Annotated in this window: 50 protein-coding genes, 3 tRNA genes and 1 pseudogene (1 of these 54 running past the window's edge); 21 read left to right on the top strand and 33 right to left on the bottom strand. The window is 71.7% G+C overall.

Features of this window, described 5'->3' with window-relative positions:
* Positions 1-237, top strand: the 3' portion of a protein-coding gene (locus tag ACOJVX_RS00270; RefSeq protein WP_422647149.1) for a VOC family protein. It extends 534 nt beyond the left edge of the window; only the last 237 of its 771 coding nucleotides appear in the window; its start codon lies beyond the left edge, outside the window; the stop codon is at positions 235-237.
* A gap of 56 nt (positions 238-293) precedes the next feature.
* Here ACOJVX_RS00270 and ACOJVX_RS00265 read toward each other — a convergent pair whose 3' ends face one another.
* Entirely contained in the window at positions 294-1,931 is a 1,638-nt protein-coding gene (locus ACOJVX_RS00265; protein WP_026417815.1) for a TM0106 family RecB-like putative nuclease, read from the bottom strand.
* Positions 1,932-2,243: 312 nt separating this feature from the next.
* On the opposite strand from ACOJVX_RS00265, the gene ACOJVX_RS00260 reads away from it, so the two are divergent.
* A complete protein-coding gene (locus tag ACOJVX_RS00260; protein ID WP_026417816.1) occupies positions 2,244-2,696 on the top strand; it encodes a DUF6474 family protein in 453 nt (150 codons plus the stop codon).
* Positions 2,697-2,748: 52 nt separating this feature from the next.
* On the opposite strand, the gene ACOJVX_RS00255 is transcribed toward ACOJVX_RS00260, so the two are convergent.
* From ACOJVX_RS00255 to ACOJVX_RS00240, 4 genes are read right to left on the bottom strand one after another with little or no spacing between them, the layout of a single operon-like run.
* Entirely contained in the window at positions 2,749-3,729 is a 981-nt protein-coding gene (locus ACOJVX_RS00255) for a glycine betaine ABC transporter substrate-binding protein (protein ID WP_051313537.1), read from the bottom strand.
* The gene (locus ACOJVX_RS00250; protein WP_026417818.1) at positions 3,726-4,511 is read right to left on the bottom strand and encodes an ABC transporter permease; all 786 of its coding nucleotides are present in this window, start codon (positions 4,509-4,511) and stop codon (positions 3,726-3,728) included. The genes ACOJVX_RS00255 and ACOJVX_RS00250 overlap by 4 nt, the downstream gene beginning before the upstream one ends.
* Complete coding sequence (locus tag ACOJVX_RS00245) at positions 4,504-5,760, bottom strand: ABC transporter ATP-binding protein (protein WP_026417819.1); 1,257 nt, start codon at positions 5,758-5,760, stop codon at positions 4,504-4,506. The genes ACOJVX_RS00250 and ACOJVX_RS00245 overlap by 8 nt, the downstream gene beginning before the upstream one ends.
* Positions 5,753-6,412, bottom strand: a complete 660-nt coding sequence (locus tag ACOJVX_RS00240; RefSeq protein ID WP_026417820.1) for an ABC transporter permease — start codon at positions 6,410-6,412, stop codon at positions 5,753-5,755. The genes ACOJVX_RS00245 and ACOJVX_RS00240 overlap by 8 nt, the downstream gene beginning before the upstream one ends.
* Before the next feature lie 742 nt (positions 6,413-7,154).
* Here ACOJVX_RS00240 and ACOJVX_RS00235 point away from each other — a divergent pair.
* The 3 genes and pseudogenes from ACOJVX_RS00235 (at position 7,155) to ACOJVX_RS00225 (ending at position 8,510) form a co-directional block, all read left to right on the top strand.
* Positions 7,155-7,391 (top strand): hypothetical protein, encoded by a 237-nt coding sequence (locus ACOJVX_RS00235; RefSeq protein WP_422647148.1) that lies wholly within the window; start codon positions 7,155-7,157, stop codon positions 7,389-7,391.
* Positions 7,352-7,875, top strand: a pseudogene (locus tag ACOJVX_RS00230) (DUF1775 domain-containing protein). Before ACOJVX_RS00235 ends, ACOJVX_RS00230 begins: the two are co-directional and overlap by 40 nt.
* Positions 7,875-8,510 carry a copper resistance CopC family protein gene (locus ACOJVX_RS00225; RefSeq protein ID WP_051313543.1) on the top strand — a complete coding sequence of 212 codons (636 nt, stop codon included), beginning with the start codon at positions 7,875-7,877 and terminating at the stop codon, positions 8,508-8,510. Before ACOJVX_RS00230 ends, ACOJVX_RS00225 begins: the two are co-directional and overlap by 1 nt.
* A 115-nt stretch (positions 8,511-8,625) precedes the next feature.
* On the opposite strand, the gene ACOJVX_RS00220 is transcribed toward ACOJVX_RS00225, so the two are convergent.
* The 3 genes from ACOJVX_RS00220 to ACOJVX_RS00210 all read right to left on the bottom strand — a co-directional run bounded on the left by ACOJVX_RS00220 (position 8,626) and on the right by ACOJVX_RS00210 (position 11,438).
* Positions 8,626-8,976 carry a hypothetical protein gene (locus tag ACOJVX_RS00220; protein WP_248783792.1) on the bottom strand — a complete coding sequence of 117 codons (351 nt, stop codon included), beginning with the start codon at positions 8,974-8,976 and terminating at the stop codon, positions 8,626-8,628.
* A 177-nt stretch (positions 8,977-9,153) separates the two neighbouring features.
* A complete protein-coding gene (locus ACOJVX_RS00215) occupies positions 9,154-10,068 on the bottom strand; it encodes an aminoglycoside phosphotransferase family protein (RefSeq protein WP_026417822.1) in 915 nt (304 codons plus the stop codon).
* Positions 10,065-11,438, bottom strand: a complete 1,374-nt coding sequence (locus ACOJVX_RS00210; protein WP_103055872.1) for a helix-turn-helix domain-containing protein — start codon at positions 11,436-11,438, stop codon at positions 10,065-10,067. Before ACOJVX_RS00210 ends, ACOJVX_RS00215 begins: the two co-directional genes overlap by 4 nt.
* A 227-nt stretch (positions 11,439-11,665) precedes the next feature.
* On the opposite strand from ACOJVX_RS00210, the gene ACOJVX_RS00205 reads away from it, so the two are divergent.
* Both ACOJVX_RS00205 and ACOJVX_RS00200 read left to right on the top strand, forming a co-directional pair.
* Complete coding sequence (locus ACOJVX_RS00205; RefSeq protein WP_245588705.1) at positions 11,666-11,962, top strand: hypothetical protein; 297 nt, start codon at positions 11,666-11,668, stop codon at positions 11,960-11,962.
* A gap of 7 nt (positions 11,963-11,969) precedes the next feature.
* Positions 11,970-12,353, top strand: a complete 384-nt coding sequence (locus tag ACOJVX_RS00200; protein ID WP_030226021.1) for a hypothetical protein — start codon at positions 11,970-11,972, stop codon at positions 12,351-12,353.
* Positions 12,354-12,787: 434 nt separating this feature from the next.
* Here ACOJVX_RS00200 and ACOJVX_RS00195 read toward each other — a convergent pair whose 3' ends face one another.
* Positions 12,788-13,834: a class I SAM-dependent methyltransferase gene (locus ACOJVX_RS00195; protein ID WP_026417825.1), complete on the bottom strand. Its 1,047-nt coding sequence runs from the start codon at positions 13,832-13,834 to the stop codon at positions 12,788-12,790.
* Positions 13,835-14,176: 342 nt separating this feature from the next.
* On the opposite strand from ACOJVX_RS00195, the gene ACOJVX_RS00190 reads away from it, so the two are divergent.
* Both ACOJVX_RS00190 and ACOJVX_RS00185 read left to right on the top strand, forming a co-directional pair.
* On the top strand, positions 14,177-14,734 hold the full coding sequence (locus tag ACOJVX_RS00190; RefSeq protein WP_051313631.1) for a TetR/AcrR family transcriptional regulator: 558 nt from the start codon (positions 14,177-14,179) through the stop codon (positions 14,732-14,734).
* A gap of 84 nt (positions 14,735-14,818) precedes the next feature.
* Positions 14,819-15,610, top strand: coding sequence for a VOC family protein (locus ACOJVX_RS00185; protein WP_418155114.1), 792 nt, complete (start codon positions 14,819-14,821; stop codon positions 15,608-15,610).
* A gap of 35 nt (positions 15,611-15,645) precedes the next feature.
* Here the strand turns inward: ACOJVX_RS00185 and ACOJVX_RS00180 are convergent, their stop codons facing one another.
* From ACOJVX_RS00180 to ACOJVX_RS00165, 4 genes are all read right to left on the bottom strand, one after another.
* Positions 15,646-18,483, bottom strand: a complete 2,838-nt coding sequence (locus ACOJVX_RS00180) for an L-tyrosine/L-tryptophan isonitrile synthase family protein (protein ID WP_422647147.1) — start codon at positions 18,481-18,483, stop codon at positions 15,646-15,648.
* A gap of 429 nt (positions 18,484-18,912) precedes the next feature.
* The gene (locus ACOJVX_RS00175; RefSeq protein ID WP_026417829.1) at positions 18,913-19,563 is read right to left on the bottom strand and encodes an NAD(P)H-binding protein; all 651 of its coding nucleotides are present in this window, start codon (positions 19,561-19,563) and stop codon (positions 18,913-18,915) included.
* A 59-nt stretch (positions 19,564-19,622) separates the two neighbouring features.
* Positions 19,623-20,276 carry a hypothetical protein gene (locus ACOJVX_RS00170; RefSeq protein ID WP_026417830.1) on the bottom strand — a complete coding sequence of 218 codons (654 nt, stop codon included), beginning with the start codon at positions 20,274-20,276 and terminating at the stop codon, positions 19,623-19,625.
* Between the two features lie 879 nt (positions 20,277-21,155).
* Positions 21,156-21,241 (bottom strand) — tRNA-Leu (locus ACOJVX_RS00165).
* A gap of 131 nt (positions 21,242-21,372) precedes the next feature.
* On the opposite strand from ACOJVX_RS00165, the gene ACOJVX_RS00160 reads away from it, so the two are divergent.
* The 9 genes from ACOJVX_RS00160 to ACOJVX_RS00120 all read left to right on the top strand — a co-directional run bounded on the left by ACOJVX_RS00160 (position 21,373) and on the right by ACOJVX_RS00120 (position 32,236).
* Positions 21,373-22,587, top strand: coding sequence for a DUF3662 and FHA domain-containing protein (locus tag ACOJVX_RS00160; protein WP_422647146.1), 1,215 nt, complete (start codon positions 21,373-21,375; stop codon positions 22,585-22,587).
* 86 nt (positions 22,588-22,673) lie between these two features.
* The gene (locus ACOJVX_RS00155) at positions 22,674-23,135 is read left to right on the top strand and encodes an FHA domain-containing protein FhaB/FipA (protein WP_016700086.1); all 462 of its coding nucleotides are present in this window, start codon (positions 22,674-22,676) and stop codon (positions 23,133-23,135) included.
* Positions 23,132-24,598, top strand: coding sequence for a PP2C family protein-serine/threonine phosphatase (locus tag ACOJVX_RS00150; RefSeq protein WP_026417832.1), 1,467 nt, complete (start codon positions 23,132-23,134; stop codon positions 24,596-24,598). The genes ACOJVX_RS00155 and ACOJVX_RS00150 overlap by 4 nt, the downstream gene beginning before the upstream one ends.
* The gene (locus ACOJVX_RS00145; protein WP_026417833.1) at positions 24,598-26,100 is read left to right on the top strand and encodes an FtsW/RodA/SpoVE family cell cycle protein; all 1,503 of its coding nucleotides are present in this window, start codon (positions 24,598-24,600) and stop codon (positions 26,098-26,100) included. Before ACOJVX_RS00150 ends, ACOJVX_RS00145 begins: the two co-directional genes overlap by 1 nt.
* Positions 26,097-27,566: a peptidoglycan D,D-transpeptidase FtsI family protein gene (locus tag ACOJVX_RS00140; RefSeq protein WP_026417834.1), complete on the top strand. Its 1,470-nt coding sequence runs from the start codon at positions 26,097-26,099 to the stop codon at positions 27,564-27,566. Before ACOJVX_RS00145 ends, ACOJVX_RS00140 begins: the two co-directional genes overlap by 4 nt.
* Before the next feature lie 3 nt (positions 27,567-27,569).
* Positions 27,570-29,054, top strand: a complete 1,485-nt coding sequence (locus ACOJVX_RS00135) for a serine/threonine-protein kinase (protein ID WP_026417835.1) — start codon at positions 27,570-27,572, stop codon at positions 29,052-29,054.
* A gap of 133 nt (positions 29,055-29,187) precedes the next feature.
* The gene (gene pknB, locus ACOJVX_RS00130; protein ID WP_422647145.1) at positions 29,188-31,140 is read left to right on the top strand and encodes a Stk1 family PASTA domain-containing Ser/Thr kinase; all 1,953 of its coding nucleotides are present in this window, start codon (positions 29,188-29,190) and stop codon (positions 31,138-31,140) included.
* Positions 31,141-31,200: 60 nt separating this feature from the next.
* On the top strand, positions 31,201-31,608 hold the full coding sequence (locus tag ACOJVX_RS00125; protein WP_051313633.1) for a nuclear transport factor 2 family protein: 408 nt from the start codon (positions 31,201-31,203) through the stop codon (positions 31,606-31,608).
* Between the two features lie 349 nt (positions 31,609-31,957).
* Complete coding sequence (locus ACOJVX_RS00120; RefSeq protein WP_155886047.1) at positions 31,958-32,236, top strand: hypothetical protein; 279 nt, start codon at positions 31,958-31,960, stop codon at positions 32,234-32,236.
* Positions 32,237-32,387: 151 nt separating this feature from the next.
* On the opposite strand, the gene ACOJVX_RS00115 is transcribed toward ACOJVX_RS00120, so the two are convergent.
* The 3 genes from ACOJVX_RS00115 to ACOJVX_RS00105 are packed head-to-tail and all read right to left on the bottom strand — an operon-like array spanning position 32,388 to position 34,507.
* Complete coding sequence (locus tag ACOJVX_RS00115) at positions 32,388-33,029, bottom strand: aminodeoxychorismate/anthranilate synthase component II (protein WP_026417839.1); 642 nt, start codon at positions 33,027-33,029, stop codon at positions 32,388-32,390.
* A gap of 35 nt (positions 33,030-33,064) precedes the next feature.
* Complete coding sequence (locus ACOJVX_RS00110) at positions 33,065-33,241, bottom strand: hypothetical protein (RefSeq protein WP_169731678.1); 177 nt, start codon at positions 33,239-33,241, stop codon at positions 33,065-33,067.
* Between the two features lie 9 nt (positions 33,242-33,250).
* Entirely contained in the window at positions 33,251-34,507 is a 1,257-nt protein-coding gene (locus ACOJVX_RS00105) for a class E sortase (protein WP_422647144.1), read from the bottom strand.
* A 1,183-nt stretch (positions 34,508-35,690) separates the two neighbouring features.
* Between ACOJVX_RS00105 and crgA the strand changes: the two genes are divergently transcribed.
* A complete protein-coding gene (gene crgA, locus ACOJVX_RS00100; protein WP_026417841.1) occupies positions 35,691-35,957 on the top strand; it encodes a cell division protein CrgA in 267 nt (88 codons plus the stop codon).
* A 293-nt stretch (positions 35,958-36,250) separates the two neighbouring features.
* On the opposite strand, the gene ACOJVX_RS00095 is transcribed toward crgA, so the two are convergent.
* Complete coding sequence (locus ACOJVX_RS00095) at positions 36,251-37,174, bottom strand: rhomboid family intramembrane serine protease (RefSeq protein ID WP_418154881.1); 924 nt, start codon at positions 37,172-37,174, stop codon at positions 36,251-36,253.
* A gap of 75 nt (positions 37,175-37,249) precedes the next feature.
* The gene (locus ACOJVX_RS00090; RefSeq protein WP_026417843.1) at positions 37,250-37,807 is read right to left on the bottom strand and encodes a peptidylprolyl isomerase; all 558 of its coding nucleotides are present in this window, start codon (positions 37,805-37,807) and stop codon (positions 37,250-37,252) included.
* A 151-nt stretch (positions 37,808-37,958) separates the two neighbouring features.
* On the opposite strand from ACOJVX_RS00090, the gene ACOJVX_RS00085 reads away from it, so the two are divergent.
* Positions 37,959-38,540, top strand: coding sequence for a hypothetical protein (locus ACOJVX_RS00085; protein WP_418154880.1), 582 nt, complete (start codon positions 37,959-37,961; stop codon positions 38,538-38,540).
* A gap of 48 nt (positions 38,541-38,588) precedes the next feature.
* Here the strand turns inward: ACOJVX_RS00085 and ACOJVX_RS00080 are convergent, their stop codons facing one another.
* From ACOJVX_RS00080 to ACOJVX_RS00065, 4 genes are all read right to left on the bottom strand, one after another.
* Complete coding sequence (locus ACOJVX_RS00080; RefSeq protein ID WP_026417844.1) at positions 38,589-39,131, bottom strand: DUF2020 domain-containing protein; 543 nt, start codon at positions 39,129-39,131, stop codon at positions 38,589-38,591.
* Between the two features lie 50 nt (positions 39,132-39,181).
* Positions 39,182-40,225, bottom strand: a complete 1,044-nt coding sequence (locus ACOJVX_RS00075) for a methyltransferase (RefSeq protein ID WP_422647143.1) — start codon at positions 40,223-40,225, stop codon at positions 39,182-39,184.
* A 68-nt stretch (positions 40,226-40,293) separates the two neighbouring features.
* A complete protein-coding gene (locus tag ACOJVX_RS00070) occupies positions 40,294-40,797 on the bottom strand; it encodes a hypothetical protein (RefSeq protein WP_418154878.1) in 504 nt (167 codons plus the stop codon).
* Positions 40,798-41,124: 327 nt separating this feature from the next.
* Entirely contained in the window at positions 41,125-41,979 is an 855-nt protein-coding gene (locus ACOJVX_RS00065; RefSeq protein ID WP_026417846.1) for an NAD(P)H-binding protein, read from the bottom strand.
* Between the two features lie 103 nt (positions 41,980-42,082).
* Between ACOJVX_RS00065 and ACOJVX_RS00060 the strand changes: the two genes are divergently transcribed.
* Positions 42,083-42,895, top strand: a complete 813-nt coding sequence (locus tag ACOJVX_RS00060) for a helix-turn-helix transcriptional regulator (protein ID WP_155886048.1) — start codon at positions 42,083-42,085, stop codon at positions 42,893-42,895.
* A gap of 113 nt (positions 42,896-43,008) precedes the next feature.
* Here ACOJVX_RS00060 and ACOJVX_RS00055 read toward each other — a convergent pair.
* From ACOJVX_RS00055 to dnaA, 11 genes are all read right to left on the bottom strand, one after another.
* Positions 43,009-43,081, bottom strand: a tRNA-Ala gene (locus tag ACOJVX_RS00055).
* A gap of 130 nt (positions 43,082-43,211) precedes the next feature.
* Entirely contained in the window at positions 43,212-43,334 is a 123-nt protein-coding gene (locus ACOJVX_RS00050) for a DLW-39 family protein (protein ID WP_211215418.1), read from the bottom strand.
* A gap of 86 nt (positions 43,335-43,420) precedes the next feature.
* Positions 43,421-43,494, bottom strand: a tRNA-Ile gene (locus tag ACOJVX_RS00045).
* Positions 43,495-44,038: 544 nt separating this feature from the next.
* A complete protein-coding gene (locus ACOJVX_RS00040; RefSeq protein ID WP_245588707.1) occupies positions 44,039-44,893 on the bottom strand; it encodes a DUF3566 domain-containing protein in 855 nt (284 codons plus the stop codon).
* Positions 44,890-47,427 (bottom strand): DNA gyrase subunit A, encoded by a 2,538-nt coding sequence (gyrA, locus tag ACOJVX_RS00035; protein ID WP_030106354.1) that lies wholly within the window; start codon positions 47,425-47,427, stop codon positions 44,890-44,892. The genes ACOJVX_RS00040 and gyrA overlap by 4 nt, the downstream gene beginning before the upstream one ends.
* Positions 47,428-47,506: 79 nt before the next feature.
* Entirely contained in the window at positions 47,507-49,477 is a 1,971-nt protein-coding gene (gene gyrB / locus ACOJVX_RS00030; protein ID WP_026417848.1) for a DNA topoisomerase (ATP-hydrolyzing) subunit B, read from the bottom strand.
* A gap of 398 nt (positions 49,478-49,875) precedes the next feature.
* The gene (locus tag ACOJVX_RS00025; protein WP_422647589.1) at positions 49,876-50,469 is read right to left on the bottom strand and encodes a DciA family protein; all 594 of its coding nucleotides are present in this window, start codon (positions 50,467-50,469) and stop codon (positions 49,876-49,878) included.
* A 61-nt stretch (positions 50,470-50,530) separates the two neighbouring features.
* Positions 50,531-51,685 carry a DNA replication/repair protein RecF gene (gene recF, locus ACOJVX_RS00020; RefSeq protein ID WP_418154873.1) on the bottom strand — a complete coding sequence of 385 codons (1,155 nt, stop codon included), beginning with the start codon at positions 51,683-51,685 and terminating at the stop codon, positions 50,531-50,533.
* Between the two features lie 49 nt (positions 51,686-51,734).
* Positions 51,735-52,652: a phosphogluconate dehydrogenase (NAD(+)-dependent, decarboxylating) gene (gnd, locus tag ACOJVX_RS00015; RefSeq protein WP_026417851.1), complete on the bottom strand. Its 918-nt coding sequence runs from the start codon at positions 52,650-52,652 to the stop codon at positions 51,735-51,737.
* A gap of 172 nt (positions 52,653-52,824) precedes the next feature.
* Positions 52,825-53,979: a DNA polymerase III subunit beta gene (gene dnaN, locus ACOJVX_RS00010; protein ID WP_026417852.1), complete on the bottom strand. Its 1,155-nt coding sequence runs from the start codon at positions 53,977-53,979 to the stop codon at positions 52,825-52,827.
* 1,801 nt (positions 53,980-55,780) lie between these two features.
* Entirely contained in the window at positions 55,781-57,571 is a 1,791-nt protein-coding gene (gene dnaA, locus ACOJVX_RS00005) for a chromosomal replication initiator protein DnaA (RefSeq protein WP_422647588.1), read from the bottom strand.
* Between the last annotated feature and the right edge of the window lie 100 nt (positions 57,572-57,671).

Here is a 57,671-nt window from a genome sequence, read left to right as displayed (position 1 = left end):
GTGGACGGGCGGGACGTGGCCGGCGTGTGGGGTGCCGGATCGGACGAACCCGACGCCGCGCTGGGCTGGGGGACGGTGTTCGCGGTCCCCGGTACCGACGACGCGCTGGACGTCGTCACCGGGCGGGGTGGCGTGGTGGTGCGGGCGGCGGAGGACAGCCCGTACGGCCGGCTCGCGACCTGCCAGGACCCCCAGGGTGGGCGGTTCTCCCTGGTCGGGCCGAACTCCGAGGGCTGAACGGGCGCCGGTTCGCCGACACGTCGGGGTCGGGGTCGGGGGACGCCGTGCGCCTGTCAGAGGTCCCCGAGGAAGGGGACGCCTTTCACCTCGGGTGAGCACATCCAGTCGCGGACGGCGAGGGTCGCCCGGACGTCGTCCTCGTTGTAGGTGAGCAGCCGGTCGCGTTGGTCGAGGTCGGGCACCTGGCCCTCGTACCCGACGGCGTCCCGGTACCAGCGCATCGAGTTCTCCCCGCTGGCCTCGGGGTCGCGCCAGCCGAAACCGGCCTCGGGTGCGATGGTCTTCAGGCCCTTCCCCTTGGCGCAGAGGAAGTGGTGGCGGACGCTGGCGAAGATGTCCACCCACTGGTCGGACCTGATGAAGCCTCGGACCTCCCTGCTGGTGGGCACGCCGGGCCGGCCGGGGAACCGCTCCGCGCTGGAGAGCATCCACCGGTTCTCGGCGAGCTCGTTGTAGCAGTAGGCGCGGAAGGTCAGGCCGCGTTCCCTGGCCCGGGAACGGACGAGCCGCAGCCACGTCCAGAACTCGCCGAAGGAGCGGGCCTCGTCCTCGGTCGGGACGGGCTCCCAGGTGGCGAAGGCCCGGTAGCCGGGTTCCAGGCCGATGTCGGCTCCGGAGAGCCAGCAGCCCCACAGGTAGGCGCCGGCGTCGCCGAAGCTCTCCATGTCGACGTCGAGTTCGACGTCGGCCCGGGGAACGCTCACGTCGGCTGACCGGCGCACCAGGCTCAGGTCACGCCGCCACGCCCTGGCGAGCGCGACCGCGTCGGACAGCGAGGTCACCGGGAGGGGGTGGGTGTCCTCCTGCTCCGGGTCGAGCGCGGCGAGCGCGTCGACGGTGGTGATGCCGGCCTCCCGCAGCGCCACCGCGTCCTCACCCCGCACCACGAGGCTGACGTCCCTCGCCGAGCGCAGCCGGTCCTCGCAGATCGGCCACCAGGGGCACGAGCGGCATTCCATGATCCGGGACGGGGTGGCCAGGGGGTCGGCGCCGGACGCGGCGGCGGTCGCCACCGCCAGGCGGTCGGCGAACCGGTGGTCGTACTCGTCCAGGGCGGTGCGGTTGCCCGGCCAGGTGGGCGCGTCCAGGTCGTGCCAGACGACGACGTCGGCGTCCATCCCGATGGCCCCGCCGGTGGCCCGCCCCGGCCGTTGCCGGCCCGCGGCCTGGAGGAGCCGGAACGCGTGCGCGAGTCGCAGCTGGTCGCGGGCCTGCGGTCGGGCCTTGCGGTGCGGGTCGAGGTGGGCCGAGTCGGGCAGGGGGGTGTCGAGGGGGCTGGTCCTGGCCCCGGTGCCAGGGTCGGTGACCTTGTGGCGGACGACGAGCACCGGCACGTAGCCTTCGCCGCAGCGGACCAGCAGGTCGATCCCGCCCCGCCGACCGCCGTGTTCGTCGGTGGGGAGCTGGGCCGCCCAGATGTAGGGGGTCCCGGCCCGCATGGCCCGCAGTGTCTCGAGTTCCCGGTACGCCGTTGACCTGCCGCGCGGGATCTCCACCCACCCGGTGCCGAGACGTGCGGCGAGGCTGTCCGCGACCTGTCGTCGGTGCGTGGCCGCGTCGGCGATCCGCTGCTCCGCGCCGCTGTCCAGTGGGGCGAGTTCGACGCCGGTCATCCCCGGGTCGTGTTCGAGATGCACCCGGCGGCGGCACCGCGTCACGACCCCGGCGTCCAGCAGCACGGTGTCCGTCACGGCACCCAGCCTATGTCTCGGTCGTGCCTGGTCGGTGGCACCCCACGTCGCCGCTGGTCACGGCCACGTCGCGCGGCCTGGGTGGGTGGTCTGACAGGATCGGCGCACACCGGTGGGCGACGGCGGCGGTACGCGGGCGGGGCCGGTGACGTGCCCGGGGTCACGGGGAGCCGGTCGGGGTCGCGGACCGGGTGCTCGCGGTCCCGAGATCGACCGGGCTGCGCCGTGGTGACCGGTCGGGGCAGCATGGTGGCAGCCGTTGGCGGATCGCGGCCGCGGATCGGGCGGACCGAGCACGTGGAGGTGGCGGAGATGGCCGGCAGGAGACGGGACGTCGGTTCCGGGGGCAGGGCGAGGCGGCTGGTGGGGGTGGCGAAGGTCCTGGTACCGGCGGCCGCTCCCGTGGTGCTGCCGATCGCGGCGGGAGCCGCCGCGAGGGTGCGGGAGTTGTACGACCAGGCCAGGGCCCGCCGGATGGGGGTGCCGGTGGACCGGCTCCCCGAGTTCACCGGGCACGGCGCTGCGCTGCACGCGCGGGTGGCGAACGCCCTCGACTCGGTGGACGAGTTGGGCAGGAGGTCCGGGGCGAGCGACGGTGACCGGTTCGTCGCGGAGGCCCGGACCCGCTGCGGTCAGCTCCTGGCGGCGGTGCGGGCGGCGGAACGGATGCCCGCGCCCCGCCGGCGGGCGGCGCACCGGGCGATCGACCGCGAGTTGGCGGTCGTGGAGACCGAGTTGCTGCACCGCCTCGACGTCCACCCCTGAGGTCCGGGCCCGCCGGGGCGGCGGTCGGTCTGACCCGCCGCCCCGGGCGGGGTCAGCCAGGGCTGACGAAACCCTCGGACACCAGCCAGTCCAACGCCACCTGGTCGGGGTCGGCTCCGTCCACGTCCACCCGGGCGTTCAGGTCCGCCATGATCTCGTTGTTGAGGGCCTCCGCCACCGGGGTGAGGACCTCCTCGATCTCCGGGTGATCGGCGAGCGTGTCCGTGCGCACCGTCACGGCCGCGTTGTACCGGGGGAAGAACGACAGGTCGTCCTCGAGGACGACGAGGTCGAGGCCCTTCACCCGGCCGTCCGTGGAGAAGATCTCACCGAAGTTGCAGGTCGTGCCGTCGGCCGTCGCCTGGTAGATGGGCCCGGTGCCCAGCGTGTGGATGTTGCCGGGCACGGCGGTGAAGCCGTAGGTGGCCTCCACGCCGGGCATGCCGTCGTTGCGGCTGGCGAACTCCGTCTCCACGCAGAAGGTCCCCTCGGCGGGATCGGCGTTGACCAGCTCGGCCATCTCGGAGAGGGTGTCCACCCCGAGCCGGGCGTGGTTCGCCTGGTTGAGGGCGAAGGCGTAGGTGTTGTCCACGGGCGACATGGCGATCCACTCGATGCCGTGCCGTTCCCTGTCGACCTCGCGCACCGCCTCGAACTGCTCCATCGCGTCGGGGATCGGGTCGGTGAACCCGTTGTAGCTGATCCAGGACGTCCCGGTGTACTCCCACTGGAGGTCGATCTGACCGGCCTCCAGCGCCTCCCTGGCGCTGTTGGATCCCTGGATGTTGGTGAGGTCCCGGATCTCCGCCCCGGCCGCGGCCAGGGCGAACTCCGCGATGTAGCCCAGGATCCAGTTCTCGGTGAAGTCCTTGGACCCCACGGTGAGGGTGACGTCCTCCAGCCCGGGCAGGGGTTGGATCGTCCCGGGTCCCACGTCGAGCGGCAGGGCCGACCCGGAGCTGAGGCCGCAGCCCGACAACGCGGTCGCGGCCACCGCCGCCAGCACGGCGCATCTGGTTCGTTTCCCACTCATCGCAGTCCCTTCGGTCCCAGCAACTGCTCGGCCAGGCCGCCCAGCCAGTCGACGAGCAGCGCGAGCGCGGCGGAGAGCACCGCGCCGACGACCAGCACCGAGGTGCGTCGCAGCTTGTACCCCACGTCGATCAGTTCGCCGAGCCCGCCGCCGCCGATGAAGAAGGCGAGGGTGGCGGAGCCGACGGCCAGCACCAGGGAGGTGCGCAGCCCGGCGAGCATCAGCGGGACCGCCAACGGGAACTCGATGCGGCGCAGCACGGTGAACCGGGACATCCCGATCCCCCGGCCGGCCTCCAACAGCGACTGGTCGACCTGTTGGAGGCCGACCATCGTGTTGCGCAGCACGGGCAGCAGCGCGTAGAAGGCGATGGGGATCACCGCGACCCAGAACCCGGTCTGCTGGGTGAGCAGGAAGAACAACACCAGCAGGCCCAGTGCGGGGGCCGCCTGCCCCATGTTGGCGATGCCCAGCACGATCGGGGCCACGCCCTTGGCCCAGGGCCTGGTGACCAGGATCCCGAGCGGGATGGCGACCAGGAGCACGATGGCGGTGACCGCCAGGGTGATCTGGACGTGCTGCCAGGTGAGGGTGAGGATGTTCGCGGCGTTGATCTCCCGCGCCTCGATGTCGTCCAGGTCCCCGGTGAACGCCCACACCAGGACCGCACCGAGGATGGCGAGGACGACGACGGGTTCGGTGAACAGCCGGAGTCGTTCGGAACGCCGGGACCCCGAGTCCGCGGAGAACCCGGCGCGTTCCGCCGTGGTGGTGTCAGGCATGGGCCGCCCCCGAACCACCGTCGCTCCCGCCGGGCCCGTCGCCCGGTCGCCCGTCCGGTGTGCCGTCCTCGTCCTCGTACTGCTCCCGCAGCGCGCGGATCGTCCCCATCAGGCTGTCCAGGCCCACGACGCCGGCGTACTGGCCTCGGGAGCGGGTGACGACGGCGTAGCCGGCGTCCGCGGTGAGCAGGGCTTCGAGCGCGTCCTGGAGGGTGGAGGCCCGGTCGACGGAGTCCTCCACCGGCCGGCCCGCGGTGGCCAGGGAGCCGCTCCGGTCGAGGTCCCGGCGGGTGACCCAGCGCAGTGGCCGGCCTCGCTCGTCGAGGACGAGCCCGACGGCTCCCCTCCGACCGCCAAGGCGGGCGGCGAAGGCGGCTGGTTCCTCGCCCGCGGTGGCCGTGGGGAGTTGCTCCAGTTCGATGTCGCGGACCCGGCGGAGGGTGAGCTGTTTCAGCGCCGCCCCGGCTCCGACGAACCCGGCGACGGTCTCGTCCGCCGGGTTCGCCAGGATCGCCTCCGGGGTGTCGTACTGGAGGATCTTGGACTGGTACCCGAGAACGGCGATGCGGTCCCCGAGCTTGACGGCCTCGTCGAAGTCGTGGGTGACGAAGACGATCGTCTTGCCCATCTCCTCCTGGAGGCGCATCAGCTCGTCCTGGAGGTTGCCCCGGGTGATCGGGTCCACCGCGCCGAACGGCTCGTCCATGAGCAGCACGGGCGGGTCGGCTGCGAGGGCCCTGGCGACCCCGACCCGCTGCTGTTGTCCTCCGGAGAGCTGTTTGGGGAAGCGGTCACGGTACTCGGCCGGGTCGAGGCCGACCAGGTCGAGCATCTCCTCGGTGCGCTCGGCGATGCGGCTCTTGTCCCAGCCGATGAGCCCGGGCACCAGACCGACGTTCTGGCTGACGGTGAGGTGCGGGAGCAACCCCACCTGCTGGATCGCGTAGCCGATCCCCCGGCGGAGTTCGTCGGGGTTGAGCCGCAGCACGTCCTGTCCGCCGACGGTGATCCGACCGGACGTCGGCTCGATCAACCGGTTGATCATCTTCATGGTGGTCGTCTTGCCGCACCCGGAGGGTCCGACGAAGACCACGGTCTCGCCGGCGGGGATCGTCATCGTGACCGAGTCGACGGCCGGGTGCCGCTGGCCTCCGTACTGCTTGGTGACGTTCTCCAGCCGGATCTCCACGCCGCTGGTGGCGCGGTCCGACTCGCCGCCGGGCTTCGGCGCGGTGTTCGTCTCAGACACGGATTCCCCTTGACGTAGTGAGCCGGCCGATCAGGACGTACACGGCGTCCAGGACCAGGGCGAGGATGACGATGGCGACGGTCCCCGCCACGGCGGCGTTGGTCGCGTTGGCGCTGCCGACCCGGGACAGCCCGGTGATGATCTGGTTCCCCAGGCCGGGCCCCTTCGCGTAGGCGGCGATGGCCAGGATGCCCATCAGCATCTGCGTGCTGACCCTGATGCCGGTGAGCACCGCGGGCCAGGCGAGCCGGAGTTCCACCCTGGTGAGGACACCGAACCTGCTCATGCCGATGCCGCGTGCCGCGTCGGTGACCGAGCTGTCGACGGAGGCGAGACCGACGATGGTGTTGCGGACGATGGGCAGCAGGGCGTAGAGCACCAGCACGGTCACCGTGGGGGGTACGCCGAGGCCGAGCACGGGGATCAGCAACCCGAACAGCGCGAACGACGGGATGGTGAGGATGGCGCTGGTCACGGCGGTCGCCACCGCCGAGCCGAACGGGCTGCGGTAGACGGCGACCCCGAGGAGCATGCCGACCACGGTCGCGATGACCACGCACTGGACCACGGCGCTCACGTGGAGGTAGGAGTCGAAGAGGAGCTGCTCCCACCTCCCGGCGACGAAGGAGCCGAAATCGGAGAGCCAGTTCACGAGTGGACCTCCGGTGGGCGAGGTCGACGGCCCACCGCGAGGACCGGAGGATCGTCCCTGGAGGCCGGAACCCGTTGGGTCGTGCGCGAACTGGTCCTGGTCCTGTCGCTCATCACAGTCGAGTACGCCCTCGTGGGCGACTCCTCCCCTCGTTGCGCCGGATGCGGGTGGACGGGCGGTCCACCTGGCTCGCCGACGACACGGCCAAATGGGGCTACATCGTCGGAAGCCCTCATACCGTTACCCAGTCCGCCTCCCAAGACAACATCGAGCGGTGCGGACGTAGTGGAAACGACATCCCCGGTTGATCTGGCCGCCACGGACCGGGCCGTCCTCCCGGAGCGGCACCACATCGGCGCGTGCTTCACCTCACACCCCTCCTGACCGGCGTCGTCGCTGGTGGTGCTTGCTCCCGCCGTGGTTCCCCGGCGGGGTGAGGGACCGGCGGGTGGTCCTCGCCCCGGGAACCACAACCTCGTTATCTGCGCTGTCGGGACGTTTGGCAAGGCGCCACTCCGGGGGAGAGCGGCCGCGGGCCGGGTGCGTCCACCCGCCACCCGGCGGTCCGCGCGGGACGAGGCCCCGCCGGCGCCGCCCTGGACGGCTGCGCCGCCGCCGTCGTCGTCGGTGGGCGGCGGGTCGGCTGGTTACCGTGGTGGGTGTCGGTCGGCGGCCCGGCGCCCGGGTAGGGGGTCGGTCGCGCCGCGGGTCCCGGTCGCGGTCCTCCGCGGGGTCAGGGGGGATGGTGTCGTTCGAACACGGCGTGGCGGCCCGGCGGGCCAGCCAGGTCGCGGTGGGCACGGCCGTCGTGGTGGTCCTCGGCCTGGTCTGGGCGGGTACCGCCTCGGCGCACGTGCCGGCGTGGCCCGAGGAGGTGCCGGCCGGCGGGTCGGGCAGGGTCACGTTCCGCGTCCCCGACGAGCGGCCCATGCGGGCACGGTGGCCCTCACGGTGCTTTTCCCCGAGGAGCACCCGTTGACGTCGGTGTCGGCCCGCCCCCCGCCGGGCCGGGCCTCGGAGGTCGCGACGGTCGAGTTGGACGAACCGGTGGAGGCGCACGGCGTCGGGATCACGGAGGCCGTCAGCTCGGTCACCTGGACCGCCGAGGACGGGGTGCGCGTCGAGCCGGGGAGTTCCAGGAGTTCGAGGTCGACCTGGGCGGGTTCCCGGAGGGTGCCGACGTCGTCGTGATGCCGGCGGAGCGGACCCACGACCCGGGTGAGGTGGTGTCGTGGGCCGATCCCCCGCCGCGGGACGGGGCCGACCTGCCCGCTCCCACGCTCAGGCTCGACGAGGGCGGTGCCGGCCACCACGACCACGCGGAGCCCTCGGAGGACGCCGCCTCACCGGTGGGCGGCTCCGAGGGCGGGACCGCGCGTGCCCTCGGTGGGATGGGCCTCGTGGTCGGGGCACTGGACCTGGGGCTCGCGTTGGGCGTGCTGGTCAGGACGCGGCGGGGGTGATGGCGGTGCTGGTGTCGCGGGGGAACGGGAGCCGGTCGGTGCCGGCGGCGTCGGTCATGCCCCGTGGGGTGACCGTGGCGGCCGTGTTCGGTGCGGTGGTCTCGCTGCTCGTCGTCCTCGCCTGGCCCGCGTCGGCGCACAACGTGTTGGTGGGGAGCGACCCCGTGGACGGGGCCACGCTCCCCACCGGTCCCGACGCGGTGGAGCTGGTCTTCGACCAGCGGGTCCTCGGTGGTGTCAACACCGTGACCGTCACCGGCCCCGACGGGAACCGGTGGGAACTGGACGAGGAGGTCGCCGTGGAGGGGACCGCCGTGCGCCAGCGCCTGCACCCGCTGGGACCGGCCGGCGAGTACACCATCGCGTACCGGGTCCTGTCCGCCGACGGGCACCCGGTGTCGGACACCCTCACCTTCATCCTGGCCGACGACGGCCCCGGGACGGTCCCGCCCCAACCGCCGGGCGGACCGGCGGACCGGGACCGGGGGGCCTCGGAGGACGGGGAGGAACCGGCCGCGTCCGGCGTCGCAGCCGTGTGGTGGTGGTTGGCGGGGGCGGGAGCGCTGTTGGTGGTCGGCCTGCTGGTGGCGTTCCGCGTCGCCGGCCCCTCGACGAACCGGTCCCGGCGACGCTGAGCGTCGGGACACGGCCCGGCCTCGGCCCGGGCGGGCAGGGGCGTCGAACGGTCGCTGGGCGGCGCCAGGCGGCGACCGGGGGCCCCGGGCATCCCGTGGTGTGGGAGCGGGCGGGTCAGACCAGGGGGCCGAGACGTGTCCAGCTGGTGAGCGGGGGCGGCCCCACCTCCTCCCGGAGTGCCTCGATCCTGGCCAGGCAGCGTCGTCCTCGCCGGTCGAGTTCGGTCCGGTCGATCCACCCGTCGGCGAAGTTCCGGTACGCCTGGGCGAGCAACACGATCTCCGCGAGGTAGTCGGCCGTCCGGCGGGCACCGGGCTGGTCCAGCCTCCGCACCAGGGGTAGTTGACCTCGGACGATCCGGTCCAGTGCCCTGGCGGTCCGCCTGGCCCGCCAGGCGCTCCACACGTTCCAGGCGCTCCAGGGCAGCCGCGACTGTCCGTTGACGACGGCTTCGGGCACGATCACCAGGGCTGATCACCTCGCGCGCTGCCGAGAGTTCGTCCGCCGGAACGCCGAGGCGCCGCGGTGCGCGCCGTCGGAACGCGGAGGGGGACTCTGGTCGACTGTGACGCCCGTGACATCGACGGGCGGTCGCGAGACGTTACCGTTCGGGCACCGAGGGCGACGGTCTCCGCGTGGTGGTCACCGGTAGCGGGTCCACCTCGCGCTCGCGTCTCCCTCACGCAGCGACCGGAGCCGCAGCTCGAGCTGGGGCCGGAACTCGGGTTTGCTGCGCAGGATGGGCAGCACGCTGGTCGTCAGTTTGAGCTCCCGCACGTCGCGCAGCACCGGGAAACCGCTCCAGCGCAGGAGGTCGAACCCGTACCGCGCGGCGAGCTGCCGGTAGCGCCGACGGGACGCCCCGAACCGCAGGACGCCCACCGCCATCGGGGTGAGATCCCACTCGCGGGGGCCGACGCAGGACGAGTCGAAGTCGCAGACGACGGGACCGGCGGGACCGGAGATCAGGTTTCCCAGGTGCGCGTCCCCGTGCACGAAGCCCTCCTGGAGCGGGAACGTCAGGTCGTGCAGCCGCCGTTCCAGCTCGGAGCAGCGTTCCTCCAGGAAGGCCCGGTCGTCGTCGGCGAGTTCCTCGGCGTCGGTCAGCCGCCGACGCACGTCGTCCAGGGGCGCCCAGTAGGGCAGCGGGTGGTCGGGCATCGGGAGCGCGTGCAAGGCCCGGAGGACGTCCGCGAGGTCGTTGACCGAAGCCGGCGGCCCGGCCTCGGGCACGTCCTCCCAGAGGGTGGCCACGTGGCCACCGACCCGGACGGGCTGGCGGACCCCGGGCAGCAGCCGGACCGCGGGCACGTCGTGTTCGGCGAGCCAGCGGGCGGTGCGCACCACCTTCTCCACGCGGTGCAGCAGTTTGGTGGAGACGACGATGCGCACCACCGCCCGGTCCGCCGCCAGCCGGAAGACGGCGTTGTTGGTGCAGCGGAGCAGGGTGGCACCGGTGGCGTCGAGCCCCTGCGTGCGGCACACCTCCCGCAACACCGCGATGAGCTTGTCCTGGGTGAACCGGCCGTCTGGTGCGGCGGCGACCAGCGTGTTCACGCGGACAGGTGGAGCGTGAGTCGTTCGTTGAGCTCCTTGGCCGCCGGGTTCGCGGACCGTTTGCGGGTCTCGGCGAGCAGCGGTCGCAGACGGTCGCGCATCCGGCTGGACCGCACGTCCTCGCTGGCCTCGATGGCCAGGTGGCCGCAGCGGACGCCGTGGTCGATGTCCCCGGTGCGGAGGTGGTTGGACGCCATCATGATCTGCTGGAAGCCCCGGTTGCGGTTCATGTCCTCGCGGAGGTTGGCGCTCGCCTGTTCCAGGGCGTTGACGGCGATCCGGGAGTGGTTCGGGTCGGCTCCCTCGGCCGCCGCGAGCGTGGTGTAGACGGCGCCGATCATGGAGTGCAGGTCGGTCTCGTCGAAGAACCGGACCCAGGGGGGCACCTCGTCGGGGTTGGACCGCGCGAAGGCGTCCTTGGACATGCCGAGTTGCAGGATCGCCTGGCGGGCGAGCCCGGCCTCCGCGTAGGCCCAGGCCTCGTTGGCGCAGAGGACCGCGACGGTGAGGGCGGAGCCGGTGTTCTGGGCGGCGACCTGGCCGAGCTGGAACATCTTCAGCGCCTCGTTGGGCTCCTTGTGGTGCAGGTAGAGGCGGCCGGTGCGGTAGAGGATGTTCGCGACCAGCGTGTCGTTCCCGCCGCGCTTGGCGAATTCGAGGGCCCGCCCGAAGTGGCTACGCGCGGAGTCGATCAACCCGATGTCGAACGAGGTCCAGCCCGCGAGGCCGTAGAGGTCGCCGATCGCGACGAACAGCCGCTGCTCCACCTCCTCGGTCCGCTGGGCGCCCAGGAGCTGCTGCGCCCAGTTGAGCTGGGCGATCACGGCGTCGCGGCAGAAGCCGCCGCCATGCCGGGAGTCCAGGGACCGCAGCGCTCCGGTGGCCGCCTCGATCTGGCGGACGTCGGTGAGGCCGATGCGGTTGGGCACGGGGGTACGGGCGGCGGTCGCGGCCCAGCCGGGCTCGGAGCCGAACACGGCCGCGCCGACCGTCACGGCGGCGGCGTGCGCCAGGAACTTGCGACGCTTCACCGATTCCTCCTCTTCAGCCTGCGCGTCGTCGATGACCCCGACGACACGTGCCGCCGTGGCCTCGTCGTAGGCGAGTCCCATGTAGCCCCGGGGTACGCCGAGTCCGGTGGCGATCCTGGCCAGCACGTCGTAGGCCATGACCTGACGTCCCTTGAGGATCTCCGACACCTCGGACTGGGACTGGCCCGTCGACGCGGCGATCTGTCGCTGGGACACGCCGAACCGCCGGAGGATCCGGTACACGGTGCTGATGTCACGTCGCAGGAGCGCGTCGCGCATCTCCTGCTTCTCCCAGACCTCTGGTGTAACGGGCGAGCTCTGGGAACCGATTGTGTTCATTTGAACCCCCTCCCGCCGCAACGGGCGCCAACCGCAGAGTAAGGCCATGCCGGCCCGGCGGTGAAGCGCCGATCGGCGGAGGTGATCGGCCCCTGTGAAGGGGTGGTACCGCTCGTCGTGGAACCCCGGCCGATCGGCGCATCCCGTCTCCCCCCAGCCAACCACGTGCAGCACTGTTGGTGACGGCAAGGGAACGACGGGCAGCGAGCAGGGAGCGACCGGACACCGTGGACTGGACGACGCGTGAGGACACCCCGACCGGGGATTTCCCGGTGGTCGGTGACGGGTCCGTCCGTCTGGCGGACGACCGACCGATGTGGCTGGTCGAGTGCCGGGACATCGCGAACCGCCCCTGCGTGGTGACGGTGCTCGTCGATGGAGACCGAGTGGTGATCGTGGGACCACCCGGAGAGACAGCAGTGTTCTCCTCCTCGGAAGTGGAGACGCTCCGCAACGCGTTGCGTGAGGCGGCCTCGGCCGCCGCGCGACACGACACCGCCCTGGTGGCGGGAAGGCAACGGTGACGTTTCGGTGGACGAGATCCTGGGTCGGGTACTGCGCAACGCCGTGTGGGAGCGGCTGGACATGCTGACCGAGTTGGCCAACCGGGCCGACACGCCCTCCCTGCTCTCGGTGGCTCGGTCAGAGCTGCCTCGTCTCACGGAGGGCTGGCGTTCCCTCCTCAACGCCCACCAGCCGGACCAGAAGGGCAACTGCCCGGAGTGCTCGACGAGGTGGCGGCAGCGGAAGGCTCCGTGCGAGGTGTGGCGGGCGGCCTACGAGCACCTGGTCGCCGGTGGCCTCGCGCCGCACCCCTCGCGCCACCTCCAGCCGGCCCCGGTCGAGGCCGCCCGCCGCGGCCCGGCGCACACCTCCGTCCGGAGGAGGCCGGCCGTGCCGGCTGGTGTCTCCTGACGGACCCGAACCGGCGGCCTCGCCCTCGTACCACCCCCCGACTGGAACGAGTGCGAACAGCCGCCTCGTGACCGGTGGCCCGCGCACACGGCAGGCCCCCCGACACCGCATCGCGGGCCACCGGTCACTCCCCGAGAAAAGATCGACGAAGACCTCCGCGGGCCGGTGCTGGCACTCCCCTCCCCCGAACGGCACCGGTCCGCGGATTCCAACCAGCTCCGCCCCCGCCGTCCCGCTGGACGTGCCCGGCGGAGCGCCCGCCCTCCCGCCTGGGCCGCCCGACCCGCACCCGTCGGACGCGGGCCCCGGAGGGCCACCAGGAACGGGCCCGGGTTCCGTCGCCGCCCACACCGACGCGGACCCGGGCCCGTTTCCCCTGTCGGCACCGCTCGCGGCTCGCGGCGACGGCGGCGGTGGGGCGTGCCACCGCTGGGTCACCGAGGCCGGCAGACGACCCCGTTGTGCGTCTTGATCTCACCGTGGCGGAGCACCTCGAACCCGTTCTCGTGCGCGTAGAGGCCGAGCTGTTCGACGGTCTGGAGCTCGCGGTAGGAGAAGTTCATCAGGTCCCCGAAGAGCCGGTAGAACATGCGGGTGCGCAGCGCCACCCTGGGCGTGGTGAGGATCGCGTACCCCCCGGGGCGCAGGAAACGGCGGTGCCAGTCGAAGGCCTCGGGTTTGTGCTCGTCCGGGAAGTGTTCGACGAGCCCGATGGAGACGACCACGTCGAACTCCGGTCCGAAGTCGAGGTCGCGGATGTCGGAGACGAGGTAGCTGAGGTCCATCTGGTCGCGGTGCCAGACGCGGGGGGAACCGGTGGCGGGGTCGACGCCGAGGAAGGGGTAGTCCGTGGGGAACGAGCCGAAGCGGTGGTCGCGGCAGTAGTCGTCGTAGTCGACGAGTACTGATTCGCCTCCCGGGTACATGGCGGAGAGCAGCATCGCCTCGTAGCCGTCGGCCGCTCCGAGGAAGAGGACACGCGGTCGCCGCAGGTCGAGCCCGTCGAAGAGGGACCGTTTGGCCCGGGGGTCCCACACGGTGTCCCCTACCCGGTGGGCCTGGTTCCACACCGTCCAGCGGGCGACCTCGCCGATCGCGCGGCGGGCGGCGTCGAGCTCCGCGCGGCGCAGCCGGATCCCGGCCGCGCGGAACGCCTCGGCCCTGGCCGCCACCGGGTCGGTGTCGAAGAGGTGCTGGAACGAGCGGTTGAACATCTTCCACGCGTCTGGCACGGGCAGGGTCCGACCGTTACCGGCTTCCCAGCTCAGCCGGGCGGCCGCCCAGTTCTCGACGCGGTGGGGGCGCCCGATGTCCCGCCAGTCGAGGGTGGCGAAGTCGACGGGGCGGGACGCGGCGAAGACGTCACGGGTGGTGGGTCGCAGGTCCGCTCGGTAGGTGTCCCGGATCTCGGTGCGCCCGAGATCGTGCTCGCCCCACCGCCGCGCGGATGGGGAGGGAGTGGGTGAGGCACCGCCAGTCATCTCGACCTCCTCGTCAAGCCGAAGGCGTGCTGTCGGCGCCGGGACCGGGCGTCCCGGCGCCGTGGAGTCGGCCGCGCCTTCGCTCAATCTGGTCAGTTCGCGTGGCCTCGGGCCGTTCCGCTCGTTGATCGAGTGTTGGAGGCTCTTGGCGAGTCCCCGACAGGCAACAAACACGAATCCTATTCACATAATAGGAAGCGTTCCCCGTCCGGACACGATTCGTCCTCCGGACGGAGGAGCCGTTCCCCCCGCAGGCCGCGGGTACCGAGAGGGAGAGCGGAATTGACGACCGGCATCACCTCGCTGCGCAGACGGCCAGTCCAGCAGCGCAGCGCACAGCGGGTGGAGCGGATGCTCACCGCGTGCGCCGAACTCGTGTCGGAGCTGGGATACGACGGGGTCACCACGACGCTCATCGCCGAGCGCGCCGGAGTCGCGGTCGGATCGCTCTACCAGTTCTTCCCCGACAAGCGCGCCGTGGTCCAGGAACTGACGTTGCGGAACCTCGACAGCTTCCTCGCGGAACTCTCGAAACGCTTCGCCGATCCCGCGATGGAACACTGGTCGCAGGCGGCGGACGCGGTGTTCGACCTCTACATCTCGATGCACCGCACGGTCCCGGGGTTCTCGTCGCTGCACTTCGGCGATGTCGTCGACCTGCGGCTGCTCGACGGCCGCAAGGACAACAACATGGTCCTGGCCGAACGCCTGACGGTGCTCTTCGCCAACCGGTTCGACCTGCCCCCGGACCGGCTGAAACTCCCGTTGGCCGTGGCGATCGAGGCGGCCGACGCCGTGCTGAACCTCGCGTTCCGCGAGGATCCCGACGGTGAACCGGAGATCCTCGCCGAGGCCAGGGCGATGGTGCGCGGTTACCTGGCGACGCGGCTGGACACCTGATCCCGGCGGCTCCACGTGGCCGGCCCGCCGGACCGGCCCTATGGTCGGGGCGGACGACCGTCCACCGGCCAGAGGAGCGCACCCATGAGCCAGGGCCCGCGGTACCGCGAGGGCATGCCGTGCTGGGTCGACCTGCTGACCGACGACCGGGACGCGGCGGCGGAGTTCTACGGGACGCTCTTCGGGTGGGACTTCGCCGTGGGTGACCCGGCGGCGGGGCTCTACACGTTCTGCCAGGTCGACGGGCAGTCGGTCGCCGGCATCGCGCGCCGGGCGGCGGACGGGGCGACCGAGGCGGTCTGGACGACCTACCTCGCCGTCGACGACGCCGCCGGCGCCGCCACCCGGATCAGGGCGGCGGGCGGGGTGGCGACCGAGCCGTTGGAGTTGGCCGGCCACGCCACCCTGTTGACCGCCTCGGACTCCGCCGGCGCGGTGTTCGGGGTGTGGCAGGCCGGCGACTTCCCGGGAGCCCAGCTGGTCGACGAGCCCGGCTCCCTCGTGTGGAACGAACTGGTGGTGTCGGATGCCGACCGCGCCCTCGACTTCTACCACCGCGTCTTCGGCCACGGAGCGCGGACCACTCCCGACTCCGACTACTCGGTGCTCGAACTGGACGAGCGGCCCGTGGGCGGGGTCCTGCCGATGAGCGCCGTCGAGGAGCCGGTGGCGGCGCTCGGCCCGCACTGGGCCGTCTACTTCGGCGTGGAGTCCACCGAGGACACCATCGCGCACGCGCGGCGGCTCGGCGCGACGACCGCCGACGGTCCGAACGACACCCCCTACGGTCGAGTCGCCACCCTCCGCGATCCGCAGGGAGCCTTCTTCGGCGTGGTCGACGCCAGGGACGCGGCCCCCAGCCCGGCTGGGGGCTGACCGGAGCCGGCCGGCCCCCGACGGCCGCCCCTCCCTCACCTGCGACGCAACCGGATCCCCGCGAGGAACTCGCCGTCGATCACCGGTTCCGCTCTCCCGGAGAGCACCCTCGTCACGGTCGGCGGGACCATCATCCACGGCTGGCCGGGCCCCAACAGCGGCGAGTAGACGGGCACGAACGAGTGGTTCTGGAGTGATACCGCGAAGTCGGCGGACACGTGCCCCCTCGTGTCGACCGCCCCGGTCCCGTGCCACGGCAGCAGACCGGACCCCCCGAGGCAGGAGAACCCGCAGTGCCCCGGTTTGGGCACGTTGGTCAACCTCACCCGGGTCGGGTGGAGCCGGTCGTAGCCGAGGTCCCGGTCGACGCGGAGCACGGCGACATAGCGGACGGCGCTCTCCCACGCCGAGCGGAGCACCCGTCGGCGCGCCGCCGCGATCACCGGTGGGGCGGCCGGCCCCGCGGACCGGATGTCGGCGAACACCCGGCGGGCCCACCGCAACCGGTGCACTCCCGGCGGGGTCGGCAACGGCGTGGAGAACAGCAGCGAGCCGAAGAAGTCCGGCAGTTTGGCCACCAGATCGGCCAGTGGTCCGGCGGGGGTCGTGGCGATCCGCTCGTCGAGGGCGGCTGGCCCCTCCACCGGGTCGAAGTCGGCGAAGTGGTCGTGCAGCGCCCGCTCGTACCACCCGATCCGCCGTTCCCGGTCCGCGCGCAGCCCGGGACCGAGCTTCTCCTCGGCGACGTCGTCGACATCGCGGAGCTCGATGTCGGCGGTCCCGGCGACCATCCGCAGGTAGTCACCCATCTTCGCCTGGTAGGCCGCCGCCAGCGGCGCCGGTCGGCGCCGGAAGTGGTGCTGGTCGGTCAGCACCGTGATCCGGACGCCGGGCTGGTGCACCGCCCCGACCGTCTGCGCGACCTCCCGGAGGCGGACCAGCGCACCGAGTTCGGCGAGGTCGGGCAGCGGGCCGGTCGCTTTCAGGCCGTTCTGGTTGTGCTTCACGGGGAAGCCGGTGAGGACGAGGCGCACGGGTGCGCCGGCCCGAACGAAGGGCACCAGGTCCTGGCGGGCGGTGTCCAGCGGGTAGTGCGAGCGGGAGCCCTTCAGGAACTGCTTCCTCGTGAGGAGGTGGTGGACCAACGCCACCGTCCGCTCCTCCTCCCCGACCCCGCGCAGCCGGTGACCGAGGTGCTGGTGGGCGTTGTCCACCGCGCGTTTGGCCGCCCAGTCGGCGTGCGCGACGAGCTGGTCGACCAGGACCCGGCTCTGCTCCTCGTCCAGGGAGACGGCGTGGTCGGTGAGCAGCCGACCTCCGCGCATCGACCCGATGTCCAGCCCGGCCAGTGACCGGGCGTGCGACAGCACCGGGACCGCCGGCCGAGGCGCGTGCCCCCCCGTTCGGGGGGCGGCGCGCCGCCCGTCGACGTCGGTACGACGGTCCACCCGCACGAAGCGGAGCAACGGGTGCTCGCAGTTCAGCAGGTCCGCGGTGGTCGGGTCGAGCCGGCGGAACTCCTCCGCCACCGTCTCGGCGACCGCCTCCCTGACCTCGTCGACCCCGCGTTCCGGCCAGCCCCCGACCCGCAGGAATGCGGTGGCCAACTGCCCGAGTGTCCGGTGCAGGGCCCGCATGGCGCTCGCCACCCGGACCGGGCCCTCGCAGGCAGGGAGGGGGGTGACGGGGTCGCGGAGCACCACCCGACCGGTCAGCCTCAGTTCGGGGGACAACTCGGCGGCGACGGTGCGTTCGTGGGGGCCGGCCACCAGGAGGCGGTGGTGGTCGAGGAGGACGGTGACGATCGAGGTCAGCGGCCGGACGAGGTACTCGGTGAAGTTGTCCAGCTCCCCCTCCCAGTGTTCCTCCCTCGCCTCGATCACCGTGCGCAGGAGCGGGCGGCCCGAGGGCGGGGACGGACGCGTGAGCGCGTCGAGGGTGACCGCGACGGTGCCCACGGGGTACCTGGGATGCGCGGGAACGGGTTCCGGGGAGCGGATCAGCAGCGCGCGACCGGTGTCCCCCTCGGCCAGCGCGGCGAGCGCCGGCTGGGTGGCGCAGTGCAGCCGAAGGAAGGGGTCCGACTCCACCACGGCGTTCAGTGATCGCCAGCCGTTGAGGCGGCCGAGCGCCGCCCGCCCCCCGAAACCCGACGTGGAGCCGGCGGCGCGGGGAGCGGGGACGTCCGCGCCCGAGTCCGGTCGCGTACGAGGTGGGGCGATGACCGGGCCGCCGTCGGAGACGAGCGCACCCGGGTCGGCCTCGAGCTCGACCTCCCAGTTCGGGCCCCGGTCCCCGTCGCGGCGGGCACCGGGGGCGGGAGGTCGGGCGACGACGACGGTGCCGGGTCGGGTGGGCAGCGGAACGACGAGGCCGCGCGGGGGGAGGACGAGACCTCCGTCGTCCCCCCGGAAGAAGTCGATCTTCTCGGCGGCGAGGTCCGCGAGGTTCCTGGGCAGGTCGTGGTCGACCGGTAACCGGTCCAGCCGGCTCCACCCGGTGCCGTCGAGGCGCAGGGTGCGCGCGCCGTCGCCCCCGCCACCTCCGGGGAGGTCGGGAACGTGCCACAGCTCGGGGCGTCCTCCCGTCTCCAGCTCGACCGTCGCCCGTTCGACCCAGTTCCTGGTTCGCCGCCGGCGGGTCCGGCGGAGCCTGGTCAGCTGGCGGAGGACGGCTGCCCGGTCCGCCGGATCGGGCAGCCGGACACCGGTCCCCGTACCGACGCCGGTGAGCACCACGTTCCCGTTCCTGCGTTCGACGGCGAGCCCGTACCCGCCCTCCCGCAGCAGCCCCTCGATGGAGGCGAGGTCGGGGTCGGCGGGTGTCGGTGGGGTCCCGGTCTCGGGGGCCCGCGTCGCGGGTTCCGGCGTCACCACCCGCGTTCCGCCCTGAGTCATCAACTGTGCCAGCGCCTCCCTCACCTCACCACAGCCAGGGCACGGCGCCCGCTGTCGTCGACCCGACCCGACGGGCGCGCGTCATCCCGGCTGGCTGTCACCGAATTGCCCGGTCGGAAAGTCGGAGACCGACATCCCCCACCTGCGGACTCCAGATCACACGACTATGCATTGTGGCAAGGCGAGCGGCCGCCGTCGAATCACCTGGGTAAGCGGAGAATCACCCAATGCGCGGCGAAAGACAAGAAATGGAGCAAGTTAGCGGAAGGTAAATATTACTGAGCGTGATAGCCAGGGTTCATCACCCACGACGAAGGGCCGCCCCCGTTTCCGGGGAGCGGCCCTTCCGCGCGTCCTGGGCGTCGCGATACCACCGGCAGCGGGCCACCGAAGGTGAAGTCCGGGTCAAATACCGGCGACCGCCTCGTCGACCGGAGTGCCACCACCGACGAGTTCCAGTGTTTTCCTCGTACCGGCACCGCTGCCCAACAGCTCCAGAAGTACCGAGGCCACGTCCGTTCGGGAAACCTCACCCGGTTCCACCCGTTCGGCCAGGTGGACCCGGCCGGCGCCCGGGTCGTCGGTCAGGCGCCCAGGTCGCAGAATGGTCCAGTCCAGATTCCTCGAACGCAAATCCCGTTCGGCCGCCGCTTTCGCCCGGAGATAGGCCGCGAAGACCTCGTCCATCCCCTCGTCCTCGGCCCGGTCGAGACCCATCGCGCTGATCTGGACGAACCGGGGCACCCGCGCCGCCTCGGCCGCATCCGCGAGGAGCACGGCCGCGGCACGGTCCACGGTGTCCTTCCTCGCCACGCCACTGCCCGGCCCCGCACCGGCGGCGAAGACCACGGCGTCCGCTCCCTCCAGCTGCCGCACGACCTCACCCCGGTCCGCTGACTCCAGGTCGAGCACGACTCCGCTCGCTCCCGTGCTCGCGACGTCGTCGAGGTGACCGGGATCGCGGATCAGCCCGGTGACGCTGTCGCCCCGCGCGGCCAGCGACCGCTGCAGGATGAGTGCGATCTTCCCGTGTCCTCCGGCGATGACTACATGCATCCGAGAACGTTAACCGCTCGGCGCCCGCGACGCCGTCCACGACGTACCCGCCGGCCGGGTCAGTCGGCGAGGCAGCCCCTCCGGTCGGCCACGTCCCGGACCATGTGCGCGATCAACCGCTCGTAGACCAACTCCCGCAACCACCTCCCGGTCACCGACCCCCCGGGGCTCACCGTGTCGGCCCACGCCGTCTGGTCGATGCGCAGCGTGTGCTCGTCGGCGGTGAGGACGGAGACACCGTGCCGGCGGGCACGGCCCGGCGCGTTGTCGAGGTAGTCGTCGATGCCGTGGACGGCGGCGGGCAGCACCATCGCCGCGCCGCAGTGCCGGGCGAAGGGAGCGGCCGACCCCAGCGCGGTCCGCCAGTGGCGGGCGAAGGAGATGACCCCGGACAGGCGCACCGCGGGTGGCGGCACGCGACCGGCCATCTCGGGCCACGTCCAGGTGGCGACCGAGGTGCGGTCGGTGTTGGGTCCGAACCCAAGGCACAACCTCTCGGCGTGGGCCTCGGGAACCAGTTCGGCGACGGGAACGACCCGTCGCCCGAGCAACGTCATGGCGGGCAACGCCACGCCGCGCCACCCGAGAACGGAGACCACTGCCTCGCTCAGGCTCTCGGGTGGATCCGCCAGGTCGACCTCCGGCCTCGGCCGGGTGGGCAACACGTCGGAATGGGGTCCGGTCGCGTGCCCAGGTGTGCGGCTCACCGGCATCGCCTCCTCGGGGTGAACAGCGACGCTATTCCGTCGCGACGAATGTTCGTTAAGCAGAGTTACCAGCTCCGTTGAGAAACTCCTCCAGAGCGATGCGACCACTGCGACCGACGGCGTTGAGCGGTCGATGACCGGTCGACGACCGGTTCCCGGGTTTCGGCCGAGCGATGCCGCCGTTCGAGTGACCAGCGAAAACCAGCGGACGAAAGAACCAGCGAGTAGTACTATCCCTTGCGAATAATGATCTCCCCTGAGACCCTTAGCGGTGGCGGAGGGGACGATCGGCCCCGGAACCGCCACACCACAGCATGCGGCCGAACGGGCTATTCGAGGAGTTCTTCCGGCCGACATGGGAAGTGTGGGCGAGTGGCATCCCGAGGTGGTGGTTCAAGGGCGTTTCACGTAGCACCTCGACACTTCCTGTCACCCGCCCGCCACTTTTGGGGTGACTTTTGTCAGCACTGAACCGAACATCACCATCCGCACGATCCGAGAACCACCACGCGGATCGCCGAATGCGCATCCACACCCGACGAATGGACATCCGGGTTCCACCACGACCGAAACGGGGTCAGCGCGATTCGCCAACCGGGGAGGGCGGGAGGCCAGGCCCGGTGGCTGGTCAACCGTTCGCGTGATCACCGGGCCCGCGACCCCGACAACGCCCCACGGCACCCTCCGAGCGGCCCCGGCCCCGGAACACCGCACCGCGCCGGGGCGAGATGTCCCGGCCGCCGGGCGAGGACCAGGACCGCCCGCGCGCGGCGGGCAGGGGACGCCGGGGGTGACGGTGCGCCGGGCTGGGCGGAGGGGGAGCACCCCACGAACGACTACGGGCGGCTCCGCCACGCTGTGCGTGAACCGGAGCCGCCCGTAGGGTGGTGGGCGAGGAGGGAGTTGAACCCTCACGTCCTTACGGACACACGGACCTGAACCGTGCGCGTCTGCCATTCCGCCACTCGCCCGAGTGGAGTTGGTCTCGCTGACCGACGACGAAAGCCTAGCACGCCCCAGAACCTAGTTGGAACGGGGGCATGTCCCACCCCTCCGGCACGGATACGATCGGGGAGGTAGTCGCATCAGGTGGAGGTATGTGGTGGGCCTCGTGCAGCGCTTCGAGCGCCGTCTCGAAGGCGTCATTGGTAACACCTTCGCCCGGGTGTTCGGCGGCAGCGTCGTCCCGCAGGAACTCGCCCAGAGCCTGCAACGCGACGCTGACGGCAACGTCCGGGAACTGGCTGGCGGCCGTCTCCTGGCCCCCAACCACTTCGTGGTAACGCTGGGTCCCGGTGACCACGATCGACTATCAGGCAACGAGCAACAGGTCACCCAGCTGCTCGCTGACTGCGTCAAGGAGCACCTCGCCGAACAAGGGTGGGATACATATGGTGACGTCGTAGTCTCCCTGGAGCGCTCTGAAACGCTGCACACGGGACAGTTCCGAACCAGCTCGTCCGTCGACCCGGATGCGGGTCAGCGGCCGGCACCACCTCGCAACACAGGAGAACGACCCATGAGCCAGCCACCCGGCCAGCAGTACCCCGAGAGCGACCCGTACGGCCAGCCCGGTCAGTACGGGTATGACCAGGGCTACGGCCAGGGCCAGTACGGTTACGACCAGGGCTACGGCCAGGGCCAGCCCGGCTACGACCAGGGCTACGGCCAGCAGCAGCAACAGGGCTACGGCGGCGCCCCCCAGGGCTACGACCAGGGCTACGGCCAGCAGCAGCAACAGGGCTACGGCCAGGGCCAGCCCGGCTACGACCAGGGCTACGGCGGCGCCCCCCAGGGCTACGACCAGGGCTACGGCCAGGGCCAGCCCGGCTACGGCCAGCAGCAACAGCAGCAGCAGGGCTACGGCGGCGCCCCGCAGGGGTACGACCAGGGCTACGGCGGCGCCCCCCAGGGCTACGACCAGGGCTACGGCCAGCAGCCGCAACAGGGCTACGGCGGCCAGCCCGGCTACGACCAGCAGGGCGCGCCCGGATACGCCCCGCCTGCCGTGCGCACCGGGCCCCGACAGGTGACGGCTATCCTTCAGCTGGACGACGGCTCGAACCGCACCTACACGCTGACCCAGGGCAGCAATGTCGTCGGGCGAGGCCAGGACGCGCACTTCCGGCTGCCCGACACCGGTGTCTCCCGGCGCCACCTGGAGATCACCTGGGATGGGCAGAGTGCGACGCTGGCCGACCTCGGTTCCACCAACGGGACCACGGTCAACGGCAACTCGGTGCAGACTTGGCAGCTTGCCGACGGTGACGTCGTCCGCATCGGCCACTCGTCCCTGGTGTTCCGGAGCCAGGGCTGAGCCGGCCGTACCTTTTGGGTGTCCTCCAGGCGGGAGCGGTCGGAGACAGTGGAAGACGGGTATCCCCACGCGGGTGGGGGTGAAACGTGCCAGAGCTGGTGATTCAGCTGACCAGAGCGGGATTCCTCGCTCTGCTCTGGTTGTTCGTGCTGGCCGCGCTCCGGGTGGTTCGCTCCGATCTCTACGCTGCCTCCGGGTTGCGGGCGTCGGTGCCGAACACCCGGCGGGCGCAGCCTCGGCAGCCCAAGGGCGCGAAGTCTCCCCGGCAGCTCCTGGTCACCCAGGGCGCGCTGGCGGGGACGCGAATCGCCCTGGACGGCCGGCCCATCTCGATCGGCAGGGCGGACGATTCCACGCTGGTGCTCGACGACGACTACGCCTCGACACGGCACGCGCGGCTGGTGCTGCGCGGCAGTGACTGGTACGTGGAGGACCTCGGCTCCACCAACGGCACCTACCTCGACCGGGCGAAGGTCACGGGTCCGACCCGAGTCCCGCTCAGGGCCCCGATCCGTATTGGCAAGACGGTGATCGAGCTGCACTCATGACCCTCGTCCTCCGCTACGCGGCCCGCAGTGACCGTGGACTGGTTCGTTCCAACAACCAGGACTCCGTCTACGCCGGCCCCCGACTCCTGGCCCTCGCCGACGGCATGGGCGGCCACGCCGCGGGCGAGGTCGCGAGCAAGGTCGTCATCGCGGCCCTCGCGCCCCTCGACGACGACGAGCCGGGCGACGACCTCCTCGGCCAGCTCGAGGACGCCGTCAGCAACGGCAACGGCATGCTCAACGAGCTGGTCGCCGGTGATCCCGAACTGGAGGGGATGGGCACCACGCTGACCGCGGTGCTCTTCGCCGGGAGCCGGCTCGGGCTGGTCCACGTCGGCGACTCCCGGGCCTACCTGCTGCGGGACAGCACCCTCGGCCAGATCACCCACGACGACACCTTCGTGCAGTCGCTGATCGACGAGGGCCGCATCACCGAACAGGATGCCGCCAACCATCCCCAGCGTTCGCTGTTGTTGCGCGCGTTGACCGGCAACGACGTCGAACTGACCCTCACCGTCCGGGAGGCGAGAGCGGGCGACCGCTACCTGCTCTGCTCGGACGGGCTCTCCGGCGTCGTCACCCACGAGACGCTGGACGAGGCCCTGCGCATCACCGATCCGCAGGCCTGTGCCGACCGCCTCATCGAGCTGGCGCTCAAGAGCGGCGGCCCGGACAACGTCACCGTGATCGTCGCGGACGTCGTCGACGTGGAGTTCGGGGAGAACGCCCCCATCGTCGGTGGTGCCGCTGGTGACGGCAGCGAGGATCCCCCGCCACCCGACTCGGCCGCCGCCCGCGCCTCGGCCACGACGTTGCCAAGACCGGCACGACCGGAACCGACCCGCGCCGCCGAACCCGAGCAGCCCAGGAAGGGGCGGCTCCGACTGGCGCTCGTCATGCTCCTGGTGCTCGTGCTCCTCGGCGTCGGCGGGTTCTTCGGCTACAGCTGGGTGATGGGCCAGTACTTCGTCGGCACCGCCGCCGACGACCGGGTCGCCATCTTCCAGGGTGTCCAGGGCTCGTTACTCGGCGTTCCCTTCCAGCGGGAGGTCGAGGGCTCCTGCGAACCGGACGCGACCGACTGCGCCGAGATCAGCGTCACCGACCTGAAGCCGGCCGCGCAGGACACCGTGCGCGGCGGGATCATCAACGAGAGCCTCCAGGAAGCCAGGAACACCATCGCCCGGCTGCGCACCGAGCAGCTGCTCCCGCCGTGCTCCTCCGAGGACGACGAGGTCGGCCAGGGCACCAGGGGTGACGGCGAGGGGACCAGGCCCCAGGACGAGGACGCCGGCGGCGACGCCCCCGGCTCGGTCTCGCCGAACGCGATCTCCGACGTCGGGGAAGCGGACACCGACGAGGCGGCGGACAAGTCCGCCCTCTCCCGGCCCGCCGAGACGGCGGTCGAGGAGCAGCCCGAGCCCAGCGAGCAGCCCGGGGTGGACTGCCGGGTGGTCGGGTGATGTCGCAGCCGATGAACCAGCCCTCACCGCCGGGCGACGAGTCACCGACCGTCGCCACGGCGCCGGCCGGGCCTCCGCCGCCGCCGACCCGGCGGACCACCGAGCTGTGGCTGCTCGCCTTCTCGGCCGCGCTGCTGAGCATCGCCAACATCCTGGTGGACGCCAACCAGGAAGCCGCGCTGACCTCGCAGATCCTGTACAACGGGGCCGCGTTCCTCGCGTTGTTCGCCGCCGCGCACTTCGCGGTGCGCAAGTGGGCGCCCTACGCCGACCCGCTGATCCTGCCCTTCGCGGCCCTGCTGAACGGGCTGGGCCTGGTGATGATCCACCGGATCGACCTCGCGATGGCCTCCCGGCTGGAGATCAACCCCGAGGACGCGCAGGCCGCGTTCTACGGCGGCCCGCTGGTCGGCCGGCAGATCATGTGGATGGTCATCGGGGTCGCCTTCTTCATCCTCACGCTGTGGCGGATCAAGGACCACCGCCCGCTGGCGAAGTACGGCTACACCTGCGGCCTGGTCGGGTTGGTCGCGCTGGCGCTGCCCGGGATCATCCCGTTCTCCTCGATCGCGCCGACGGTCAACGGCGCGAAGATCTGGTTGCGATTCCCTGGCGGCTTCTCCATCCAGCCGGGTGAGTTCGCGAAGATCCTGCTGATGATCTTCTTCGCGTCCTTCCTGGTCTCGAAGCGGGAGCTGTTCACCGCCGCCGGTCGCACGTTCCTGAGGATGAACTGGCCCAGGGCCCGGGACATGGCGCCGCTCTTCGTCGCCTGGGGCGCCTCGGTGGGGGTCCTGGTCTTCGAACGGGACCTCGGCACCTCGCTGCTGTTCTTCGGCATGGTCCTGGTGATGCTCTACATCGCCACCGAACGCGCGGCCTGGGTCGTGCTGGGGTTGACGCTGTTCGTCGGTGGGTGCCTCGTCGCGTACCAGCTCTTCGGGCACGTCCGGCAGCGGATCGCGAACTGGATGGACCCCTTCGCCACCTACGACGAGGCCGGCGGCGGCTACCAGATCGTGCAGTCGCTGTTCAGCCTCGGTTCCGGGGGGATCTTCGGCAGCGGCCTGGGGTCGGGGCGGCCGGACATCGTGCCGGAGCCGCACACGGACTTCATCACCGTCGGGATGGGTGAGGAGATGGGCTTCGTCGGCCTGAGCGCCGTGCTCATCCTCTACCTGCTGCTGGTCATGCGCGGCCTGCGGTCGGCGCTGGCGGTGCGGGACAGCTTCGGCAAGCTGCTGGCGGGCGGTCTCGCGTTCACCCTCGGCCTCCAGGTGTTCATCGTCGTCGGCGGCGTGACCAAGCTCATCCCCTCCACCGGCATCACCGCGCCGTTCCTCTCCTACGGCGGGTCCTCGCTGCTGGCCAACTACATCCTGATCGCGCTGCTGCTGCGGATCTCGGACGCGGCGCGGCGCCCGGCGGCGCCGCCGAAGCCGAAGCCGAAGCAGGCGCCGATCGCGGAGGCACACACGGAGATGGTGGCGCGCCCGACATGAACACACCGCTGAGGCGAGTCTCACTGTTCGTGATGCTGTTGGTCGTCGCGCTGATGGCCAACCTCACCTACATCCAGGTGATCAAGGCGGACGAGTACCGCACCGATCCCCGGAACAGCGTCCGGAAGTCCCTGGAGGAGTACTCCCGGAAGCGGGGGGACATCCTCGCCGGCGACCAGGTGATCGCGAGCGCCGTGGAGACCGGGGGGCGGCTTCGGTTCCAGCGCACGTACTCGGCCGGTCCGGTGTACGCGCCGATCACCGGGTTCTTCTCGGACCGGTACGGCAGCCGGGGCATCGAGGCGGTGGAGAACGACGTCCTCAACGGTTCGGACGACCGGCTGTTCGTGCGGCGGTTGTCCGACCTGATCACCGGGCGGGACCCGGAGGGCGGGAAGATCCGGCTGACGGTCGACCCGCACGTGCAGCAGGTCGCCTACGACCAGCTGGCGGACCGGGGGTTCACCGGGTCGATCGTGGCGCTGGACCCGAAGACCGGGGCGATCCTCGCCATGGCGAACACGCCGTCCTACGACCCGAGCCCGCTGGCCGACCACGACAACAACGTGCAGGCCGAGGCGTGGGCGGAGTACACGGAACGGGAGGACGGCCCGATGCGGAACCGGGCCATCCAGGAGATCCAGCCCCCGGGGTCGACGTTCAAGCTGATCACCGCCGCCGCCGCCTTGGAGAACGGCTGGCGGTCGGACACCGGCGTCAGCCCGGATCCGGTGGTCACCCTGCCGAACACCAGCACCGACCTGCCGAACTTCAACCGCAACCCCTGCGGCGACGGGCAGTCGGCGACGCTGAAGGATGCCGTGGCCGAGTCCTGCAACGTGCCGTTCGCGGAGATCTCCGGGGAGCTGGGCGCGGACACCATGCGGGAGACGGCGCGGTCGTTCGGGTTCGACGAGGAGATCTTCATCCCGATCCGGGTGGCGGCCTCGGGCATGGGTGAGCTGGGCGACGTGGCGCAGCTGTACCAGGCGGGGATCGGGCAGCGGGACGTCCGGGTGACCCCGATGCAGAACGCGATGATGGCGGCGACCATCGCCAACGGTGGAACGCGGATGTCCCCCTACCTGGTGGACAGCATCCTGGGCCCGGACCTGTCGACGCTGGACAGCACATCGCCCGACGAGCTGAACCAGGCCATCTCCCCGGAGACGGCGGCCACGCTCACCGACATGATGATCGCCTCCGAGGAGTACACCGGTGGCGGAGGTGACGTCCTGCCGAACGTCACGGTGGCGTCGAAGACGGGGACCGCGCAGTGGGGGACCGACCCGGGGGCGAACCCGCCGCACGCCTGGTACGTGGCCTTCGCGCCCGCCGAGGACCCGCAGGTCGCGGTGGCCGTGCTGGTGGAGAGCGGCGGGGACCGCAGTCTGGGTGCCACCGGTGGCAAGGTCGCCGCGCCCCTCGGGCGTGAGGTGATGCGGGCCGCCCTCGGAGGTGGCTGACCAGTGCTGACCTCCGGCCAGCTGCTCGCGGACCGCTACCGCCTGGGTAACCGGATCGCGGTCGGTGGCATGGGCGAGGTGTGGGAGGCCTCGGACACCCGCCTGGACCGGACGGTCGCCGTGAAGGTGCTGAAACCGGAGCTGTGCGGCAACGCCGAGTTCCTGCACCGCTTCCGGACCGAGGCGAGGATGACGGCCTCGCTGAACCACCAGAACATCGCCTCGGTGCACGACTACGGCGAGACGGCGGCGGTCGCGGGTGGCCCCGAGGACACCGCCTACCTGGTGATGGAGCGGGTGGTCGGTGACCCGCTCGCCGCGATCATCGCCACGCAGGGCCGGCTCACCGCGGAACGGACGCTGGACGTCCTGGAGCAGGCCGGCCACGCGTTGCAGGCCGCCCACGAACGCGGACTGGTGCACCGGGACGTGAAACCCGGCAACATCCTGGTGTCCCCGGACGGTCGGGTGAAGCTGACGGACTTCGGCATCGCCAAGGCGGCGGACGCCGCCCCGGTGACCAGGTCCGGAATGGTGATGGGAACGGCGCACTACATCGCCCCCGAACAGGCGCTGGGCGGGGAGGCCGAACCGACGAGTGACGTGTACTCGCTGGCGGTGGTGGGTTACGAGTGCCTGATGGGGCACCGCCCGTTCGTGTCGGACAACGCGGTCACGGTCGCGATGATGCACATCCGTGAGTTGCCGCCGCCACTTCCGGTGGATGTACCACCCGCGGTGCGGGCGCTGATCGACGCGACCCTGGTCAAGGACCCGCGTCGTCGGTACCGTAGCGGAGGCGAGTTCGCCGCGGCCGTGGCCGCCGTGCGGGCTGGCCGACCGCTGCCGCCGCCGTCCGGACTGGCTCCTCAGCTCGGGGTTCCGCTCGCGGCCACGACCGGCCCGGTACCGAGCGTCCCGGCCGGGATGCCGCCGCAACCAGCCGGTGTCGTGGGTGGGGGCCCGCCCCACCCGGTCGGCGCCGGTCATCAGGCCCCCTACCCGGGGCCGGGTCACGGCCCTCCCCCTCCGAACGGGGGGCGAACCGCGCTGTGGGTGACGGTGGTGCTCCTGCTCGTCGCGGCGGTGGCCGTATCGGTGTGGGGCGTCACCCGCATCCTCGGGCACAATCAGGAACCGACATCCCACGACACGCCGGTGGAGAGGACGGACACGGGAGAGGAGTTCAGTGAGGTTCCCGGTCAGCAGCGGTACCCGGGGGACACCCGCCCCACCGACGATCCCGCCGGCGGTGGTCCGCCGGACCGGACGCCGGGGGTGATGGTCGACCCCCGCGAGTTGCTCGGGAGGTCAGCCGACGTGGTGGCCGACGCGCTCCGCGAGCAGGGGCTCGAACCTCGCCTGCGCACGGAGGAGGACGAGGGTACGCCGAAGGACCCGGCACACTGTTGGGTCGACCTGGTTGTCCCGGCCCAGGGCGAGGTGCCGGTCGGAACCGAGGTCGAGGTGTGGTGCACGCAGGAGTAGGGGCGGGGCACGCCCGGCGCGGCCGCGGCCGCACCAGCCGGTCCGCCACTCCCGAGGAGTGGCGGGGGTTTGGTGCCGGCCGTCGGGCAGGCATCATGAGACGACCGTTGACGAGGATCGGGACGACGTAGTAATGAGCACGCAGCGCCTGCTCTCCAACCGCTACGAACTGGGCGGAACGCTCGGTTACGGAGGCATGTCCGAGGTCCACCAGGGCCGGGACGTCCGCCTCAGCAGGGACGTGGCCGTGAAGGTGCTGCGTGCCGACCTGGCGAGGGACCCGACGTTCCAGCTCCGTTTCCGCCGGGAGGCGCAGAACGCGGCCGCGCTCAACCATCCGGCGATCGTCGCCGTGTACGACACCGGGGAGACCGAGACCGAGTACGGTCCCCTCCCCTACATCGTCATGGAGTACGTCGACGGCCGAACCCTGCGGGACATGGTCAAGGGCGACGGGCCGCTGTCCAACCGCCGGGCCATGGAGGTCATGGCCGACGCCTGCGCCGCGCTCGACTTCAGCCACCGGCACGGCATCATCCACCGGGACGTCAAGCCGGCGAACATCATGATCACGAAGTCCGGCGCGGTCAAGGTGATGGACTTCGGGATCGCCAGGGCCCTGCACGACGGTCAGGCCGCGGTCACGCAGACGGCCGCGGTGATCGGCACCGCGCAGTACCTGTCGCCGGAGCAGGCGCGGGGCGAGGCGGTGGACGCCCGCAGTGACGTGTACGCGGCGGGCTGCGTCCTCTTCGAGCTGCTCACCGGGGAGCCCCCGTTCACCGGCGACTCGCCGGTCGCGGTCGCCTACCAGCACGTGCGGGAGGACCCGAGGCGTCCCTCCGAGGTCAACTCACGGGTGTCCGCCGCCCTGGACGCGATCGTCCTCAAGGCGATGAGCAAGAACCCGGCGAACCGCTACCAGTCCGCAGCCGAGATGCGCACCGACCTGGTCCGGGTGCTCTCGGGCCAGCGTCCCTCCGCTCCGATGGTGATGACGGACGAGGAACGGACCTCGATGATGGGGGCCGACGAGGGCGCGGACGGTGGGCGCCACCGGTCGGACGAGGACGACGACTACGACGAGCTCGCCGAGGAGGAGGAGCGCCGCCGCCGGCGTCGCAAGGGTTGGACGGCCGCGCTCGTCACGGTGCTGTGCGTGGTGGTGCTGGGCCTCGGCGCGTGGTGGGCCAGTGGTCTGCTCGGCAACCAGCAGGAACCCGACCCAGGACCCGGGGACGACGAACCGGTGCTGGTGAACGTCCCCGACCTGGTGGGTCTTCCCGCCGAGGAGGCCGCCGCGGAGCTGGAGGAGCTCGGGCTCGTCGGCGAGGAGAACGAGGAGGCGTCCGACGAGGTCGAGGAGGGGATGGTGATCCGCTCCGAACCGGGTCTCGGCTCGGAGGTCCAGGAGGGGGACACGGTCGCCTACTGGGTGAGCACCGGCCCGGACAGCGTCGAGGTACCCGACCTCAGCAGGATGACCTCGGACGACGCGAAGCGGCGGTTGGAGGAGCTCGGTCTGGACCTCGACCCGGCCTACAGCTACGAGCAGACCTCGGACTCGAGCCTGGTGGACCGGGTGGTCGCGCAGACGCCCGCCGCGGGTTCCGGCCCCGTCCCGGTGGGGACGTCGGTGTCCATCACGCTGGGCCGCGAGCGGGAGCAGTCCACCGTGCCCTCGGTCGTGGGCCAGCAGTTCGACTCGGCGGAGAGCCTGTTGAGCAGTCTCGGCTTCGAGGTGTCGCGGCGGAACGTCAGCGGTAGCCAACCGGCCGGTGAGGTGGTGGCCCAGTCGCCCGAGTCGGGGTCCAAGGTCGACCCGGGAGCGACGATCACGCTCGACGTGTCCGAGGGTGACCAGCTCACGATGACGGACCTGGCGGGCATGACGGTGGATGAGGCCCGGGACGCGCTGGGACAGGACGGCTGGACGGGTTCCCTCGAGGAGACCGAGGTCCCGGTGGACAACCTGGAGCAGGACGGGCAGATCCTCAGCCAGTCCCCCTCGCCGGGGGCGACGCTCGGTCGCAACCAGAGCGTCCAGGTCCAGGTGGGTTCGTTCAGCGTCCTCCCCTCCGGCTGAGGTCGCTGGGCGGGCCTCGCGGCTCCGTGCTGGGCCGGTCGGTCCCGTACGCTGATGGTCATGGACAGCTCCGCCCAGGACCACGTGCGGGGCACGACGGACCGTTACCTGAGCCGGTTGGCGGCCGGAGACGTGACCGGCGTGCTTGCGCTGTTCTCGGACGACGGCGTGGTCAGCTCCCCGATGACCGGCCGCATCCCCGCCCGGGAGTTCTACCCCGAACTCGCGGCCGCGACGCAGCGGTCGGCGGTGACTCCCTTGGACGTGTTCGTCTCGGTCGCCGACACGCGGCGGGCGGCGGTGCGGTTCCGGTACGACTGGCGGCTCCCGGACGGCCAGCCGACCTCCTTCGACTGCGTGGATGTGTTGACGTTCACCGAGGACTGGTCGATCGCCGAGCTGCGGATCGTCTACGACACCCACCCGCTGCGCGCCGCCTGGCGGGCGAGCCTGCGCGGGACGCGCTGAGGCGACTGCCCTTCGGGCGCCGGCCGGCACGTCACCGGGTGGTGTGGGCGGCCGCTGACCGCTCGGCCCCGCCTCGGGGCCGGGGTGCTCCCGGTGGCGTCGCCACTGGCCGGGGTTCCGGAGGTGGTGGTCCGGGCCGGGTGGGGTGGCCCCCCGACGTGCTCGACAGTCCGTTGACGATTCGTCACCGTCCGCGATATCGGTGCCCCGATCGCGTCGCTGCCCGGCCCGCTCCCTCCCCCGGCCGGGCGGGTCCCCCTCGGCTGACTGACTCCACGTTGCGTTCATCGGCGTAGGCGGTGACGCTGGATCCCCGGCACGAGGTGCCGTGGGTGCCGAGGAGGTGGAGGTGTCTGGGATGGTCAAGTACGACGGTCGCTTTCACGCCGACGTGACCTGCTGGGATGCCTGGGGCGCGGAGGAGTTGTTCACCGTGGAGGCGGATGCGGTGCAGGTGCGGCTCACCTCGCCCGCGGGGAGCCGGGTGGGTCTGACCCCGAACGCGGCCCGCGAGCTGGCCGACGCGATCAGGTTCTCCATCGCCACCACCATCCGGCAGCGCAGGGCGGCGGCGTTCCCCCGGCCGCGCCCGGAGGGCGCTCCCGCCCCGGACACCCCTCCGGGTTGAGCGGGCGTCGTGCGGGACCCGTGCCGGGGATCGACTGGTACGCGGTTCGAGGCCCGCCCCGGCCGTCAGCGTGGCACCGGTGCCACGCTGGTCGCTCCCACTCGACGAGGCGGACCGGCCACACCGGAAGCGGAGGGGTGCGCGGCGCGCCTCACGTCCTGGCCGCGAGAGCGACCGCGCGCATGCCCCGTTCGAGTTCGAGCACGGTGCCCTCCGGCACCTGGTGGCCGCAGTGGCGGAGCCAGTTCGCGAGCATCCGGTGGCCACCGTCGGTGAGCACCGACTCGGGGTGGAACTGGACACCTTCCACGGGCAGCTCGCGGTGGCGCATGGCCATGACGACCCCGCTCCCGGTGCGTCCGGTGACCTCGAACTCGGCTGGCACCGTGCTCGGACGGACCGTCAGGGAGTGGTAGCGGGTGGCGGTGAAGGGCCGGGGGAGGCCGGCGAGCACACCGAGGCCCTCGTGGTGGACCTCGCTCGTCTTCCCGTGCAGCAGTTCCGGAGCGCGTTCGATGACGGCACCCCACACCGCGCCGATCGCCTGGTGGCCGAGGCACACGCCGAGCAGGGGGAGCCGGGCGTCCGCCGCGCGGCGGACGACCTCCATGCTGACCCCGGCCCGCTCCGGGGTCCCGGGGCCCGGGCTGAGCAGCACGCCGTCCACGCGGGTGAGGTCCGACCACTCGACCTCGTCGTTCCGGCGCACGACGCAGTCGACGTCGAGCTGCGCCAGGTACTGGACCAGGTTGTAGACGAAGCTGTCGTAGTTGTCGACGACGAGAACGCGCACGTGGACAGGCTAGCCCAGTCGTCCACCCACGCGGCTCAACCCACCGTGTTGCCGTCCGAGGGGACGTCGACGTTGTTCCACGGGAGCTGGGGCTCCACCCACGGGAACACGACGAAGAGCAGCAACGCGGAGACGCCAGCCACGAGGACGAGCGCCAACACCAACCGGACCGCGAAGGGCCCGGGCAGGTGCCGCCAGATCCAGCCGTACACCGATGCCTCCTAGGACTGGGACAGCTCGGGCGGAGGGCCGGCGCCCTCGCCTTCCTTGGGGTACTGCGCGGTCAACAGCCCGTGGATGATCATCCGCTGGCGGTCGGAGTACCTCGGGTGACAGGTGGTCAGGGTGATGAGCGGCCGTGCCTCGGGGACGGTGATGTCCGCTTCCCGGTTGCTGGGCACCGGGAGGATGACCTCCCCCTGGCTGGGGTCGACGATGTGCCGCCCCACCACGCCGCCGTAGATGCCACCGCCCTCCACGTCCGGTTGGAGGAGGGAGGGCACGTCGACGCACTCCGGGCGCTCGGCGCGGGTGGCTTCCCAGTCGGCGAGTTCGTCCTCCATCGGGAGCACCCGGTAGACGTACCAGTTGTCCCGGTCCTCGATGACGAGGGAGTCGCAGCTGCGCAGCCGGTCGAGGTTGTTGAAGGGGGAACCCCAGCCGTCGCGGTGGCCGGCGATCGAGAAGTTCCCGACCTCGCCGGGCATGGCGGTGTTGACGTAGTGCCCGACCCCGATCTGGAGGTGGCTGTCGGAGGTGCCCTCGACGATCGGCATGTGGTAGTCGGGGCCGAACGACGGGATGAACAGTTGCGCGAAGGTGTCGCCCTCGAGGACGGACACCGCCTCCCCGCGTTCGTTCTCCCCCGCGGCCCAACGCTCCTGCAACTCCACCTCCGCCTGCGCGCGGTTCCGCGCGGCGAACCAGTCGGTGACGAAGACCTCGTAGACGACGAACAGCAGGACGACCATGCCGGCGGTGAGCATCAGCTCACCGACGGACCGGGCGACCACCCGCCCGGCGCCCTCCCGCCGGCGCGGTGGCTTCCCGACGTCCGCCGCCCCCTCGGCGCGCCCGGCGTTCGGCTCGTCGTCCGGCTCCTCGTCGTGGTCCGGGTGCTCGTCGACCGTCGTCCCGCGCTGCTCGGCGTCGGTGTCGTGGCGGCCCGGGCGGTCGGGGACCGGGGGGATGAGCTCGGTGGGTTGGTCGAGCTCCTCGGGTGGCACCGCTGCCGGGGCGTGGGCGGGCCTCGCCCCGCCGGGGGGGACGGGGGGGCCGACCCGCCGACGACGACCGCCGACGGGGGGCAGCTGCTGGGTGGCGCCGGGTTCGGCCGGGGCGCCAGGGGGCGGTGGGGTGTGGGGTCCCGGGTCGAGTCGGGCGTTCAGGCTCCCCGCCTGGGGACGGGCCGGGTGGGGCTCCCCTTCGGGGAACGGGGTGGCCGTCGTGGGTTCGGCACCTGGCAGTCGACCGCGCACGGTCGGCGGGGTCTCGCCGCCGGGCCACGAGGTCTCGGAGGCGAGGTGCGGGTCCTGTTCCCTCGGCCGCGGGGTCCCACCAGGCACCGCTCCGGCGGGGTGGGGTGGTGGTGGGGCGGCGCGGCGACGCGGGGGACGGCCCTCACCGGGCGGTGGGGTCTCGTGCGCGGTCGGGGCGGGGGGTTCGGGTGCCCGTCGCCTGCGCCTGCCCTCGCCGGTGTGCCCCGGAGGGGAGTAGCCCGGTGGGGGGTTCTCGACCGGGTGGTTCTGGCCCGCGCCGGGCCAGCTGGGCGGATCGAGGTCGCCGTCCCGACGCCGTTGGGCGCGGGTGCGTTGCGGGGCGCCCTCCTGCCCTGCCGGAGGCCGGCGGGTCAGGGGGCCGGTGCGCGGGGCGGCTCGGCCGCCCGCCCCTTCGTCCGGTTCGCGGTAGCGGTGCCGCTCGGGACGGGACGGTCCCTCGTGCGGGGCCTGCCGTGGTGGGTGGGGGGGTTCGGCCGGTTGCCGGTCCGCGACGGGCCAGTGCTCCTCGTCCTCGGGGAACCCCTCCGCTCGGGGTTCCTCCGACCGTGCGTGCCGACGGGGATGGGGCGGCGGTTGATGACGAGATCCGGGACGAGCACCGAACTGGTCCCCCGTCGGCGGGAACTCATTCACCACGCAACCTCCTGGCTCGGGTCCGCCGACCCGGGGGTCGGCGGGCATGCCTCTGACGCCGGAACGGCGCCGAGGGCGGCTGGCTCGTTCCGGGACGAACCTCGCAGCTCGTGCGTCCCCGACGGCGCGCGCCACGGCGTCGGTACGTCGGTGGGGACGGGCGGCCGCGGCGTGCGCGCTCTGACAGGGTAGTGGTCACCTCACCGGGCGCGGTGACTTCCCGGCCCCCGGTGCGCACCCGGGTGGGGATCGACCCGGTGCGCGGGCGTGCCACCCGGATCCGTGAGGAGGCACGGGACGACCGCACGAGCCCGGCGCGCCGCGCCCAGGGCGGCCGGGGAGCGGGCGGGATCACCTGGCTCCCTTCGGCCGTGGGCGACGTGCTGTGGGGCTCACACCTGTCCTTCGCGGCGGTCTTCCACTACGTTAACGTGGTCGTTGTGTCGGGTCGGCCACCCCGCGAAACGCGGTCGTCCCGTCGTCAACGATCAGACGTCGTCGAACACCGGCCAACGCAGGCGAGGACACCATGCCGAAGTCCAAGGTCCGCAAGAAGGATGTCTACACCCCGCCGCCGGACAAACGTACTCCAGTGAAGGCGAAGGCGATCGGCCCCTCGCACCCGCTGTACGTCGCGGTGATGCTCGGGGTGATGGTGCTCGGGCTGCTGTGGCTGATCGTGAACTACATCGCCGGTGACCGGATTCCGCTGATGGCGGAGTTGGGTTCCTGGAACTTCCTCGTCGGCTTCGCGTTGATGATCACCGGCCTGCTGATGACGATGCGGTGGCGTTGACCGCCCCTGAACGAGTTCCTTCCCCCGACCCGGACGTGTCATCGCGTTCGGGTCGTTCGCTGTTCGGCCCCGAATCACTCACCCCGGGTCACCGAAGTACACGGATGTAAGTAATCCCCACTGGGGACAACTCCTGTGGATAACTTTGCGCCCCGAGGCACAAGCGGCCGGTCGGAGCGGGTCAGTTGTCCACAGCCCCGACCGGTCGCTCCCCGATCCGATCGGCCGCGCCACCCCGGTGGAGCGGGTCGACGTCACGACGGGTCATCGACCGGCCGGGAGGGACGGTCCGCTCAGAGCGTCAACGGCACGCACCAGGTGCCGTCGGCCGCGCATCCCCAGGGGCCGAGCTGGGCGTCCCGCAACAGGAACGCCACCACGAGCAGCACGAGGATCCCGACGATGGTGCCGACCTGGACGGCCGTTCGCCTCTCCCGGGGAGCGAAGACCATGCCCGCCGTGGCCAGCGAGCCGACGAGCAGTCCGCCGAGGTGCCCGAGCAGGGAGATACCCGGGATCAGCACGCTGATCACGAGGTTGATGCCGATGAGCAGCAGGGCCTGCCTGGGGTTGACCTTGAGCCGCAGCGCCGCGACGGCGACGCCGCCCATCAGTCCGAAGACCGCGCCGGAGGCGCCGGCGACGCTGGTCTGCATGCTGCCGAGCAGGAACACGGCGATGCTGCCGCCGAACAGCGAGACCAGGTAGACGGCGACGAACCGGAGACGGCCGAGCAGCGACTCCAGGTCACGCCCCAGGATCCACAGCGCGTACATGTTGACGAGCAGGTGGAACGGACCGATGTGCAGGAACCCCGCGGTGAGCAGGCGCCACCACTCGCCGGCGGCCACCTGGGGCGGCCAGAGCGACCACTGGGCGAAGAGCTCCGAGTTGGCGTTGTTCATCGGGTCCCGAGCCAGGATCGCGGTCGCCACGAAGACGAGCACGTTGATGGCCAGCAGGACCGGGACGACCACTGGTTTGGTGGCCACCCTGGCTCCGGCCACCGTCACCGGGCGCCGCACGTCGCGTTGCCCCGCGCTCACGCACTCCACGCACTGCGAGCCGACGGCCGCCTCCCGCAGGCAGGCCGGGCAGGCCGGGCGCTCGCAGCGGGTGCAGCGCAGCCACGTCTCCCGGTCCGGGTGCCGGAAGCAGCCCGGTGGGCGTGGGGTGGTGTCCCCGGTCTCGTGCGACGGTTCCGATGGCACGGTCATGGCGTGGCCCCCGCTTCTGACGGCTCGGCTGATCGGACACGACCGGCGGCGCTGGGCCGCCCGGCGAAGGGCGCCCTACTCGGGGTCGGAGACCTCGACCGTCACCTGGTCGATGACCACGTCGGTGACCGGGCGGTCGTGTGCCGCCGTCGCGGTACCCGCGATGGCGTCGACGACGTTGCGCGACTCCTGGTCGGCGACCTGGCCGAAGATGGTGTGCTTGAAGTTCAGGTGCGTGGTGGGCACCACGGTGATGAAGAACTGCGAGCCGTTGGTGCCGGGGCCGGAGTTCGCCATCGCGAGCAGGTAGGGCCGGTTGAACTGGAGCTCCGGGTGGAACTCGTCCTGGAACCGGTATCCGGGGCCGCCGCGGCCGGTCCCGGTCGGGTCACCCGTCTGGATCATGAATCCGTTGATGACCCGGTGGAAGATGACGCCGTCGTAGAACGGGCCGGACCGCTCTCCCCGCGCGTTCGGCTCCGAGTACTCGGCCGTACCCGTGGCGAGCCCCACGAAGTTCCGCACGGTTTTCGGGGCCTTGTCCGGGTAAAGGGCGAGACGGATGTCGCCCTGCGAGGTGTGCAGGACGGCCGTCACCACCTTCCCGACGAGTGATTCCTTGCTGTCTACCACTGGTCCATCGTGCCATCCGAGCGAACCAGGCATAGAAGCGGCAGGATCGGGGCAACCCCTGGACGACAGTGCTGTCCGTACCGCGCTGATCTCCACAGACGGGGGCCAGCCGGATTCCACGGCATCGGTCACGGACGTTGGGGAGGGAACGTTGGACGAGGTGAAGGCGATGGCGACGGCCGGCGAGTCAATGGGCCGGGCGGTCGGTACCGGGATCAGGACGGTGCGGGAGGGCGCTCAGCGAGCGGGTCGCTCGGGGGCGCGAGCCTCCCGGGACGCCGCCCGGCGGGCCGAGGACGGGCTCGCCCGGCGGGGGCTGGCTCCCGGCCAACTCGCCGAACTGATCGACGAGAACGCGAAGAACGCTCGGAAGGGCCTGGACAGGAGGAAGAAGAAGCTGGTGAAGCAGCGGGCGAAGGCACAGAAGCAGCTGAGGAAGGCGGCCAAGGAGGCGCGGTCCGAGCTGGCGAAGCAGAACCGCCCGCGCCGACGCCGGTGGCCCTGGGTGTTGGCGGCGCTCGTGGCGGCGGGTGCCGCGGCGGTGGCGGCGTCGAAGCGCCAGGAGGAGGAGCTGTTCCTCGCCGAGGCGGACCTCAGCCCCGAACCCTCCGAGGCCGAGTCCGACCGGAAGCGGCAGGGTGACCCCTTGGCCAACGGGGTGACCGACGCCTCCCGCAACGGGAGCGGTGAGAGCGCGAACTCCGACACGGGCGAGCACAGCCGGAAGCGCTGAGGCCGCCCGCCAGGTGCTGCGGGGAGGCCGTCGGCGTCCCGGCCGGTGTCAGAGGCCGAGGCCGCCGATGGCCTCCTCGACCATCGCCCTGGCGGGGAAGCTCTGCTGCTGGTTGGTCCTCGCCACCACGGCCGCCCCCTTCTCCGGGTGGTAGACGGCGAAGACGCCGCCGTCGGTGCCGCTGGCCAGCCCGCCGGTCCAGCCGCCCGGCAGGTCGGCGCTCTGGGAGTCCGCCACCGGCGCCTCCTGGTCGACCAGTGCCTTCGCGGTCCACGGCTCGCCGACGAAGACCCGGATCCGGAACTGCTCCCGCCCGTCCGCCCGGTAGAAGAAGCAGGACGGGTGCGGCTCGTCATCGCCCAGCCGGACGGACGCGACGCGCTGACCGTTGACGTCCTCGACGCTCGCGGTGGCCAGGTAGGGGCAGTCACCGTCCACGACCGGCTCGACCGGCGGCGGTGGAACCTCACTCGGGCTGACGTAGGAGGTCACGGCGGGTGGCGTGGTGGCCATGTCCTCCGGCTGCTCCGTGGAGCACGCCGCCAGCAGGGCGACGGCGGCGAGAGCGGCTGCGGTGGCGGGACGTCTCATAGCGGGTTCAGTCAACCACGTGCTGATCACCCGGGCTCGCGCCCCTCCCCTCACACCGCGCTGGCCTCCAGCACGTGCAGGTTCACCTCACCCGGCACGGTGACGACACGGTCCAGGCGCAGTCCGGCGGCGCCGAAGAGGTCCTGGTACTCGCGCGACCGCCGTTCACGGCCCCCGCCGGTCACCATCATCTCCATGTCGTCGAGCGCGCTCAGCAGGGCGGCCTCGGGGCTGTGGTCGTCGTCCCACTCCGGTACGAGGCCCGTCACGACGAGGAGGGACGCCCCGCCCGGCTCCACCGCCGCCCGGCAGCGCCGCAGGACCACCAGCGCCTCCTCGTCCGACCAGCCGCGCAGCAGGTTGCTCAGCAGGTAGCCGTCCCCGCCCCTGGGCACGACCGCGAAGCAGTCGCCCTCCTCGGCGACGCACCGCTCGCCGACCCCGGCCTCATCCAGCACCCCCAGGGCCGCCGACAGGCCCGGTTCGGCGGCGAGGACGGTCGCCCGGCAGTCGGGGTGCCGGCGCAGCACCTGGGCCAGCAGGGTGCCGTCTCCCCCGCCGAGGTCCACCAGGTGGCGGTAGCGGGAGAAGTCGTACCCGTCCACCAGTGCCCTGGCCTGGGCCTCCGCCACCGCTCGTGCCCCGGGCCGGAACGCGAACCGCTCGGGGGCTGCCCCGGCGTCGTGGGGAGGCTCCCCGTTCGGTGCGGGCCGTGCCACCGGTGTTCCCGTCCGCACCGCCGCCTCCAGCCCACCCCAGGCCGCCCACCGGTCCGGTTCGGCGTACGTCGACAGCACGGCGCCCACGGCCCCGGGGACGTCGTCGCGCAGCGACCGCCCCAGCGAGGTGAGGCGGAAGAGCTCCTCCCCCTCCCGTTCCAGCACGCCGATGCCCGCCAGGGCCCTGAGCAGTCGGCTGAGCCCCTCGACGCTGGCACCGCACTCCGCCGCGAGCTCCGGTGTGCTCCTCGCGTCGTCTCCCAGCAGGCCGGGCAGGTCCAACCGCAGCCCGACGGCCGTGATGCGGGACAGGGCGAATCCGAACAGCAGGGGAGCGAGCCGGTCGTGCGGCGGGGCGGGGCCATCCTCGGACATCGTCACCTCACAGTCGCCACGGGCGGGCCCCCGGCGTGGTCCGCCCGGGGCCACGCGGTTCCGCCGGGTCATCTCGCACGGTGCCGCCAGCTCAGCCGGCCCGCACCGTCGGCGACGGTCCGCGCCCTGAGCCGGCCGTGGCGGGCCACGCCACCCACGACCAGGGTTCGGCCGGGATCCCGGCACCGGCTGACCCGGTCGCTCACCCGGAACCGGACGGCGTGGATCTGGTCGGTGCGGACGGCCGTGTGCGGCGGGACCAGGAGGACGCAGTGCACCTCACGCAGGTCCAGCGTGAGGTGCACGACGGGAGCCGTGAACCTGGCGGTCACCATGTCCAGCAGCACCGCGCAGCGGGTGGCGGCCACCTGGAGCCGTCCCGGGACGGTCCACGCCCCGGTGCGGACCAGGCGGTCGCCGGTCGCAGTCAGCCGCAGGCCGCCCCGTTCCGGGTGCGGTCGTGGGAGGTCCTGGTGCTCGGGTGGCCGCCGTGGCGTCCCGACGGGGTCGTCGGCGAGTTCGAGGAAGCCAGGCCCGGCACCGCCGGACGAACGCCACGGGTGGACATTCATGTGCCGAGCGTAACCATGACCCCACCCTGTCGAGAAGACGTACGCGGCTCCCGGGGCAAGTTGCTCCAACCGGACATCGCCGTCCGGCACAGGCACCCGGACGTTCGACAACACCACCCCCCGAAGGTGTGAAAGGCATTTCTCCTGGATGGAACGGGCCGCCAGCCGGAGATCGGGCGGGCACCGGTCCGGCGAGCGGTGGCCGGGCCCCCGCATGGCGGCGGCCGCCACCGCCCAGGCGTCGAACCCGACCCTCCCCGCCCGTCGCCCTCCCCGGATCGACGGGCGCTGGCCCCCGGGCTCACCAGCACACCTCGGGAACGGACATCACCCGCCGAACCTCGACAGGTGGTCCACCGCCCACTTCTCGAAGGTCGCGGCCGGGCGGCCCAACACCTCCTCGACGGTCCGGGTGAGCACGGCGTTCCCGCCGGACCTCGCCCACCCCGTCCCGGCGACGGCGAGCTCCATCGCCGTGCTGTCCCAGCCGTCCTCCTCCATGCGCCCGCGCATGGCCGGCAACGGCAGGTCCTCCACGCGCAACGTCCTCCCCAGGAGCCGGCCCAACACCTCCGCCTGGTCGGCCGCGCTGATCAGCTCGGGACCGGTCAGGGTGAGGGTCCGCCCGAGGGAGTGGTCACCCACCAGCTCGGCGACCGCGACGCCGGCCACGTCCCTCGGGTCGATGACACCCTGCCTGGCGCCGCCGACCGGGTCGGGCACGACACCGTCCACGGCGATCGACCGCGCCCACCCCAGGGTGTTCGAGGCGAAGGTCGAGGGCCGGAGCACCGTCCAGTCCAGCCCGCTGCCGCGGACCGCGTCCTCGGTCTCCTGGTGCCAGCTCCCCACCAGCTGACCGTTCCACCACTCCCCCGTCCCGATCGCCGACAGCTTCACGACGCGCCGAACACCGGCGGAGACCGCCGCGTCCAGCAGGGCGACGTCGTGCGCCACGGTCGGCGGGTTGGGCACGGTCACCAACAGGACCGCGCTCACCCCGTCGAGGGCGCGGCGCAACGAGTCCGGATCGGTGAAGTCCCCTTGGACCGCCTCCACCCCGGACAGGGTCGGAACCGAGGACGGGGTTCTCGAGAGTGCGCGGACGGGGTGTTCTCCTCCCGCGAGCAGACGCAGGACATTGCCGCCGATGGCGCCCGTGGCGCCGGTAACCAGAATCACGCCTGCCAGCATGCTGGGAGGGCCGGAGCGGTGACTTGCAGATTTCGGCGGTCCTCCCGTGGACCGGTTCCGGGACGGGGACAACGTGCGTACCGTCCTGGACGTGCCTGATGGGAACCTCTCGTCCTCGTTGCCCGCCGTGTTGCGCCCGTGGTTGTCGGACGTCCGGGCGGCGGTCGCCGACGCCGGGGGCACGACCGTGGTGGAGGAACCCGACACCTCGGTCACGCTGCTGTTCTGGTCCGGGGGTGGCGGTGCCGTGGTGTTGGGGCCGAGGACGAGGGCCACCTACCGCCGGGGCGAGGCCGGGGGCGGCTGCGTCCGGATGCGGGTCAGGGCCGGGCGGGCGGAGCAACTGCTGGGACGCGGGGTTCGCGGACTTGGCGACCGGGCCGTGCCGCTGCGGGAGCTGTGGGGTGAGCCGGACGACTCGCTGCCGGCCACGTGGTGGGAACGGGAACATCGGGACCCCGCCGGTTTCCGGCAAGCGGCTCTCAGCTGGCTCGCCGAAGCGGCGACCCGCCGCCTGTCGTCCGCCCCACCGACCTCCTCGGTGCTGGCGAGAGCGGAGCTGGCGGAAGCCGCGGCCTCCGCCCTGTCCGACCTGGTACCCCGGGGTGGCGTGCGCGAGGTGTCCAGGCAGCTGTACGTCAGCGAACGGCAGCTCCGGGACGCCTTCACCAGCGCGGTGGGGATCGCACCGAAACGCTTCGCCCGGCTCAACCGCATCCGGTCCGTCCTGGCGCGCGCCGAGCGGGGTCAGCTGGCCACCCTCGCCGCCGAGACCGGGTACCACGACCAGGCGCACCTGACGACGGACTTCCGGAGGGTGATGGGAGTGCCGCCAGGTGCCTACGCGGCGGGGCGCATCCCGGTCGGACCGCGGTGCCGGCCAGGCAGCGGGAACACCGGATGAGGTGGGCGGTGGGGCGGTGGGGATGACCAGGGGTTCGGTGGAACCCGTCTCGGGTCCACCGCCCTCTCCCAACGGCCCAGGCACGACGTGGAGCGTGCCATCGTTGATCTGGGTGGAGACGAGGGGAATCGAACCCCTAACCCCCGCCTTGCAAAGGCGGTGCTCTGCCAATTGAGCTACGTCCCCCGGGCGCACCAGTGGTGACCACCCCGCTCAGGCCTTCCGAGGCCTGGCCTGTCGTCCAGCCCGCCGATCCGAACCGGCGGCGGGCGGACACACGAGAAGCCGGGAGCTCGATGAGCCCCCGGCACTCGGATCAGCTCTCGGCAGGGGCCGTAGCCTCACGCCAGAGGTCAGCCTCAGCCTTGGCGGAGCGGTTCCTGCGGACGAGCAGCAGGACGACGCCAGCCACAGCACCCAGGGCAAGCAACTTCTTCACTTTCGGTCGCCTCCTAGCGTCTGGCGCACACGATCCCGGTCCTGTGTACCGATGACCGGGATCAGAAAAGTACGAACATCGGGCAGTGGGCCTAGCTGGACTTGAACCAGCGACCTCTTCGTTATCAGCGAAGCGCTCTAACCGTCTGAGCTATAGGCCCTCGGACGCGGAGTGAAGACTACCGCACGCGTCTCAGTTCCCCAAACCGGGTCTGATCTTCAGTTCCAGTCTGACGTCGCGTGCGTCATCCGCTGTGTGGACCATGCTACCCGGTGACGATCGACGGTGTTCCCCCACCCCCTCGAACCGGCCACGACCAGCGGGTTCACGCCCCCGAGCCGCCCGAGGGCACCATCCCGGCCGGCCGCTCGAACGCTCCACTGCCGGCACTGGCCGATAACAGCCGCCGGTCACACCGAGGCGGACCAGCGGCTGGCGTGGCTCGGCCGCACGACGACGGCCACGACAGCGGTGCCGCACCAGCACGGCGAGCTCCGGGCGACGACGGCCGGCCACCCGCCCCTCGGACACCGGCGAGGCACGGATCGGACACCAGTGGGCCGGGGAACGGCGCGTTCCGAACCCGGTGACCCGGCACGGCGGCGGCCGAACCGAGGGGGTCCCGGGCGCGAGCGCCGCCGGACACCCACCAGACGACGCGACGCCCGGCCGGGGACCCGGCCGGGCGTCGCGTGGTGTCCTCGTCAGTCGCGTTCCGACAGCGTCAGCTCGATGCCGCCGGCGAGGTCCGCCGACACATTGTAGACGAACGCGCCCACGGTCGCCAAGGCGGTGAACAGCACGATGTTGATGGCGCCCACGATCGCGGCCACCCCGAACACCCGGCCGGCGCTGATCAGGTCACCCTCGGTGGCATCACCGGTCAGGTCGTTGTAGGTCCCGTTCAGGGAGTCCCAGACGCGCATGCCGTCCAGGACGCCGTAGAGCACGCCAACCGCGACCAGCCAGATGAAGAACGCCGCGACGCTCAACACCAGGGCCAACTTCAGCACGGACCAGGGGTCCACCCGCTTCACCTGCAGGCTCGCCCGGCGGGGCCCCCGGCCGGGCCGACGACCGGTCAGACCGGAACCACCGGAGGACGGCGGCCGACCTCCTGGCCCCGGGAAGTTCACCGGCGCCCGTCCCACGGCTCCGCTTTGTTCGGCTCCCACAGGTTTCGTCATGGTGGTCGTCGCCTCGCTTCCCCCGGGCGACGCCCCCGCCGCCGCGCTGGAAGCGTACCCCTGACCAGCGTGCCGTTCAGGGTTTCCCGCGCCGGCCCCCGGCGACTGCTGCCCGGCGGACGCCTGGGCGGTCGACCGCTGCCAGGGGGGTGTGGACACGTGTTCCTCGGCAGCGACGGCCGGCTGGTCGGCCCCCTCGGCGAGATCGGACCCGCCCTCGGTGGCCGGCTTGGCCGCCGCCGGCGCCACCGGGGTCATGAAGGTCGTCTTCTCCCCACCGACCGCCTGCGGGGTGGTGTCCCCGGCGGACTCCGACTCGGAACCGCTGCCCTCCGCGGGCTGCCGCTGGTCCGGGCTGCCTGGCGAACTCATCCCTCGTCCTTCCCCGCTGTCCCGTTCTCGATGGCGGCGTCGACGACCTCACCCGCCGCGGCGTCCGGGTCGGCGGCCTCGTCGGCGTTCCGCGCCACGGCCAGCAGCGTGGTGCCCTCACCCAGGTTCATGAGACGCACACCCTTGGTCTGACGGCCTGCCTTGCGGACCTCCTTGGCGGCGGTCCTGATCACGCCCCCGGTCGACGTGATCGCGTAGAGCTCGTCGTCGAGATCGACGATGAGCGCTCCGACAAGCCTCCCACGACGCTTGTCGTGCTGGATGGTCAGCACGCCCTTCCCGCCGCGTCCCTGCACGGGGTAGTCATCGATCGGGGTGCGCTTGGCGTAACCACCGGTGGTGGCGACCAGCAGGAACCTGTCCTCGCGGCAGACGGCCATCGCCAGGAGTTCATCCCCCTGGTTGAATCGCATGCCCAACACGCCCGAGGTGGCGCGCCCCATCGGGCGCAGGACCTCGTCGGTGGCGTGGAAGCGGATGGACTGCCCCTCCGCCGAGACGAGGAGGAGGTCGTCCTCCGGCCCGCACAGCACCGCGCCAACCAGCTCGTCGTCGTCGCGGAGGTTGACGCCGATCAGCCCGCCGGAGCGGTTGGAGTCGAAGTCCGACAGGCGGGACTTCTTCACCAGGCCCTTCTTCGTCGCCAGCACCAGGTAGGGGGCCGCCTGGTAGTCCTTGATCTGCATCACCTGGGCGATGTGCTCGTCCGGCTGGAAGGCGAGCAGGTTCGCCACGTGCTGGCCGCGCGCGTTCCTGTTGGCCTCGGGCAGTTCGAAGGCCCTGGCGCGGTACACCCGCCCCTGGTTGGTGAAGAACAGGATCCAGTCGTGGGTGGAGCACACGAAGAAGTGGGCGACGATGTCGTCCTGCTTGAGGGCCGCCCCCTGCACGCCCTTCCCGCCGCGCTTCTGCGCGCGGTAGAGGTCGGTGCGGGTCCGCTTCGCGTAGCCGGTGCGGGTGATGGTGACGACCACGTCCTCGACCGCGATCAGGTCCTCGATCGAGACCTCCCCCTCGTAGGGGATGATCCGGGTCCGGCGGTCCTCGCCGTGCTTGTCGACGATCGCCTTGAGCTCGTCCTTGATGATGAAGCGCTGGCGCTCCGGCCTGGCGAGGATGTCCTCGAGATCGGCGATCTCGCGCTCGATCTCGCCGAGTTCGGTGGTGATCTTCTGGCGTTCCAGGGCGGCGAGGCGGCGGAGCTGCATCTCCAGGATCGCGTTCGCCTGGCTCTCGTCGATGTCGAGGAGGTCGATCAGGCCGGAACGCGCGATGTCGACCGTCCGGGAGCCCCGGATGAGGGCGATGACCTCGTCGAGCGCGTCCAGCGCCTTGACCAGACCCCGCAGGATGTGGGCGCGTTCCTCGGCCTTGCGCAGCCGGTACCGCGTCCGCCGGACGATGACCTCGATCTGGTGCTTGACGTAGTGCCGGATGACCTGGTCCAGCCGCAGCGTCCGGGGAACCCCGTCGACCAGGGCGAGCATGTTGACGCCGAAGGAGTTCTGGAGCTGGGTGTGCTTGTAGAGGTTGTTCAGCACGACCTTCGCCACCGCGTCCCGCTTGAGCGTGATCACGATGCGCATGCCCCGGCGGCTGTTGGTCTCGTCCGCGATGTCGGCGATCCCGGTGAGCTTGCCGTCCCGGACGAGGGCGGCGATCCCCTCGACGAGGTTGTCCGGGTTCACCTGGTACGGCAGCTCGGTCACGACGAGGATGGTCCGGCCCTTGCCGTCCTCCTCGACCTCGATGACCGCCCGGGTCCGGATGGAACCCCGACCGGTGCGGTAGGCCTCCTCGATGCCGGAGGTGCCCAGGATCAACCCGCTGGTCGGGAAGTCCGGGCCCTTGATCCGCTTCATCATCGCGGCGAGGGTCTCGTCCTCGGGGGCGTCCGGGTTGTCCAGCGCCCAGAAGACGCCCTCGGCGACCTCACGCAGGTTGTGGGGCGGGATGTTGGTCGCCATGCCGACCGCGATCCCACCGCCTCCGTTGACGAGGAGGTTGGGGATGCGGGACGGCAGGACGTCCGGCTCCTGCGTCTTGCCGTCGTAGTTGTCCCGGAAGTCGACGGTGTCCTCGTCGATGTCCGCCAGCATCTGCATCGCCAGCGGCGTGAGCTTCGCCTCGGTGTAGCGCATGGCGGCCGCCGGGTCGTTGCCCGGGGACCCGAAGTTGCCCTGCCCGTCGACCAACGGGTGCCGCATCGACCACCGTTGCGCCAGCCGCACCAGGGTGTCGTAGATGCTGGAGTCGCCGTGCGGGTGGTAGTTGCCCATCACGTCGCCGACGATGCGGGAGCACTTGACGTGGCTCCGGTCCGGCCGGTAGCCGGCGTCGTACATCGCGTAGAGCACCCGCCGGTGCACGGGCTTGAGCCCGTCACGCACGTCGGGCAGCGCCCTGCTGACGATCACGCTCATCGCGTAGTCGATGTAGGAGCGCTGCATCTCCTGCTGGATGTCGACCGGCTCGATGCGATCGCCGTCCGGTGGCAGGGTCGTCTCGGTCATTGCAGTCCTTCTCGTGTGCGGGGTTCAGGGGTGCGCGGCGGCCGTTCGGTGGACGGGCCGCCGTCCTGGAGGTGACCGGTCAGATGTCCAGGAAGCGCACATCCCTCGCGTTGCGCGTGATGAACGAGCGGCGGGCCTCGACGTCCTCGCCCATCAGGACGCTGAACAGCTCGTCGGCGGTGGCCGCGTCGTCGAGGGTGACCTGGCGGAGCAGGCGGTTGGCCGGGTCCATCGTGGTCTCCCACAGCTCCTCGGCGTTCATCTCCCCGAGGCCCTTGTAGCGCTGGACCCCGTCCTCCCTGGGGTACCGCTTGCCGGCCGCCACCCCGGCCTCGATCAGGCCGTCCCGCTCCCGGTCGGAGTAGGCGTACTCGGGCTCGGCGCGGGACCACTTCACCTTGTACAACGGGGGCGAGGCGAGGTAGACGTGGCCGTGCTCCACCAGCGGGCGCATGAAGCGGAACAGCAGGGTGAGCAGCAGGGTCCTGATGTGCTGGCCGTCGACGTCGGCGTCCGCCATGAGCACGATCTTGTGGTAGCGCAGCTTGCCAAGGTCGAACTCGTCGTGGATCCCGGTGCCGAGCGCGGTGATGAGGCTCTGCACCTCGTTGTTCTTGAGCACCCGGTCCAGTCGGGACTTCTCCACGTTGATGATCTTGCCGCGGATCGGCAGGATCGCCTGGAACTGCGAGTCCCGCCCCTCCTTGGCGGAGCCCCCCGCCGAGTCGCCCTCGACGATGTAGAGCTCGCACTCCTCGGGGTTGCGCGAACGGCAGTCCTTCAGCTTGCCGGGCAGCCCACCGATGTCGAGGGCCCCCTTGCGCCGCACCAGTTCCCGGGCCTTGCGGGCCGCCATCCTCGCCTGGGCGGAGGACACCGCCTTCGACACGATCGACTTGGCCTCGGTGGGGTGACGCTCGAACCAGTCGGCGAGGTGCTCGTTGCAGGTCCGCTGCACGAAGCCCTTCGCCTCGCTGTTGCCCAGCTTGGTCTTGGTCTGCCCCTCGAACTGCGGCTCGGCGAGCTTGATCGACACGATGGCCGCCAGGCCCTCGCGGACGTCGTCGCCCGTCAGGTTGGAGTCCTTCTCCTTGAGGAGCCGCTTCTCCCGCGCGTACTCGTTGACGACGCGGGTGAGCGCCGCGCGGAACCCCTCCTCGTGCGTGCCGCCCTCGTGGGTGTTGATGGTGTTGGCGAAGGTGTACACGGAGGGGGTGTAGCCGCTGTTCCACTGCATGGCCACCTCGACCTGGAGACCGTCCCCCTGGGCCTCGAACGAGATGATCTTGCGGTGCACGGCCTCCCGGGTGGCGTTGATGTGCCCGACGAAGTCCTCCAGGCCCCCGGGGTAGTGGAAGACGCGCTCGGTGGCCTGCGGGGCCTCCCCCTCCGCGTCCTCGGCCAGCTCCTGTTCGTCGACCCGCTCGTCGCGCAGGACGATGGTGAGCCCCTTGTTCAGGAACGCCATCTCCTGGAGGCGCCGTGCCACCGTCTCGGCGTTGTACGTGGTGGTCTCGAAGATCTCCGGATCAGCCCAGAAAGTCTGCGAGGTCCCCGTGCGGTCCGTGGTCTCCCCCTTCTCCAGGGGGTGGACCGGCTTGGACTTCGAGTAGCGCTGCCGCCACACGTGGCCGTCGCGGTGGATCTCCACCTCGAAGGTGTGGGAGAGCGCGTTGACGACGGAGGCGCCGACACCGTGCAGGCCACCGGACACCGCGTACGACTTGCTGTCGAACTTCCCGCCGGCGTGCAGGACGGTGAGGATGACCTCGACCGCCGGGCGCTTCTCGACGGGGTGCATGTCGACCGGGATGCCCCGGCCGTCGTCGACGACGCGGACTCCACCGTCGGCCAGCAGGGTCACCTCGACCCTGCTGGCGTAGCCGGCCATCGCCTCGTCGACCGAGTTGTCCACCAGCTCCTGGATGAGGTGGTGGAGACCACGCTCTCCCGTCGAGCCGATGTACATGCCGGGACGCTTCCGCACCGCGTCGAGGCCCTCAAGGATGCTGATGGATGACGCGTTGTACTCGTTCTCGTTCGCTGCCACGAGCCTCGGGTTCTCCTCATGCCGACGATGCTGGCCCCGTGTCGGGGCCCCCGCGCCGTCCCTGTGGCGCGGGCTGGAAAGGACCGGACCCACGTGAAGACACGGTCGTGGAGGGCAGGCCGTGAACGCGGTCCCCTTCGAGTCTACTGCCCAACCCCCACAGAAGCGGGCAAAGGACACCCCTGGCTGCCCCGCTGGCGGGCCGAGAGGAACAGGGCCAGGTCCGAACCGCCGAAAATCCTCTTCGATGGCGCTGGCAGCCGCTCAGTCTTCGGCTGGGACTCTCCCGCCGTCGGGTGCCCGCCGATGCCAGGGTCACCGCGCGGTGGAGCGGCTCCCAGCAGGTCGCTGACCGGCGTGGCGGTCCGGGCGAGGACTGGCTGGTGGGGCGGGCGGCGTCAGCCGTAGGTGTCCCGGGGCCCCCTGCCGGGGACGTGCTTGGGGCCGTACCGCCAGCTCGGCGCCGAGGGGCCCTGGATCCGCAACCGCCTGACGAGGTTCTGCCCGACCGCTCCGGCGATGCGTTCGAGCAGCTGCCGTTGCAGCAGTCTGAGCTGGGTCGCCCACGCCGTCGAGTCGGCCAGGACGGTCAGTTCACCATCTCGCAGTGTGACCGGGCGCACGTGCTCGGCGATGTCCGGGCCGACCAACCGGTCCCACCGGCCGAAGAGGGCGCCACCGGCGAGCTGGTCCCCCCAGCCCCGCTCGGCGACCATCCGGACCGCCAGCCGCCCCAGGGGCTGCGGGTCCCGCTCGTCGGGGCGGGCGCCCGACCAACCGCGGCGCCGGGCTCTGCGCCGTCCAGGACGCCCCGAGGAGGACCGCCCCGCTCCTGGGCGGCCACTACCCGCTCTGACCTGCGCACGAGCGGCTTCGAGCGCGGCGCGGGCCAGGTCGGGGCCGGACAGGGCGGCCGGGTCGCCGCTCGCCCCGTCCGGCGCTGCCGCCCGTCCCGTGACCGGGCCCACGCCCGGAGTCACCGAGTTATCCACAGAATCCACAGGTTTATCCCCAGGCGCGCGTCGTGAGTCACCCTTCGTCGACGGTCGGCGCTCAGTCACCGCGTCGTACCGTCCCGTCCCGCACCACGAACCGGCCCCCGGTCAGTTCGGCGGGGACGTCCTCCTCCACCGCGGCCGTGACCAGGACCTGCTCGGCCCGCCCCGCCACGGCGGCCAGCCGGCTCCTCCGCCGTTGGTCGAGTTCGGCGAAGACGTCGTCGAGGACCAGCACCGGCTCGCTCCCCTCGGCCCGCAGCAGATCGTAGGCGGCCAGGCGGAGGGCGAGCGCGAAGGACCAGGACTCGCCGTGGCTCGCGTACCCGCGCGCGGGGAGGTCGCCGATGGTGAGTTCGAGTTCGTCCCGGTGCGGGCCGACGAGGCACACGCCCCGGTCGAGTTCCTGATCACGCACCCTTCGGAGTTCCGCCAGCAGCGCCTCGGCCAGCGCCTCGGGGTCCGAGGGCCCCTGCCCGGCCCTCGCCCCGCCGTCCGGCCCGGCCGTGTCCCGGTAGCGCACGGTCGCCACGCCCCCCGGCGCGAGTTCGTGGTAGGCGGCCGTCACCAGCGGGGAGAGCTCGGCGACGAGATCGAGGCGCCCGGCCAACAGCTGGCCCCCGAAACGGGCCAGGTGGTTGTCCCAGACCTCCAGTGTCCCCAGCGCGGCGTCGTCGGACCGACCACGCTGCCCGCGGCGGAGTCCGCCCGCCGTCTTCAGCAGGGCGCTGCGCTGCCGGAGCACCCGGTCGTAGTCCGCCCGGACCCCGGCGAACCGCGGCGACCTGCTCGCCAGCAGCTCGTCGAGGAACCGGCGGCGTTCCCCCGGGTCACCCCGGACCAGGGACAGGTCCTCCGGGCCGAAGAAGACCGTGCGCAGGATGCCGAGGATGTCCCTGGGGCGCTTCACCGGCGCCCGGTTGACCCGGGCCCGGTTGGTCCGTCCCGGCGTGATCTCGACGTCGAGCGTCAGCTGCCGTCCCTCGTTCACGACGGTCGCGCGCACGATCGCGCTGCTCGCGCCGTGCCGCACCAGGGGAGCGTCGCCGGAGACACGGTGCGATCCGAGGGTCGCCAGGTAGCCGACCGCCTCGACCAGGTTCGTCTTGCCCTGGCCGTTGGCCCCGACGAGCACGTTGGGCCCTCGCCCGAACGTGAGTTCCGCGGTCGGCCACGACCGGAAGTCGGTGACCTGGAGGTGACGGACGTGCACCGTGCGCTGGCTTCCTCGGTGTCGTGGCCGGGCGTTCGCCGGCCGGGGGTCAGTGGCCGTGCACGTCGCCCGCGCCGGACGTGGGGCCGGCGTGGTGCACGGCGTGACCGCCGAACTGCTGCCTGAGCGCGGCCACGGCCCGCATCGCCGGGGAGTCGTCCTGCCGGGAGGCGAACCGGGCGAACAGCGCCGCCGACATCACCGGTGCCGGCACCGAGTTGTTGATGGCCTCCTCGATGGTCCAGCGGCCCTCACCGGAGTCCTCGACGTAGCCGCGGAGGTTCTCCAGCTGGGGGTCCCGCTCGAGGGCCTGCACCATGAGGTCGAGCAACCACGACCGCACGACGGTGCCTCGGGTCCAGGCCCGGAGCACCTCGGGCACGTTCTCCACCTGGGGTGCGGCCGCCAACAGCTCGAAGCCCTCCGCGTAGGCCTGCATCAGGCCGTACTCGATGCCGTTGTGCACCATCTTCGCGTAGTGACCCGCCCCGACGCCCCCGGCGTGGGCGAAGCCCTCCTCCCGAGGACCCTCCGGCCGCAGCGCGTCGAACACGGGCATGGCGCGCTCGACGTCCTCGGCGGCGCCGCCGGCCATCAGGCCGTAGCCCTCCTCCAGGCCCCACACGCCACCGGAGACACCGCAGTCGACGTACCGGACGCCGCGTTCGGCCAGGATCTCGGCGTTCCGCTGGTCATCGCTGAAACGGGAGTTGCCGCCCTCGATCACGAGGTCCCCCTCGTCGAGCAGCTCACCGAGCCGCTCGACGGTCTCCCGCGTCGGGTCGCCGGCGGGGACCATCACCCAGACCAGGCGGGGCGCCTCGAGCTGGTCGACCAGCTCCTCCAGGCTCGCCACGTCGCGGACCTCGGCGGCGCGGTCGTAGCCCACCACGTCGTGGCCGGCTCGCCTGAGCCGCTCCCGCATGTTGAAGCCCATCTTGCCGAGACCGACCAGTCCGAGCTGCACGAGTACTCCCCCGTTTCCTGATGCTGCGGTTGGGGCGACATCGTCGCCGCCACGACCGGTTCGGGTCAATCCGAACGAAAGGCACGGCACACCCGGCGGGCACGTGTCCTACGTCGCCCCGTCGGTGCTGGTCACCGCGTGCGGCTCGACGACCTCGCCCGGTGGGACCGCGTCAGCCGGGCAGGCGGACCGGCATCAGCAGGTACAGGTAGCCGGGGAGGACCTGGCCCTCCTCGCCGACGGGCTTGATCAGGGCGGGCCGGCTGGACGCGGTGAAGGAGAGGTGCGCTCGTTCGGTGCGCACGGCGCTCAGGCCGTCCAACAGGTAGCCGGGGTTGAAGGCGATCGTGAGGGGCTCGCCCTGGAAGTCGAGCGGCAACTCCTCCTCGGCGCTGCCCTCGTCGTCACCTCCGGCGGAGAGGCGCAGGCTGGACTCGGTGAACTCGAGCCGAACCTGGGCACCACGCTCGGCGACCAGCGAGACGCGCTTGATCGCGTCGACGAGGGGGGCCACGCCGAGCACGGCGCTGGCGGTGTGCTCGCTGGGCAGCAGCTGGCGGTACTTGGGGAACTCGGCGTCGAGCAGCCTGCTGGTGGTGCGGCGGCCGTTGCCGGCCAGACCGAGCAGACCGTCTCCGGAGGCGAGCGAGAGCTCCACCCGGCTCCCGGAACCGCCGAGTGTCTTGGCGGCCTCGGCCAGGGTCCTGGCGGGCACGAGGACGGCGGTCCCGCTGGAGGCCTCGCTGGTGGGCTCCCAGGCGAACTCGCGGACGGCGAGCCGGAAGCGGTCGGTGGCGACCAGCGTGATGCGGTCTCCCTCGATCTCGACGCGCGTCCCGGTCAGCATCGGCAGGGTGTCGTCCTTGCCGGCGGCCACCGCGACCTGGGCGACGGCCTCCGAGAACACGTCACCCGCGACCGCCCCGGCGAGTTCCGGCATCGAGGGCAGCTGGGGGTAGTCCTCGGCGGGCATGGTGGGGAGGCTGAACCGGGAGTTCCCGCAGGTGATGGTGGCGCGTGCACCGTCGATGGTGATGTCGACCGGCTGGTTGGGCAACGACTTCGTGATGTCGGCGAGGAGCCGGCCCGAGACCAGTGCCCGGCCGGGAGTGACGACCGTCGCCGGCACGCCGACCTGCGCGGACACCTCGTAGTCGAAGCCGGAGACCGTCAGGGTCTGGTCTCCGTCGTCGTGCTCGGAGGTGGACTCGGAGCCGGTGTCGAGGAGCACGCCGCCGAGCACCGGGACCGGTGGGCGGGATGGGAGGCTCCGTGCGACCCAGGCAACGGCGTCTGCGAGACCGTCTCGCTCGACACGGATCTTCATCTGGCGTCCTTTCGGGCCGTTGCGATCATGACCGGTGCGCCGGAGATCGCGGTCCACCACGGGAGTCGACAGTCGGGCCGGATGCTGCTGGCGCTCGGAGCCAGACCGACGCTCTGAGCTCGAGCCGCTGGCAGGCGAGGCGCGGGACACCACCGTAGAGCCTGGCTCCGAGCCCTCGACGGCGGGGCTGCCCTTCCCGGGCTTTCTGAGGGCGCGGCGGAGCGACTTGTCCCCACCCCCTGTTTTTCTTTTTTCTTCTCTTCAAGAGAGAAATGTAGTGCTCGTAGTAGGGGCTGTGGATTGTGTGGATAACCCTCGTTGTCCCTGCTGACACGGCATGAGGGGGTGTGGACAGCCTGGGGGTGGATCGGTGGATGAATTTCCTTCACTGTGGATGAATCTTCTTCATCCACACTCTGTCCACAGGTGGCGCGAGTTGTCCACAGATCCATCCACAGATTTGGGGGTAGTTGTACCCAGGTCATGCACAGGGTGGAAGTGGTCTGGATCTCCCCCGATCGGGGCTGTGTACAGGTGTGCGCCCGCCGGATTTCTCCCACGGCACGCAGTCTCGGGCAACGCACCGACAGAAACGGTTGGCTCGCCGGGGAGCCCCTGCGACCGCCCCACCCCGGGGCCGGGGCTGGCCACTCCGAGGAGCCCGGTACCCGCCTCCTGGCTCGTACCGCGCCCCGCCGGCGGCTCGGCCCACCTGGCCGCCCGACGAACCAGCAGGGCGCGACCTGGCCGCCCGGAACGGCCGAGGGGACGCCCCTGACGGCGGGTGAGCCCCGAGCGGGCGGAGGCTGGCGACGTGCGCGGGTCCAGCGGCGAGGGGCGGCGGGGAGGAGGCGCTCCGAGGCCGGCGCCTCCTCCGACGGCCCGAGGCGAGGACGTCCTCGGCGAAGGGGGAACACTTCCCGCCCGCACGGCGCATGATGAATCTCGGGGACCCCCAGGCGCGGCCTCCCCAGCCACAGAAAACCGCCTGGATGCGACGCCGGGTGGCACCCGACCCGGCGGGACTCGACCACTGCCCCGCGTGTGTGGCCGGGCGGGAGCGGTGCGGGGCCGGACGCGACGACCAGGAGCCGGCCGGGGCGTGCCACGGCGTTCGTGATCACCGTAGAGCCGGGGTGGGGACCGGGCGCAGCCGGGGCACCGCCCCCGCACCCCCGGGAACGTGCCCCCGGAGCACCAGCGCCGAACCGCCGGCGACGAATCTCGGGGGCCCCCAGGCGCGGCCTCCCCAGTCGCAGAAAAACCGCGGGCTACGACCGGTGCGCCCCCGTGCCGGGGGCTTCCCCGGGCGGGTCGACCTCGGCACGGTTCGCCGCACCCGCGTCGCCTCGTGGACCAGCCTAGAGCGATGCTCCTCCGGGCCCGCGTCGGCCGCCCTCCGCGTACCAGCCGGGCACCTCGGACGAATCCGGTGGGCCCGGGAGCGGCGGCCCGGCCCGAGCCGGCCCGACCCCGGGTTCGTCCCCTCCTCGCCCCGGGCGCGACGCCGCCGAACCGCCGGAACCCCGTGAGGTGTCGCGAGCGCGCCCCGCGTCGTCGACGGCCATCCCCGATCGGGGCACCCCGGGCCCTGACGAATGCGAGACCCGCCGCAGCGCGGTCTCCCCAGTCGCAGAAAACCTCCCCGGCGCGACCGTCCGCCCTCCGCGCCGAACCGCGCGTCAGTCGGAGCGCGACCCCACGAGCCGACCGGAGCGTCGGGAGGGCGGCGGCAGCCCTCGTCGCCGGCGTGGGCGGAGCGGCTGACGACCGTCCAGCGGAGGAGCCGAGCGGTGGGCCGTCAGCCCTGGGCCCGCGCGCGCTGCTTGATCCGGGAGGTCAGCTCCTGGACCTGGTCGTAGATCCTGCGCCGTTCCGCCATCTCCTTGCGGATCTTCTTGTCCGCGTACATCACCGTCGTGTGGTCGCGGCCACCGAAGATCTGCCCGATCTTCGGCAGGGAGAGGTCGGTCAGCTCCCGGCACAGGTACATCGAGATCTGGCGGGCCTGGGCGAGCACCTTCATCTTCCCCGGTCCGCACAGGTCGTCCATGCTCACCTTGAAGAAGTCCGCCGTCACCGCCATGATCGTCGGCGCGGTGATCTCCGGCGCCTGGGAGTCCGGGATGAGGTCCCGCATGACGATCTCGGCGAGGTGCACGTCGACCGGTTGCCGGTTCAGCGAGGCGAAGGCGGTGACCCGGATCAGCGCCCCCTCCAGCTCCCGGATGTTCCGCTCGATCCTGGCGGCGATGAACTCGAGCACCTCGGCCGGCGCGGCCAGCCGGTCCTGGGCGGCCTTCTTCCGCAGGATGGCGATCCTCGTCTCCAGCTCCGGTGGCTGGATGTCGGTGATCAGACCCCACTCGAAACGCGTTCGCAGCCGGTCCTCCAGGGTCTCCAGCCTCTTGGGCGGCCGGTCGGAGGAGACCACGATCTGCTTGTTCGAGTTGTGCAGCGTGTTGAAGGTGTGGAAGAACTCCTCCTGGGTGCCCTCCTTGCCCTCCAGGAACTGCACGTCGTCGACCAGCAGCACGTCGACGTCGCGGTAGCGGCGCTGGAAGGCGACCTTGCGGTCGTCCCGCAGGGAGTTGATGAAGTCGTTGGTGAACTCCTCCGTCGAGACGTAGCGGACCCGCATCCCCGGGAAGAGGCGCTGGGCGTAGTGCCCGACGGCGTGGAGCAGATGCGTCTTCCCCAGCCCGGACTCCCCCCAGATGAACAGGGGGTTGTAGGCGCGGGCCGGGGCTTCGGCCACCGCCACGGCGGCGGCGTGCGCGAACCGGTTGGAGGCTCCGATGACGAAGGTGTCGAAGTTGTACTTGGCGTTCAGCCGGGTCTGCGAACTCGGCGGTCCGTGCCGTGGCGCGGTGTAGGCCTCGGCGCCCCCCTGCGGCAGGCCCCCGACCTGGGGGTGGCCGAGCTGGTCCGAGGGAAGCGCGGCCCCGACCGGGGGCGTCTGCGCCCTGACGTTGTGCCAGACCTCGTTCGCCGGGGCGGCGACCTGGCCGAGCACGTCGTCCTCCGCCTCCCGCTCGTCCTGGTCCTCGACGAGGCCGTGGTGGTCGCGGTCGACACCGCTCACCGAGCCGGGATACCCGGGGGACGGCGGGTGGGCCGGGCCGGGCCGCTCCCCCGACTCCTCCGGGAGCGGCCCCACCGGGTCGTAGATCGAGCCAGGTCGGCCAGTGGGCTCCGCGCGCGGACCGGGGTGGCGGGGACGGGAATCCCCCGCGTAGCCGCCCATCGGCAGCACGGTGCCGAACGGAGGGGTGGGAGTGCTCTCGTGGTGGGGCTGGTGGCCCTGCTGACCGGGATCGGGCGCCGGCGCGATCACGTCGACCTTGACCGCCAGCGAGATGGGCCGCCCGAGGTGTCGGGACAACGCCTCGACGATGGGGTCGCGCAACGCCCGTTCGATGGCGTCCTTCGCGAAGTCGCTCGGAGCGGCCAACAGCGCGGTGCCGTCCAGCAACCCGATGGGGCGGACCACCCGCATCCAGGCGAGTTGGGCCCGTGAGAGGGTGCCGGAGGAGAGCTCCTCGAGCACCTGTTCCCACACGAGACCGAGATTGGCCTGGTGGTCCGACACCTGCGAGTTCCCCTCCCCACGCTGTCCCTGCTCCGTCACCGTCCAGCGACGTCGCCACCCCATGTCGAGCTCCTGTCGACCCCGTGTTCGTTTGACTTGC

Origin of the sequence: Actinoalloteichus caeruleus (assembly GCF_049311605.1) — a bacterium.
Taxonomy (GTDB): domain Bacteria; phylum Actinomycetota; class Actinomycetes; order Mycobacteriales; family Pseudonocardiaceae; genus Actinoalloteichus_B; species Actinoalloteichus_B caeruleus.
The sequence above is the reverse complement of the archived record's forward strand: the minus strand, read 5'-3'. Positions and strand labels throughout refer to the sequence as shown.

Coding starts and splice junctions, on each gene's coding strand:
- ACOJVX_RS00095 (WP_418154881.1), bottom strand. CDS start 37,174: ATGACCGTGCCATCGGAACCGTCGCACGAGACCGGGGACACCACCCCA.
- dnaN (WP_026417852.1), bottom strand. CDS start 53,979: ATGAAGATCCGTGTCGAGCGAGACGGTCTCGCAGACGCCGTTGCCTGG.
- ACOJVX_RS00260 (WP_026417816.1), top strand. CDS start 2,244: ATGGCCGGCAGGAGACGGGACGTCGGTTCCGGGGGCAGGGCGAGGCGG.
- ACOJVX_RS00195 (WP_026417825.1), bottom strand. CDS start 13,834: ATGACTGGCGGTGCCTCACCCACTCCCTCCCCATCCGCGCGGCGGTGG.
- ACOJVX_RS00080 (WP_026417844.1), bottom strand. CDS start 39,131: ATGAGACGTCCCGCCACCGCAGCCGCTCTCGCCGCCGTCGCCCTGCTG.
- ACOJVX_RS00150 (WP_026417832.1), top strand. CDS start 23,132: ATGACCCTCGTCCTCCGCTACGCGGCCCGCAGTGACCGTGGACTGGTT.
- ACOJVX_RS00235 (WP_422647148.1), top strand. CDS start 7,155: ATGGTGTCGTTCGAACACGGCGTGGCGGCCCGGCGGGCCAGCCAGGTC.
- ACOJVX_RS00070 (WP_418154878.1), bottom strand. CDS start 40,797: ATGAATGTCCACCCGTGGCGTTCGTCCGGCGGTGCCGGGCCTGGCTTC.
- ACOJVX_RS00170 (WP_026417830.1), bottom strand. CDS start 20,276: ATGCCGGTGAGCCGCACACCTGGGCACGCGACCGGACCCCATTCCGAC.
- ACOJVX_RS00185 (WP_418155114.1), top strand. CDS start 14,819: ATGAGCCAGGGCCCGCGGTACCGCGAGGGCATGCCGTGCTGGGTCGAC.
- ACOJVX_RS00125 (WP_051313633.1), top strand. CDS start 31,201: ATGGACAGCTCCGCCCAGGACCACGTGCGGGGCACGACGGACCGTTAC.
- ACOJVX_RS00040 (WP_245588707.1), bottom strand. CDS start 44,893: ATGAGTTCGCCAGGCAGCCCGGACCAGCGGCAGCCCGCGGAGGGCAGC.
- ACOJVX_RS00255 (WP_051313537.1), bottom strand. CDS start 3,729: ATGAGTGGGAAACGAACCAGATGCGCCGTGCTGGCGGCGGTGGCCGCG.
- ACOJVX_RS00225 (WP_051313543.1), top strand. CDS start 7,875: ATGGCGGTGCTGGTGTCGCGGGGGAACGGGAGCCGGTCGGTGCCGGCG.
- ACOJVX_RS00175 (WP_026417829.1), bottom strand. CDS start 19,563: ATGCATGTAGTCATCGCCGGAGGACACGGGAAGATCGCACTCATCCTG.
- pknB (WP_422647145.1), top strand. CDS start 29,188: ATGAGCACGCAGCGCCTGCTCTCCAACCGCTACGAACTGGGCGGAACG.
- crgA (WP_026417841.1), top strand. CDS start 35,691: ATGCCGAAGTCCAAGGTCCGCAAGAAGGATGTCTACACCCCGCCGCCG.
- ACOJVX_RS00140 (WP_026417834.1), top strand. CDS start 26,097: ATGAACACACCGCTGAGGCGAGTCTCACTGTTCGTGATGCTGTTGGTC.
- ACOJVX_RS00250 (WP_026417818.1), bottom strand. CDS start 4,511: ATGCCTGACACCACCACGGCGGAACGCGCCGGGTTCTCCGCGGACTCG.
- ACOJVX_RS00145 (WP_026417833.1), top strand. CDS start 24,598: ATGTCGCAGCCGATGAACCAGCCCTCACCGCCGGGCGACGAGTCACCG.
- ACOJVX_RS00210 (WP_103055872.1), bottom strand. CDS start 11,438: ATGAACACAATCGGTTCCCAGAGCTCGCCCGTTACACCAGAGGTCTGG.
- gyrA (WP_030106354.1), bottom strand. CDS start 47,427: ATGACCGAGACGACCCTGCCACCGGACGGCGATCGCATCGAGCCGGTC.
- ACOJVX_RS00075 (WP_422647143.1), bottom strand. CDS start 40,225: ATGTCCGAGGATGGCCCCGCCCCGCCGCACGACCGGCTCGCTCCCCTG.